Annotated in this window: 49 protein-coding genes, 1 other RNA gene and 1 pseudogene; 21 read left to right on the top strand and 30 right to left on the bottom strand. The window is 47.0% G+C overall.

Annotated features, from left to right (window positions below):
- The first annotated feature begins 148 nt into the window (after nucleotides 1-148).
- Nucleotides 149-805, top strand: coding sequence for an HD domain-containing protein (locus tag AOQ57_RS06295; RefSeq protein WP_093626285.1), 657 nt, complete (start codon nucleotides 149-151; stop codon nucleotides 803-805).
- Nucleotide 806: 1 nt separating this feature from the next.
- Here AOQ57_RS06295 and yaaA read toward each other — a convergent pair whose 3' ends face one another.
- The 3 genes from yaaA to AOQ57_RS06280 are packed head-to-tail and all read right to left on the bottom strand — an operon-like array spanning nucleotide 807 to nucleotide 3,090.
- Nucleotides 807-1,550: a peroxide stress protein YaaA gene (yaaA, locus tag AOQ57_RS06290; RefSeq protein ID WP_093626284.1), complete on the bottom strand. Its 744-nt coding sequence runs from the start codon at nucleotides 1,548-1,550 to the stop codon at nucleotides 807-809.
- Nucleotides 1,551-1,600: 50 nt separating this feature from the next.
- Nucleotides 1,601-2,215: a hypothetical protein gene (locus AOQ57_RS06285; RefSeq protein WP_093626282.1), complete on the bottom strand. Its 615-nt coding sequence runs from the start codon at nucleotides 2,213-2,215 to the stop codon at nucleotides 1,601-1,603.
- Nucleotides 2,212-3,090, bottom strand: a complete 879-nt coding sequence (locus tag AOQ57_RS06280; RefSeq protein WP_093626280.1) for a DegV family protein — start codon at nucleotides 3,088-3,090, stop codon at nucleotides 2,212-2,214. The genes AOQ57_RS06285 and AOQ57_RS06280 overlap by 4 nt, the downstream gene beginning before the upstream one ends.
- Nucleotides 3,091-3,284: 194 nt before the next feature.
- Between AOQ57_RS06280 and AOQ57_RS06275 the strand changes: the two genes are divergently transcribed.
- The gene (locus AOQ57_RS06275) at nucleotides 3,285-4,976 is read left to right on the top strand and encodes an NFACT RNA binding domain-containing protein (protein WP_093626279.1); all 1,692 of its coding nucleotides are present in this window, start codon (nucleotides 3,285-3,287) and stop codon (nucleotides 4,974-4,976) included.
- 145 nt (nucleotides 4,977-5,121) lie between these two features.
- On the opposite strand, the gene AOQ57_RS06270 is transcribed toward AOQ57_RS06275, so the two are convergent.
- From AOQ57_RS06270 to AOQ57_RS06250, 5 genes are read right to left on the bottom strand one after another with little or no spacing between them, the layout of a single operon-like run.
- Nucleotides 5,122-7,608, bottom strand: a complete 2,487-nt coding sequence (locus AOQ57_RS06270) for an ATP-binding protein (RefSeq protein ID WP_093626277.1) — start codon at nucleotides 7,606-7,608, stop codon at nucleotides 5,122-5,124.
- Between the two features lies 1 nt (nucleotide 7,609).
- On the bottom strand, nucleotides 7,610-8,692 hold the full coding sequence (locus tag AOQ57_RS06265) for a carbamoyl phosphate synthase small subunit (RefSeq protein WP_093626275.1): 1,083 nt from the start codon (nucleotides 8,690-8,692) through the stop codon (nucleotides 7,610-7,612).
- A 23-nt stretch (nucleotides 8,693-8,715) separates the two neighbouring features.
- On the bottom strand, nucleotides 8,716-9,600 hold the full coding sequence (locus AOQ57_RS06260) for an RluA family pseudouridine synthase (protein ID WP_439950841.1): 885 nt from the start codon (nucleotides 9,598-9,600) through the stop codon (nucleotides 8,716-8,718).
- 40 nt (nucleotides 9,601-9,640) lie between these two features.
- Entirely contained in the window at nucleotides 9,641-10,078 is a 438-nt protein-coding gene (gene lspA, locus AOQ57_RS06255) for a signal peptidase II (protein ID WP_093626272.1), read from the bottom strand.
- Nucleotides 10,078-10,512: an EbsA family protein gene (locus AOQ57_RS06250; protein ID WP_093626270.1), complete on the bottom strand. Its 435-nt coding sequence runs from the start codon at nucleotides 10,510-10,512 to the stop codon at nucleotides 10,078-10,080. Before AOQ57_RS06250 ends, lspA begins: the two co-directional genes overlap by 1 nt.
- 13 nt (nucleotides 10,513-10,525) lie before the next feature.
- Here AOQ57_RS06250 and AOQ57_RS06245 point away from each other — a divergent pair, with 13 nt between their 5' ends.
- Nucleotides 10,526-10,921 carry a ribonuclease HI family protein gene (locus tag AOQ57_RS06245; protein WP_093626268.1) on the top strand — a complete coding sequence of 132 codons (396 nt, stop codon included), beginning with the start codon at nucleotides 10,526-10,528 and terminating at the stop codon, nucleotides 10,919-10,921.
- A 158-nt stretch (nucleotides 10,922-11,079) separates the two neighbouring features.
- On the opposite strand, the gene AOQ57_RS06240 is transcribed toward AOQ57_RS06245, so the two are convergent.
- From AOQ57_RS06240 to AOQ57_RS06230, 3 genes are all read right to left on the bottom strand, one after another.
- Nucleotides 11,080-11,682 carry a nitroreductase family protein gene (locus tag AOQ57_RS06240; RefSeq protein WP_093626266.1) on the bottom strand — a complete coding sequence of 201 codons (603 nt, stop codon included), beginning with the start codon at nucleotides 11,680-11,682 and terminating at the stop codon, nucleotides 11,080-11,082.
- An 81-nt stretch (nucleotides 11,683-11,763) separates the two neighbouring features.
- Nucleotides 11,764-12,627 carry a transporter substrate-binding domain-containing protein gene (locus AOQ57_RS06235; RefSeq protein WP_093626264.1) on the bottom strand — a complete coding sequence of 288 codons (864 nt, stop codon included), beginning with the start codon at nucleotides 12,625-12,627 and terminating at the stop codon, nucleotides 11,764-11,766.
- Between the two features lie 209 nt (nucleotides 12,628-12,836).
- On the bottom strand, nucleotides 12,837-13,526 hold the full coding sequence (locus AOQ57_RS06230) for an amino acid ABC transporter permease (protein ID WP_093626262.1): 690 nt from the start codon (nucleotides 13,524-13,526) through the stop codon (nucleotides 12,837-12,839).
- 158 nt (nucleotides 13,527-13,684) lie between these two features.
- Here AOQ57_RS06230 and AOQ57_RS06225 point away from each other — a divergent pair, with 158 nt between their 5' ends.
- The 3 genes from AOQ57_RS06225 to AOQ57_RS06215 all read left to right on the top strand — a co-directional run bounded on the left by AOQ57_RS06225 (nucleotide 13,685) and on the right by AOQ57_RS06215 (nucleotide 18,177).
- Nucleotides 13,685-15,163, top strand: coding sequence for an amidase (locus AOQ57_RS06225; protein WP_093626260.1), 1,479 nt, complete (start codon nucleotides 13,685-13,687; stop codon nucleotides 15,161-15,163).
- A 185-nt stretch (nucleotides 15,164-15,348) separates the two neighbouring features.
- The gene (locus tag AOQ57_RS06220; RefSeq protein ID WP_093626289.1) at nucleotides 15,349-16,827 is read left to right on the top strand and encodes a YfcC family protein; all 1,479 of its coding nucleotides are present in this window, start codon (nucleotides 15,349-15,351) and stop codon (nucleotides 16,825-16,827) included.
- Nucleotides 16,828-16,842: 15 nt separating this feature from the next.
- A complete protein-coding gene (locus tag AOQ57_RS06215) occupies nucleotides 16,843-18,177 on the top strand; it encodes a M20 family metallopeptidase (protein ID WP_093626258.1) in 1,335 nt (444 codons plus the stop codon).
- A 57-nt stretch (nucleotides 18,178-18,234) separates the two neighbouring features.
- Here the strand turns inward: AOQ57_RS06215 and AOQ57_RS06210 are convergent, their stop codons facing one another.
- From AOQ57_RS06210 to AOQ57_RS06185, 6 genes are all read right to left on the bottom strand, one after another.
- Nucleotides 18,235-19,368 (bottom strand): THUMP domain-containing class I SAM-dependent RNA methyltransferase, encoded by a 1,134-nt coding sequence (locus AOQ57_RS06210; RefSeq protein WP_093626256.1) that lies wholly within the window; start codon nucleotides 19,366-19,368, stop codon nucleotides 18,235-18,237.
- Nucleotides 19,369-19,412: 44 nt separating this feature from the next.
- Nucleotides 19,413-19,862, bottom strand: coding sequence for an NUDIX hydrolase (locus tag AOQ57_RS06205; protein WP_093626254.1), 450 nt, complete (start codon nucleotides 19,860-19,862; stop codon nucleotides 19,413-19,415).
- Nucleotides 19,859-21,016, bottom strand: coding sequence for an ATP-binding protein (locus tag AOQ57_RS06200; RefSeq protein WP_235789018.1), 1,158 nt, complete (start codon nucleotides 21,014-21,016; stop codon nucleotides 19,859-19,861). Before AOQ57_RS06200 ends, AOQ57_RS06205 begins: the two co-directional genes overlap by 4 nt.
- 291 nt (nucleotides 21,017-21,307) lie before the next feature.
- Nucleotides 21,308-21,683: RNase P RNA component class B (gene rnpB, locus AOQ57_RS06195), an RNA gene on the bottom strand.
- A 22-nt stretch (nucleotides 21,684-21,705) separates the two neighbouring features.
- Complete coding sequence (gene gpsB, locus AOQ57_RS06190; RefSeq protein WP_174498197.1) at nucleotides 21,706-22,065, bottom strand: cell division regulator GpsB; 360 nt, start codon at nucleotides 22,063-22,065, stop codon at nucleotides 21,706-21,708.
- A gap of 108 nt (nucleotides 22,066-22,173) precedes the next feature.
- Nucleotides 22,174-22,770 (bottom strand): SLOG family protein, encoded by a 597-nt coding sequence (locus AOQ57_RS06185; RefSeq protein WP_093626248.1) that lies wholly within the window; start codon nucleotides 22,768-22,770, stop codon nucleotides 22,174-22,176.
- Nucleotides 22,771-22,860: 90 nt separating this feature from the next.
- On the opposite strand from AOQ57_RS06185, the gene recU reads away from it, so the two are divergent.
- From recU to AOQ57_RS06170, 3 genes are all read left to right on the top strand, one after another.
- The gene (gene recU, locus AOQ57_RS06180) at nucleotides 22,861-23,496 is read left to right on the top strand and encodes a Holliday junction resolvase RecU (RefSeq protein ID WP_093626246.1); all 636 of its coding nucleotides are present in this window, start codon (nucleotides 22,861-22,863) and stop codon (nucleotides 23,494-23,496) included.
- Complete coding sequence (locus AOQ57_RS06175) at nucleotides 23,489-25,765, top strand: PBP1A family penicillin-binding protein (protein WP_093626244.1); 2,277 nt, start codon at nucleotides 23,489-23,491, stop codon at nucleotides 25,763-25,765. The genes recU and AOQ57_RS06175 overlap by 8 nt, the downstream gene beginning before the upstream one ends.
- A gap of 190 nt (nucleotides 25,766-25,955) precedes the next feature.
- Complete coding sequence (locus tag AOQ57_RS06170; RefSeq protein WP_093626242.1) at nucleotides 25,956-26,969, top strand: aldo/keto reductase; 1,014 nt, start codon at nucleotides 25,956-25,958, stop codon at nucleotides 26,967-26,969.
- 72 nt (nucleotides 26,970-27,041) lie between these two features.
- Here the strand turns inward: AOQ57_RS06170 and AOQ57_RS06165 are convergent, their stop codons facing one another.
- The 5 genes from AOQ57_RS06165 to AOQ57_RS06145 form a co-directional block, all read right to left on the bottom strand.
- Entirely contained in the window at nucleotides 27,042-28,055 is a 1,014-nt protein-coding gene (locus AOQ57_RS06165) for a DUF1002 domain-containing protein (RefSeq protein ID WP_093626240.1), read from the bottom strand.
- 91 nt (nucleotides 28,056-28,146) lie between these two features.
- Nucleotides 28,147-28,878, bottom strand: a complete 732-nt coding sequence (locus AOQ57_RS06160) for a DnaD domain-containing protein (RefSeq protein ID WP_093626238.1) — start codon at nucleotides 28,876-28,878, stop codon at nucleotides 28,147-28,149.
- A 150-nt stretch (nucleotides 28,879-29,028) separates the two neighbouring features.
- On the bottom strand, nucleotides 29,029-30,324 hold the full coding sequence (gene asnS / locus AOQ57_RS06155; RefSeq protein WP_093626236.1) for an asparagine--tRNA ligase: 1,296 nt from the start codon (nucleotides 30,322-30,324) through the stop codon (nucleotides 29,029-29,031).
- A gap of 28 nt (nucleotides 30,325-30,352) precedes the next feature.
- Nucleotides 30,353-30,871: a cell wall elongation regulator TseB-like domain-containing protein gene (locus tag AOQ57_RS06150; RefSeq protein WP_093626234.1), complete on the bottom strand. Its 519-nt coding sequence runs from the start codon at nucleotides 30,869-30,871 to the stop codon at nucleotides 30,353-30,355.
- 50 nt (nucleotides 30,872-30,921) lie between these two features.
- The gene (locus AOQ57_RS06145; protein ID WP_093626232.1) at nucleotides 30,922-33,762 is read right to left on the bottom strand and encodes a helicase C-terminal domain-containing protein; all 2,841 of its coding nucleotides are present in this window, start codon (nucleotides 33,760-33,762) and stop codon (nucleotides 30,922-30,924) included.
- A gap of 239 nt (nucleotides 33,763-34,001) precedes the next feature.
- Between AOQ57_RS06145 and mvk the strand changes: the two genes are divergently transcribed.
- The 4 genes from mvk (at nucleotide 34,002) to fni (ending at nucleotide 38,174) form a co-directional block, all read left to right on the top strand.
- Nucleotides 34,002-34,940: a mevalonate kinase gene (gene mvk, locus AOQ57_RS06140; RefSeq protein ID WP_093626230.1), complete on the top strand. Its 939-nt coding sequence runs from the start codon at nucleotides 34,002-34,004 to the stop codon at nucleotides 34,938-34,940.
- A gap of 1 nt (nucleotide 34,941) precedes the next feature.
- The gene (gene mvaD, locus AOQ57_RS06135) at nucleotides 34,942-35,931 is read left to right on the top strand and encodes a diphosphomevalonate decarboxylase (RefSeq protein WP_093626228.1); all 990 of its coding nucleotides are present in this window, start codon (nucleotides 34,942-34,944) and stop codon (nucleotides 35,929-35,931) included.
- A 19-nt stretch (nucleotides 35,932-35,950) separates the two neighbouring features.
- A complete protein-coding gene (locus tag AOQ57_RS06130; RefSeq protein ID WP_093626226.1) occupies nucleotides 35,951-37,060 on the top strand; it encodes a phosphomevalonate kinase in 1,110 nt (369 codons plus the stop codon).
- 73 nt (nucleotides 37,061-37,133) lie between these two features.
- Nucleotides 37,134-38,174 (top strand): type 2 isopentenyl-diphosphate Delta-isomerase, encoded by a 1,041-nt coding sequence (fni, locus tag AOQ57_RS06125; RefSeq protein ID WP_174498199.1) that lies wholly within the window; start codon nucleotides 37,134-37,136, stop codon nucleotides 38,172-38,174.
- A gap of 105 nt (nucleotides 38,175-38,279) precedes the next feature.
- On the opposite strand, the gene AOQ57_RS06120 is transcribed toward fni, so the two are convergent.
- Complete coding sequence (locus AOQ57_RS06120) at nucleotides 38,280-39,647, bottom strand: RsmF rRNA methyltransferase first C-terminal domain-containing protein (protein ID WP_093626222.1); 1,368 nt, start codon at nucleotides 39,645-39,647, stop codon at nucleotides 38,280-38,282.
- A 127-nt stretch (nucleotides 39,648-39,774) separates the two neighbouring features.
- Here AOQ57_RS06120 and AOQ57_RS06115 point away from each other — a divergent pair, with 127 nt between their 5' ends.
- Nucleotides 39,775-40,584 (top strand): Cof-type HAD-IIB family hydrolase, encoded by an 810-nt coding sequence (locus AOQ57_RS06115; RefSeq protein WP_093626220.1) that lies wholly within the window; start codon nucleotides 39,775-39,777, stop codon nucleotides 40,582-40,584.
- Nucleotides 40,585-40,653: 69 nt separating this feature from the next.
- Here the strand turns inward: AOQ57_RS06115 and AOQ57_RS06110 are convergent, their stop codons facing one another.
- The 6 genes from AOQ57_RS06110 to AOQ57_RS06085 all read right to left on the bottom strand — a co-directional run bounded on the left by AOQ57_RS06110 (nucleotide 40,654) and on the right by AOQ57_RS06085 (nucleotide 49,171).
- Nucleotides 40,654-41,571, bottom strand: a complete 918-nt coding sequence (locus AOQ57_RS06110; protein WP_093626217.1) for a dihydroorotate dehydrogenase — start codon at nucleotides 41,569-41,571, stop codon at nucleotides 40,654-40,656.
- 11 nt (nucleotides 41,572-41,582) lie between these two features.
- Nucleotides 41,583-44,762, bottom strand: coding sequence for a carbamoyl-phosphate synthase large subunit (gene carB / locus AOQ57_RS06105; RefSeq protein ID WP_093626215.1), 3,180 nt, complete (start codon nucleotides 44,760-44,762; stop codon nucleotides 41,583-41,585).
- Nucleotides 44,762-45,880 (bottom strand): glutamine-hydrolyzing carbamoyl-phosphate synthase small subunit, encoded by a 1,119-nt coding sequence (gene carA / locus AOQ57_RS06100; RefSeq protein ID WP_093626213.1) that lies wholly within the window; start codon nucleotides 45,878-45,880, stop codon nucleotides 44,762-44,764. Before carA ends, carB begins: the two co-directional genes overlap by 1 nt.
- Entirely contained in the window at nucleotides 45,846-47,135 is a 1,290-nt protein-coding gene (gene pyrC, locus AOQ57_RS06095; RefSeq protein ID WP_093626211.1) for a dihydroorotase, read from the bottom strand. Before pyrC ends, carA begins: the two co-directional genes overlap by 35 nt.
- Nucleotides 47,135-48,085 carry an aspartate carbamoyltransferase catalytic subunit gene (locus tag AOQ57_RS06090; RefSeq protein ID WP_174498198.1) on the bottom strand — a complete coding sequence of 317 codons (951 nt, stop codon included), beginning with the start codon at nucleotides 48,083-48,085 and terminating at the stop codon, nucleotides 47,135-47,137. The genes pyrC and AOQ57_RS06090 overlap by 1 nt, the downstream gene beginning before the upstream one ends.
- Before the next feature lie 528 nt (nucleotides 48,086-48,613).
- On the bottom strand, nucleotides 48,614-49,171 hold the full coding sequence (locus AOQ57_RS06085) for a PH domain-containing protein (RefSeq protein ID WP_093626208.1): 558 nt from the start codon (nucleotides 49,169-49,171) through the stop codon (nucleotides 48,614-48,616).
- A gap of 1,971 nt (nucleotides 49,172-51,142) precedes the next feature.
- On the opposite strand from AOQ57_RS06085, the gene AOQ57_RS06080 reads away from it, so the two are divergent.
- The 4 genes and pseudogenes from AOQ57_RS06080 to AOQ57_RS06055 all read left to right on the top strand — a co-directional run bounded on the left by AOQ57_RS06080 (nucleotide 51,143) and on the right by AOQ57_RS06055 (nucleotide 54,655).
- Nucleotides 51,143-51,748, top strand: a complete 606-nt coding sequence (locus AOQ57_RS06080) for a hypothetical protein (RefSeq protein ID WP_093626206.1) — start codon at nucleotides 51,143-51,145, stop codon at nucleotides 51,746-51,748.
- An 873-nt stretch (nucleotides 51,749-52,621) separates the two neighbouring features.
- Nucleotides 52,622-53,017 (top strand): FlgT C-terminal domain-containing protein, encoded by a 396-nt coding sequence (locus AOQ57_RS06070; protein ID WP_093626202.1) that lies wholly within the window; start codon nucleotides 52,622-52,624, stop codon nucleotides 53,015-53,017.
- 399 nt (nucleotides 53,018-53,416) lie between these two features.
- Entirely contained in the window at nucleotides 53,417-53,803 is a 387-nt protein-coding gene (locus tag AOQ57_RS08420) for an ImmA/IrrE family metallo-endopeptidase (RefSeq protein ID WP_157686486.1), read from the top strand.
- A 72-nt stretch (nucleotides 53,804-53,875) separates the two neighbouring features.
- A pseudogene (locus AOQ57_RS06055) lies at nucleotides 53,876-54,655 on the top strand (DUF4393 domain-containing protein).
- Here AOQ57_RS06055 and AOQ57_RS08225 read toward each other — a convergent pair.
- Nucleotides 54,612-54,770: a hypothetical protein gene (locus AOQ57_RS08225; protein WP_162200221.1), complete on the bottom strand. Its 159-nt coding sequence runs from the start codon at nucleotides 54,768-54,770 to the stop codon at nucleotides 54,612-54,614. The pseudogene AOQ57_RS06055 and the gene AOQ57_RS08225 sit on opposite strands and share 44 nt — an antisense overlap.
- A gap of 104 nt (nucleotides 54,771-54,874) precedes the next feature.
- On the opposite strand from AOQ57_RS08225, the gene AOQ57_RS08330 reads away from it, so the two are divergent.
- The 3 genes from AOQ57_RS08330 to AOQ57_RS06040 all read left to right on the top strand — a co-directional run bounded on the left by AOQ57_RS08330 (nucleotide 54,875) and on the right by AOQ57_RS06040 (nucleotide 57,368).
- The gene (locus tag AOQ57_RS08330; RefSeq protein WP_235789017.1) at nucleotides 54,875-55,369 is read left to right on the top strand and encodes a DUF6978 family protein; all 495 of its coding nucleotides are present in this window, start codon (nucleotides 54,875-54,877) and stop codon (nucleotides 55,367-55,369) included.
- A 65-nt stretch (nucleotides 55,370-55,434) separates the two neighbouring features.
- Nucleotides 55,435-56,172 carry a DUF1828 domain-containing protein gene (locus AOQ57_RS08400; protein ID WP_093626194.1) on the top strand — a complete coding sequence of 246 codons (738 nt, stop codon included), beginning with the start codon at nucleotides 55,435-55,437 and terminating at the stop codon, nucleotides 56,170-56,172.
- Between the two features lie 203 nt (nucleotides 56,173-56,375).
- Nucleotides 56,376-57,368 (top strand): tyrosine-type recombinase/integrase, encoded by a 993-nt coding sequence (locus AOQ57_RS06040; protein WP_093626192.1) that lies wholly within the window; start codon nucleotides 56,376-56,378, stop codon nucleotides 57,366-57,368.
- Nucleotides 57,369-57,540: the final 172 nt, after the last annotated feature.

The raw sequence follows: 57,540 nt of genomic DNA, 5'->3' as shown, positions 1-57,540 counted from the left end.
AAAAAAGAAGCACCGTAGGTGCTTGAGTGGGGGCTTTCCTCCCATCACTAAAGTGACGGGTATCCAGCCCATAATATATCAATGAAAACCCCTTGCGTGAATTTCATCAAGGGCTTATGGTGATGGTACTAACTTTTCGGAGGTTTTCATGGACTCACAAACCCAACTCACCCAAATCGCTGCCTTTGCTAAGGATAAGCTCGGTAATGACACCAGCGGCCATGATTTTAATCACTTACAACGGGTGGTTAAAATGGCCCAACGAATTGCCAACCAGATGGGCGTCGCTCCTTTCATTCCGGTCGCAGCCGCTTACCTACACGACACAATCGATGATAAACTGGTTGACGACGTTAACACCGCAAAAGAAGAGGTGCGTTCCTTTCTAACCCTGCTCGACTTACCTAGCCACACGATTGACGAAATCCTAGCCATAATCTCTCAGATGTCGTTTGCAAGTACTTTAGACGGTGGGCGCCCGACTCTCTCCTTGGCCGGTCAAATCGTTCAAGACGCCGATTGGCTGGACGCCATTGGGGCAATTGGTATTACCCGAGCTATTTATTACGGTGGTAAGTACCGCCAAGTTATCTACGACCCAACTATACCACCACGCACCAACCTGACTAAGGATGAATACCGTAATCTTAGCCACGAAACAATCATTAACCACTTCCACGAGAAGCTGCTTAAGTTAGCCGGGATGCTCAATACCCCAGTAGCTAAAGAAATCGCCGTTCACCGCCAACAGGCGATGCTGGATTACCTAGCCGAATTTGATGCAGAGTGGAATGCCGAGCGCTAGGCTAGTCCTTAACAAACACCAACTCTGTCTCCTTGGAAAGTTCCGGATGATATGCATAGCCACCGACTGTAAAGCCCTGAACGTACGCAAGGTCCACCTGATCTTGTAAGGCTAAGTAACGAACCATCGACCCCCGGGCCTGCTTAACCGCGGTCGCTTGTTGAACCAGGCGACCGTTTTTGTTTTGCTTGAATAAGGCTGTTACCCAACGGTCCCCTGGTGTTAGGTAAGGGATAATTGCCTTACCATATTCCTTAGACGTCAAATTCAAAACCAAATCTTGGTCGTGAAAAAGTGCTTGGTAAAGGCAGGCACCCCAAAAGTGGTAGAGGTCCTTTTTCCCCGCAATCTCACCTTTAGCCCCCATTTCCAGACGATAGGGCAAGATCCCGTCAAAGGCACCTAACAAGCCGTAAAGGCCCGATAAGATGTAGAGACGCTCATCTAAGTTGATCAACCCTTGGTCTGTCAACACCTCCGCCCCAATTGATTGGTATTGAATGCCCGTATAAGCCATTACCGCTGGAGTTCCTAATTTTGCCAGGTCAAAACTCTGTACCCGGATAAAGTTTTCATTGGTTAAACGGTCACTACACTTCCATAGTTTCTGTAACTGAGCTGGGGTACGCCCCTTCAAATCCGCCATAATTTCTGCAACCTGACGGGTAAATCGGATTGGGCGTGGCGCCACTGGTACATCTTCTTTGATTGCCATCTGCTTGGCCGGGGAAATCACAATTTTCATTCTAATCCCTCCTAAAAAAAACCGCGGCTCGACCGCGGTTTTTTTATAAATTACTTCTGGTTTGAACGATCTTCTTTTTTGGTGCCTAAATTAATCTCAACGGAACCACTTGGCGTGCCTGACCCGTTTGAATCAATGTGCTCGGTAAAGTGACGTAACCCAAGTCCCACTAAAGGAACGATGGCCGTATACAAGAGAGCCGCTAGTAGGTCTGGAGCCAGGGCAAATTTTCCGAAGCCAAAGGATATTTGCCAGTTGCTGGTTAATAAGTAAGCATACAGAACTGTCAACAGTAACCGGGTAATCAAGAAAACGAGGCCGATAATTAGCCCCAAGGTAATCCCCTGGTTGACGCTCAAGTGGATATCAAGGGGCATTCGCCAGCCAACTATGGCCGAAATGGCTAGGGCTAACACTAACAGAGTCAAAGCTAGACTCCAGTCGGCCGTTCCTATCAACATCATAATCAAAGAACCTGCGACCAACACAATTCCGCCCTTAAACAGACCGACCCCAATCATCGCCGCTAATCCAATTGCCCCGCCAACCTCAATGATGCCCATCGTCCCCATGGGAAGGGCAAAGTGCCATTGAACAAAAGAGACAGCTACCATTAAGACCAGGCAGGTAAGGGAAATCAACCAGTCACGAACTTCGTTTGTCATGCTAACGGCTTCTTTCGTGTGTCTTGCATCCAGGTGATTGCTAACGCTCCTTGTCCCAAGTGAGTTCCAATTACGGGCCCGAAGTAACTCAGTTCAAAGGACACGTCAGGATGAGCTTGGCTGAGTTTAGCCATCCACTCACGCCCCGCCTCTTCGGCGTTAGCGTGAACGACCATCGCCCGCACCGGGTAATCAAGCTTTGCAATATCATTTTCAAAGATCTGCTCACAGCGTAACCTGGCCTTTTTCATCGAACGAACCTTTTCAAAGGCTTCAATTGCATAGTTGGCCGTGTGCATAGTTAAAAGGGGTTTTATCTTTAAGATCGACCCAACAAAAGCAGAGGCATTTGATAAACGGCCGCCCCGCACAAGGTTCTGTAGGTCGTCAACCACAAAGACATTGTTGAAAGTTTCCCGATATTCACTGATCTTTTTCACTACGTCATCCAAATCATCCCCCTGGGCGGCTAGCTTAGCCGCTTCAAGGGCTAAATATCCCATCATTCGGATGGTTAGGTGAGAATCAAAAGGAACAATTTTGATTGTGTCCTTCATTTCCTCAGCTAACTGAGTAACGGTGTTCATTAGGCCAGAAATGGCGCTGGTTAAGTGAATCGAAATAACAGCATCATAACCCTGATCGGCTAAGGACTGGTACAGTTCCATTAACTCACCCAGCGGGGGCTGAGAAGTTGATGGAAAGGATGCCGATTCAGCAAGTTTTTGATAGAACTCATCGTTGGTAATGTCAACTCCCTCGCGGTAGCTCTGACCATCAATGATCAGGGGAATTGGCACCACAAAAATATTATTGGCCTTCACTTCCTCTTCGGAAAGGTAGGCCGTGCTGTCGGTAACAACAGCAATCTTCATGGCAGTAACCTCCATCATAAAAAGTTGAATTTAAATTTGAATAATTGCAGGGGACTTTGTCAATCCCGTAAGTATCAAAATACCATAGATACCCTTTAAATACAATTGTTGCGGCCCTGCAATTCGCATTCAGGGAACAAGAATTGTATAATTAATGAGTTCACTAATTTTTGATTCGGAAGCGAGGAATTTATATGTCATTTGACGGTCTTTTCACCCACGCCATGGTGCATGAACTTAGTCAGTTACTTACTGGGGGACGTGTCGCCCGGATCAACCAGCCCTACCCCGCCGAAATGGTGATGGTGGTACGGGCTAATCGTAAGAACCATCCGCTCTTGATTTCAGCCAATCCCACCTACCCCCGGCTTCAAATTACTGCCGTCCCATACAAGAACCCGGCGGTACCATCCAAATTCGCCATGACACTACGAAAGTACTTAGAAGGGGCGTTGATTGATTCAATCAGTCAGGTTGATAACGACCGAATTATCGAGTTTTCCTTTACGACCCGCGACGAACTTGGCGACACCCAGCACCTCAAGCTGGTTATCGAAATTATGGCCCGCCACAGCAACATCTCCTTGGTTAACCAAGAAACTGGTAAGATCATTGATACAATCAAGCACGTTGGTTCCGACCAAAACCGAGTCCGTTTACTTTTACCAGGCGCCCTCTTCCGGATGCCTCCTAAGCAAGACCGGACCAACCCCTACCTCCCCAACCAACACTACCCGGCCCTATTCAAGCAATTTAAAGACGACCCGGCTAAACTAGCAAGGGCTTTACAGCACCAGTACCAAGGTTTTGGGACGGATAGTGCCCAGGAATTAGCTGCCGAAATGCTGGCTGCTAATAATTTACCGACCGCTTACGAGGGCTTCTTACGCCACTTCGAACACCCCGAACCGGTTCTGATCGAAGACAAGCAGGGTAAGCAACGCTTTGAAGCTTTTATGCCCTTAGATACAACCGGACTTACCATCACCCATTTTGACACCCTTTCTGCATTATTAGACGGTTACTACGCCGCTAAGGCCGAACACGATCGGACTAAGGAGTTAGCCGGCCAAGTCCTCAAAATCGCCAACAATGAACTTAAAAAGGACCGGCGGAAAGTTAAGAAGTTGAACCAGGAGTTGGCCGCCGCTGAAACAGCTGATGATTTCCGCATCCGAGGCGAGCTTTTAACAACCTACCTAGGTCAGCTAAAACCTGGGATGACAGAGATTGAGCTACCTAACTTCTACGACGAAAACCGCCCCCTTAAGATCCAACTAGCCCCCGAGTTATCGCCGTCACGTAACGCCCAACGTTACTTCACCCGCTATAACAAGCTCAAGGCCAGTGTTGCTTACGATCAGGAGCAACTAGCGATTGCCAATAGTGAGATCAACTACTTCGAAAACATCATTAGCCAAATCAACATCGCCTCTCCCGCCGATGTCCAGGAAATCCGACTGGAACTCGAGCAGCAAGGTTACCTAAGGGTACGACGCCAAAAGGGCAAAAAGCAGCGCAAAATTCAACCCGCCAAGCCCGAGCTTTTCCACACAAGCGATGGTTCTGAGATCCTTGTCGGCAAAAACAATCTTCAAAACGATCGCCTAAGCTTTAAAATTGCTAATAAAAACGATCTCTGGTTTCACGTCAAGGACATCCCTGGCTCCCACGTTGTCTTACGCAACGCTAACCCTAACGACGAGGTTATCTTAGAGGCTGCCCAACTGGCTGCTTACTTTTCTAAGGGCCGTGATTCGGACAATGTTCCCGTCGACTACCTCCCTGTCAAGCGTCTCCATAAACCCAATGGCGCTAAGCCTGGTTTTGTAACGTTTAGGGGCCAAAAAACACTGTCTGTTACTCCAAAGCTACTAAAGGATTAGGCGGTCTTACTTTCAAGCTCCCTATTTAGATTCAAAAGGGCGATGACTAAAATGAAGTATCCTAGAATTCTTAGGTATAAATCTAAGAATCTGAGCACTTCAAACTGTCACCGCCCTTTTCCTATGACTAGTCAACCTGATATTGTTAGGCTCGTTCGATTTGTGCTCCAATAACCGTGGCTGGACGGGATTTTTGATTAGTTAAGTGGTAGTCAGCATATGGAAAGTGGGCCCGATAGATGACATCCGGGTAACTAGTGTTTACATGACTAGCCTTGACTAGGAACTGGCCGGAAAAGTTTCCAATCATTAATCGAACCCAGATGGCAGTTAGATTTAATCCTAACGCCTTGGTCATAAAGGCCACGTCCGGAGCGGTCAGAGGCTGAACCTCTTCGTGAATCCCCTCAGCCAGTCGATCAACTTGATAGAGGACTTGATAGAGCCCCGGAGTGGTTTGCTGGCTAATTACTTGATCACTGATCGTTGTCACCTTCGTCGCCAATCCCTTTTCCAGGTGAGCTGGATACCGCTTCGCCAAGGTTTGGTACTTACCAACCCCCTGGTCCTTTAGTTCCCCGGTAACCCCTAACTGGTATACGACCTGGCCGTCAAAAAGGGCGTTAAACTCTAGCGTTGGAATGCTTGAAACAAAATTTTGGGGCGTCTGCATTGCTTCAATTATGACTACCTTAGTTGCTGGGCTAACCGCATTAATGGCTGACTTCAGGTTTTGCTTGCCAACCGGAATAAAGGCATAATCAGGCTGCTCCAGCCGGGCAATGGCAGCTACTGCCTCCGCCGTGTGCGGCTCTAAATAGACCTTGTCGCTTAGGTGCCGGGTCAACAATAGTGAGTTAGGGTTATTGATGTGAGAAACTACCCGGAACTGATGGCGTCTGAGCTCCCTTGCCACCATCCCCAAGACATAGTCATTGGCAGTGCTATTACCAAGCTTACGGGGACCGTCGCCCACAATTAGTGCTCGGGAGCCCCTAATAACGCTACTTTCGTTCTCAACCTCAAAGGTGGCATAAAAGTGATTAGTGTGTACATCAAACTCACCCGCCGATGGATCAACCTCCTTAAATACCCGGTGGAATTGATTTTCCTCCCGCAGTGCAGCCACCTTTTTGACGCTGATTTTCCAAGACTGGGCAATTTGGTCATCAGAAAGCCCCCAGTACTTCGCTTGCTTCAGTAGCTCAAGCGATCCTGGTTTTTCTTGAAGGCGTTTAACCAAAGTGGTCCCCCGCTTTAGCTGGTCAAAATAATAACGGTCAATCTTGGTTAATTCTGTCAGTTCGTCAGAAGAATACCCCCGCAAAAGAGCTTCCAGTAGGGTTAGCAACCGGTGCGGACAGGGATGGATCAACCGTTCGTCGAGTCGCTCATCCGAAAAAGCAGCAATTTCTTTTAAGAGTCGCTCATTAGTTGGGGTGTAGTAGGCCGCCGACCCCTTGATGATTGCCTCTAAAAAGGAGCGTCCAACCCCAATCACCGAGCCAACCGACTGCTTTTCAGTCCGCAGTTCCCAACGCTGCCCCGGTAGGCTCTCAATCGGAAAGGTTGGCAATCGTACGGCGGTCCGGTCCATCACCGGCTCGGTTAAGGCTAAGTGGCGCGGATAATCATGGCCCAGTTTAATATTACTTAACAGCTGTCCTGCATAAAGGTGGCCACACACGGTTGCAACCGGATAACCGGTGGCCGCCTCCACAAAACTGGCTAGTCGGTCAAAATAAGGTGAATTTTTAATTACGTAAAAACGCTGATGCTCTTGATCTAAGGCAAATTGAACGTGGTTGATCCCAACAATACGCAGTCGCCTCGTGATGGCGAAGGCAACGTCACGAATATCTTGAATTTCCCGATCCATCAACGTCTGGGCCGGCGTGACGGCGATGGAGTCACCGGCATGAATGCCAATTGGGTCTAAATTCTCAACCATCGCCAGGTTCATCATCGTCCCGGAAGCATCGCGCATTACCAGGACCTCAATTTCCTTGAGGCCTGCTAGGGATTGTTGGACCATTACCTGGCTAGCGCGGGACTCCTGAATGGCAGCTGAAACAGCCTGTTGCAGCTCCCGAGGATCATGAACTATCCGGCGCGGGGCCTGCTTTTTTGGTAAGGCCGCCCGCACAATCACGGGATAACCAACCTGATCTACTAGCTCAACGGCCCCATGGTAATCGCTAACCGTCTTGATCATCTTTGTTGGAGCTCCCAGTTGCTTAAGAGTCTGCGACATTAGTACCGGATTATTAACCTGGCGGATGGTTGCTTCGGGAACCCCACAAAAATGGATTCCCCGCTCCTGAATAATTCCGGTCTCACTGACCGCTTGCACAAGCTCAAAGGCTTTACGACTTCCCAGGGTTGGAATGATCATGGTCGGAGCATATTTTTCAATTAGTTCCACCACTTGTTCAACCTCTAAGGGGGCCAAAATGGCGTGGTCAATTACCTCTTGTTCATCAAGGGTGAAGGAAAAGGGATTATCATCGATTAAAACTGTTTCAAGATCGTGTTTCTTTAAGGCTACCGCGATCTCAAGGGTTGCCTGGTCTAATTCACCGCCATGCTGAAGGTCATCAGCCCCCGCTCCAATGATTAATACCGCCGTCATCTTAATCCTCCTCTTTGCCCCACGTCATTTCCATGAACTCATCAAAGAGCGGGTCCGTTTCGTCCGGCCCTGGTGCCCCATCCGGAAAGAATTGCACTGAAAATGCTGGATACCGGCGGTGGCGTAAGCCTTGCACGGCCCCTGTTAACATATCAACGTAGGTAATAAATAGGTTCTCACGATTAACCGACTCACGTTTGATTTGGAAACCAGCACCCTGACTAGCGTAGACCACGTGATCGGTAATAATTTCTTTGATTGGGTGATTCATCCCGTGAATTTCAACCGGAACTTGAGCCACCTGAACTCCGTTAGCCATTGCAAATAGCTCATGCCCCAAACCAATTCCAAATAGTGGCACCCGCTCCTGGAGTTCTTGAATCATCTTGATCACCGATTTTTTTAAACTGTGAGGGTCACCAGGACCCGATGATAAAACCACCCCGTCTGGGTCTAGGCGCATAATTTGCTCAACTGTGGCCGTATATGGCAAAACGGTGATATTACACTTGCGCCGTGATAGTTCACGTAGGATCCCATTTTTAAGGCCGAAATCGATCACCACGATCGAACGACCGACCCCCGGGTTGGGGTATGGTTTGGGTGTAGCCACCTGGGCCACCTGCTGACTGATCAAAACCGTGGCATGTAGTTGGTCAAAAGCATGGTCATCAGCAACGGGAACGATTGACCCCCGAACGGTCCCACCAAGTTTACGCAGCTTACGAATCAGAGCCCGCGTGTCAATATTAGTGATGCCAGGGACGTTGATCGAATTGAGGTACTGGTCCAAGGTCATCCGATGACGCCCCTTCTTGGCCGTAATGTTAGCCAGATCACGTACCACAACCCCCTTAATCGGAGGTTCGATTGATTCGTAAACATTGGAACGAACCAGGGAGTTACCTACATTGGGCTGGGTAAAGACCACGATTTGATTGTGGTAAATGGGATTGGTGATAATTTCTTGGTAACCTGCCATAGCTGTGTTAAAAACAATCTCACCAAAGGTAACGGCCGGTGCACCAAAGCCCGTGCCTTCAAACACCGTTCCATCTTCCAATATTAAGTACCGCTTTACCATTCAGGATCCCTCCCTCATCAAACTTATTCTTTTGGTGTGTCCGTACGGTCCAAGTAAGCCAACATCTTTTTAAAGTCAGCTGGTAAGGGGGCCGTAAAGGTCATTTCTTCGCCGGTTACCGGATGCTTAAAGCCCAGTAAGCGGGCGTGTAGATACTGCCCCTTACCCGGTAAAGTTTTACGCGGCCCGTACAAGGGGTCGCCAGCCAGGGGATGATTGATGTATTTCATATGAACTCGAATCTGATGGGTACGCCCAGTTTCAAGCCGGCAGGAAACCAGGGTATAATGCTGGTAGCGCTTGAGCACCTTGAAGTGGGTAACGGCGTTCCGCCCGTTAATCACCACCGCCTGCTTCTTCCGGTCCTTAGGTGAGCGGGCCAGTGGGGCATCTATAAGCCCTTCGTTTTCGTTAATCACCCCATGGACTAGGGCTACATACTCACGCTGGTTACTCTTTTCCTTTAACTGAGCCGTCAATGAGCGGTGGGCACGATCAGTTTTAGCCACCATTAAGAGTCCTGAAGTATCCTTGTCAATCCGGTGGACAATCCCCGGCCGGAACTCCCCATTAATTGACGATAAGGGAGCGTGGTACATTAGGGCATTGACTAGGGTATGATTGGGGTGACCCGGAGCGGGGTGCACCACCATTCCCTGGGGCTTGTTGACCACGATGACATCCCCATCTTCGTAGACAATGTCTAAGGGAATGTCTTCAGGCTCCAGCTCAATTTCAACTGGTGCTTCGGGCTTAACAGTCACCTCATCACCTTCGTGAAGTTGGTACTTTGCCTTAACCGACTGACCGTTAACCGTAACCGTGCCGTCATCAATCCAGCGCTTTAGCTGTGAGCGCGAATACTGGGGAAAGTGGTGTCCCAATTCCTTGTCGATCCGTCCGGTCATCCCCGCCGTAACAGTGAGGGTTTGTACATCTTGATCCAACTTAATCCTCCTTTAGGATAATAATGATTAAAGTGACCACCCCGATGGTAAGACAGACGTCGGCAATATTAAAGACCGGAAAATTGATCGGCAAAAGATCAAACATGTCAACGACGTAGTGCTGGTGGAGGCGATCAATGAAGTTTCCCAGTGCCCCAGCCATAATTAACGAAAGGGTGATCATCTTTAACCGATTATTTCGCCAGCGCCTCATCAAATAGCAGATTGCAACGACAGCCACCACCGTGATCAAATAAAAAAACCACTGCTGGCCCTCTAAAATGCTCCAGGCCGCCCCATCATTGTGTAGGTTAGTCAAGGCTATTAAGCCGGGAATAAATCCGTGAACAGCCCCAACCGCTAAGTGCGCCGTTATCCACCACTTGACGAACTGATCCAACCCGATTAAAACAATGATCAACAAGAGGTAGTAAAGCACTAGGCATCCTCGCTTTCCATTTGCCCCTGCTTAGTTGCATCGGTTAAGATGGCTCTAAGTGAATTGATTGACCGGTTACTAAAAGTAAAGGTCATCACTTCCCCCCGGACCGTAATTGACAGGGTGTGACGAGTAAAGCGGGGCTGGCGGATTTCATTTAAAGGCACCACCATATACTCCTTTTGCAGGATCCGGTTAAAGACGATTTCATCTTTTTTCACCGTCATTGTCCGCCTAAAAATTGCCAGGACGGTAATTGCCAGGAAGGCTGCTAAAAAGGCTGCTGTAATCCACTGGAAGTGGGTAATTTCAAGCCAAACAACCACCCCGATAATTAGGATGATAAAGGTCCAGGACCACGAAATCACCGACGTGGTAGGATCCTGCTGGTAAAAATAACGTTTTTGTTCTTCCAAAGTCTTCTCTTCTTTCATATGAGGTATTGTAATGATTAAGTTATATTCCGATGCTGCCACCAAGGGCAACCCTGGTCCGACCGGACTGGGCTGGCTAATTGTAACAGATGGCAAGCAAAGTCAACAAAATGCTAGCCTGAAGCTGGCCGACAACCATCATGGTGAATTTGCCGCGGCCATCGCCGCTTTTTCCGACCTAAGCGAGCGCTTTGGCACTGATCAGGTAGTCATATACTACACTGACAGCCGGTTAGTAGCCGATGCAATTGGCAAAGGCTATGCTAAACACTACCAAAAGGAATTAGACCAGCTTTTAACGCTGATTGACACCTTTCCAACGGTGGTTACCCAGTGGGTCAGTGAAGGACAAAACCGCGGTGCGCATACGCTTGCAAATCAAGCCCTCAACCACATGCTAGCGAATTAACACTAAACAGTTTTATTATACCAAATCCGACTGGTTAAAGGTTAATTCTGGTCGCCTACGACTAGAATTTCAGAATTATTTTACCCTTTTTTCTCTTAACGACAAAACGGGCACGATCAACTCTCAACAGTTTGATCGTGCCCGTTTTATCATTAATTTTAGTCAGCAACCTTGAAGCGATCGGCATCATCCATGAATTCTTTTTCACCAGCTGGAGCCTCAACGGAACCAAATGGCATTTCGGCCCGTAAACGCCATGAAGCTGGTACGTCAAATGCTAGGTGAATAGCATCATCAATCAGCGGGTTATAGTGTTGTAAGTTGGCACCAAGACCATTTTCTGCCAAGGCTGTCCAAACAGCGAAGTTCGCATTGCCCATTGCCTGTTCGGACCAGTCGTAGAAGTTATCAGCATAAGATGGGAATTGTTTTTCTAAGTTGTGAACAACATCCATGTCAGTAAAATATAATACCGTTGCAAAGGCCACTTTAAAGGTATCGATTTTAGCACTGGTTTGTGCAAAGGCATTATCATCTTTAACAACATCACGCAAGGCTTTGCGAACGATTTCCCATACTTGGTCGTGAGAATCACCAAAGGCAATTATGGCCCGAGTCGTCTGGGAATTAAAGGCCGACGGGGCGGCCTTCATTGCTTCCTTGATCAAAGCAGTAAGTTCGTTTTTATCGAAGTCGACAGTCTTACCTAGGGCATAAATAGAACGGCGTTGCTTAGCTAGGTTTAATAGTTCTTCCTTCACGATTAATCCTCCTTGAAGTTTTTTACATTTTCTAACTATACCTACCATACGCCACTAACAAATAGTAAGCAAGACTCTTTTTTATTCGCCCTTGTACTCACTAGAAATCTTGAAGTACTTAAGGTTCTTGATATTCGGCTTCTTGGTGACGTCATCACCGTAAAACTTCTTAGCCAATTTGGAGAGGGTCCCATTCCTTTTAAGTTGGGCCAGTTCCTTATTAACCCTTTTTTGTAGGGCCTTATCCTTTTTATTAATGATGATTCCTTCGCCATCACCATCTTCGTTAGTGGTGAAGTACATGTCCGGATCGATCTCAAGACCGGAGTTTGGGGATGCAGCCAGGGCTAACTTTTGTAGGTAGTAATCATTCATGATGAAGTCAGTCTTACCGCTTTGAACGCCCTTCAGGTAAACATCATTAGAAACGTTATCGTAATTAACCAGTTGCGCCCCTAACTGTTGGGCCAACCGTTGGTAGTTAGTGCCAGCCTCTCCCGCCGCCTTTTTACCCTTAATATCCGCCCAGGAGTGAATACCTGATTGATCACCCTTACGGACCAGCAGGGAGTTAAAACTGTACTTGATCGGCGTTGACATTAGGAATTGTTTTTGCCGAGACGGTGAAATGGCAAAGTCATTAACCGCCATTTGAGCTTTACCAGTTTTAACAGCAGTCAGCTGGCCATCAACATTATATTCCTTGAAAACGACCTTCTTGTGAAGCCCCTTAGCCACGGCCCGGATCACCTCAACATCATACCCGGTCAGCTTCTTCGTCTTGGAGTCATGATAAGAAGTTGGGTACAAGGTCCCTGACGTTGCGACTGTGATGGTCTTTTGGTCGGCCGCCTTTTGATCCTGACCCTTGCCGCAGGCCGTTAACCCAACTCCAATCATGATGATCAAACTTAATTCGATCATTTTCTTTAATTTAGAAAACATTTTATTACCTCATACTAAAAATAACTAAACAATTGCTAATCACAAGATAACACCAGTAAAGCGGTTTCACAAGGCTGATTTCACAAAATAATCGAAAATAAGAAAGAGCTAGATCACCGATAGCGCCGAAATAGACATTAGATGGGCGTTATTTTTATTAATTTTAACTAAATGACAGTCTGGTCAATTGTGTCTTTGTAATTAAGTTACTAACCAGCCTGTTCGCGGCTCCAGGTGGCTAAGCGTTTTTCCAACCTGCCCTGGACAAAGGACAAAAGGCAGCAGACCAGCCAATAAATAACTGCCACTACAATGTAAATCGACATATAATCCTGAGCGGCCCCGGCAACAACTTTGGCCTTCATGAACATCTCACTAACCGTGATCATAGCCGCTAAAGACGTCCCCTTAAAAAGGTCGAGCATAACGTTACCAAGTGACGGTAAGGCAATCCGAAAGGCCTGGGGTAAGATTACGCTAATAATCATGGTGCGGTAAGGTAGGCCTAAGGAACGGGCAGCCTCGAATTGCCCCTCATCAACCCCCAAGAAGGCTGAGCGGTAGTACTCGGCAATGAAGGCGGCCGGAACAATCGTAAATGAAAAGATTGCCGCCGGAAGCGCCGCCATGTTTAAGCCAAAGTATGTGATAAAGAGGATTACCAGCATCGGAATCCCCCGTAAAAATGAGATGTAAAAGCGAGCTGGCCACGACAGGAGCCGTAACGGTGAGACACGCATTAGCATGATTACGATTCCTAACAGGTTAGCCAAGACAAAACAAACTACTAACAAAAACAGCGACATCGGTAGCCCACTTAAAATGGTGGATAGCGAATCAAAGGCCAGCTTAGCGTCAAAGAAGCCGGGAATTGAGATTGCGTTTAAAAATGTATTCACTTTTGGTCCATCCCCTCTCGTAAAGTACATTCATCATAGAAGGGGCGCTGCCTATTTTCAACCACCAAGCGGAAACGGTTTCTTTTGAGTTAGTCGAGTAATTTTTTTACTTTACCCTCCTTACTAATTGACCCTATACTAAACAAAAACCACAAGGGGTGATCATCTTGTCAACCGACTTATTAGCACTGACGGCTACGGAAATGGTCCAAGCCGTGCGCCAAAAGCGGATTAGTCCGCGTGAATTAGTTGAAGCAAGCCTACAACAGATTAAAAGGAAAAACCCAGACTTAAATGCGGTTATCTCACTGCGTGAAGAAGCAGCTCTAAGGGATGCTGAACGATTAACTGATTGTGGTCAGCCCTTCTTCGGAATCCCCTTACTCTTAAAGGGATTGGGTCAGCACTTCAAGGATTTACCCGCCACTAACGGTAACATCCTCTTCAGGAATCAGGTAGCCAAGGAAAGCGAAAATTTCACCAAGGCCCTAGTTAAGGCTGGTTTCATCGTCTTAGGCCAGACTAACTACCCGGAGTTTGGCTTTAAAAACATCACCGACTCTCAGATGTACGGCGATGCCCACAACCCATGGAACTTAGACTATTACCCTGGCGGCTCCTCAGGCGGGGCCGGTGCAGCGGTGGCCAGCAAAATGGTTCCAATTGCTGCGGCTAGTGATGGTGGGGGCTCGATTCGGATCCCCGCCTCTTGGACTAGCACAATTGGCCTTAAACCAACCCGGGGCCGGATAGTAACCGGGCCAAACGACTGGCGCTCCTGGCAAGGGGCGGCTAGCAACTTTGCGATTACTCGCTCCGTCGAAGACACCGCCCGCCTACTCGACGTCTTACAAGCCCTCCAGCCGGCAGCCGTCTTCCAGGTACCGTTGCAAGAACCGTCCTTTGTCTCCCAACTTGGTAAGCCCCTGCGCCCGTGCCGAGTAGGCTATACCATTAAGTCACCCGTTGGTACCCCGGTTGATACCGAAGCCGTTAACGCCGTCTTAAAGGCAGCCGCCTTCCTGGCTCAGGCGGGCTTTGAAGTTGAGGAGGTTACAATCCCTACCGATGGCCGCCAGCTTATCAACGCCTACTACTTAATGAACGAGGGCGAGACGGCAGCGATGTTTAATCAAATCGAGGCCGCACTAGGTCGGGCGGTAACCGTCGACGATATGGAACCCTTAACCTGGGCCCTGTACCGGACTGGATGTCATATTTCAGCAGCTAGCTACAGTAAGGCCCTCAACGTCTGGGACCATGCTGGCTACCAGATAGCAACCTTGCACGAGACTTATCCACTAATCCTGACGCCCACCACTGCCAAGGTTGCTCCGCGGATCGATTCGCCAATGGTCTCCGATTCTCAAATTGCTCAGATGAAAGATATCGATTCTTTGAGCCCACGTGCTCAGCAACAGTTTATCTTCGACCAGTGGTTGCCAGCGTTAGCCCACTCCCCCTTCACCCAGCAGGCCAACCTGACCGGGGAACCAGCAATCAGCCTACCAACTCATCTCACTAAAGCAAAGCTCCCCCTCGGGATCCAATTAGTGGCTGGTAAAGGGCAAGAAGGCTATTTGCTCCAGGTAGCTAAGCTCTTCGAGGATCACCACCAACTTATTTTAAAAAATTAATTAACCGCATTCACGAGCCTTTAATCATCTCTTAGCATCCTCTCACTATTTTAGTGAGGAAGTTTTTAACGGTCTTACGGCATCCCTTTATGTTCATATATAATTAAGTATGGAAATACATTCATTAAATAAAGGAGGTGTTGATTTTGCAAACTAGAGTAAAAAACGAACGGTACCGCTTCAAGATGCCGTCCGCCTTCACCATTTTGTTTATCATCATCACTATCGTTGCAATTCTAAGTTGGTTCATCCCGGCCGGGAAATACTCGACCGATTCCAGTGGAAATCTGATCGCAAATACCTATCATACGGTTAAGTCCAATCCTCAGGGTCTCTGGGACGTTATGATGTCACCAGTACTTGGGATGATCGGGGATAAGAATACCGATGGGGCGATCTCTGTTTCGCTCTTCATCCTTGTAATCGGGGGATTTTTGGGCGTTGTCAACAAAACTAAGGCCCTTGACGCCGGGATCTCTTCGATTGTCAACCGCTACAAGGGACGCGAAAGGGTTCTGATCCCGATTCTGATGACCCTATTTGCCCTCGGGGGCTCCACTTATGGGATGTCCGAAGAAACGGTTGCCTTTTACCCACTCTTAATTCCAGTAATGATGGCCTGTGGCTTTGACTCCATCGTCGCCGTTGCCCTGGCCCTGGTTGGTACCTCAGTCGGAAACATGGCCTCAACTGTTAACCCATTTGCCACTGGGGTTGCCTCTCAAACGCTGGGGATCTCCCCCGGGGATGGCCTCTTATCACGGGTCATCTTCTTTGTGATCGTTGATGTGATCGCAATTGTCTTTGTAATGCACTATGCCGCTAAAATTCAAAAGAATCCCGCCAAGTCTTATGTTTACGCCCAGCGTGAAGAGGATTGGAAGTCCTTTAACATCGATGAACGCACCAACGACTTGGAACCAATGACTAGCCGGCAAAAAACCGTGATCTGGCTGTTCTTGACCACCTTTGTAATCATGATCATCGGCCTGGTGCCATGGACCAGCTTAAATAGGCACTTTACCTTCTTTAAAAAAATGACCACCTGGCTTGAAAATGTTCCTCTGCTGGGGACCCTATTGGGACACGATATCGCCCCGCTTGGGACATGGTACTTCTCCGAAATTACGATGCTATTCTTAGTTATGTCCGTCGTCGTAATGTGGGTCTGCCACATGAAAGAAAATATCTTTATTGACGCCTTCATGAGTGGGATGAGCGACTTTGTATCGGTTGCCATGATTGTTGCCGTTGCCCGGGGGCTACAAGTAATAATGAACAACGGGTTAATCACTGCCACCATCTTGCACGCGGGTGAAACTGGCCTTGCCCACGTTTCCCAGTCAGTCTTTATTATCTTGACTTTCATCTTCTATGTACCGATGTCCTTTTTAATCCCATCGACTTCTGGCTTAGCGGCCGCCACAATGGGAATCATGGGGCCGTTGGGTAATTTCGCCCACGTCTCTGGCTCACTCGTGATCACCGCCTACCAGGCCGCAGCCGGCTGGGTCGGTTTGGTTACTCCAACTTCCGGAGTTGTAATGGCGGCACTAGCTATTTCACACATTAGCTTGATGACCTGGTGGAAGTGGTCATTCCGTTTGATGGTGTACCTATTCATCGCCACGATCGCCTTTCTGGCAATCCTAGCCGTTATATAAGGAGGGCTAATATCTATGTCTAAATACATTACCAACCAAATCATGGAAGAAGCTATCAAGGCTTTACAAGAATTAGTGGCCCAACCGTCATACAACCAGTCTCCCGCCCCGAAAGCCCCCTTCGGTAAGGGCATCCACTTGGCCCTTAACCAAATGATGGCCCTATGCGACCGGCTAGGAATGCACACCTACGAAGACCCTGAGGGCTACTACGGCTATGCCGAAATTGGTGAAGGCAAAGAGATCTTTGGTGTAATTGGCCACTTGGATACCGTCCCGGCTGGCGATTTAACCTCATGGTCAACCGCTCCCTTTACCCCGCTCATCAAGGATGGCTTTATCTACGGGCGCGGGACCCAAGATGATAAGGGCCCGACAATTGCTGCTCTCTTTGCCTTAAAATCACTCTTAGACGCCGGCCTGGTTCCAACCAAGCGGATTCGTTTCATCTTCGGGACCGACGAAGAAATCCTCTGGCGCGGGATCGCTAAGTACAATGAAAAGGAAGCCCCAATTGACATGGGATTCTCACCGGATGCCGAGTTTCCACTTACCTACGCCGAAAAGGGGCTCCAGCAATCCTACTTAGTTGGACCTGGAACCGACCAGTTCAGCTTACACATGGACAATGCCATGAATGCTGTCCCTGCCAAGGCTGATTATGCTGGTCCAAGACTGACCGAGGTCAAGGCGGCCTTGGACCAGCACGGCTTCAAATACAAAGACCATGGGAACTCGATTACGGTACTAGGTAAGTCCGTTCACGCTATGAACGCACCACAAGGTGTTAATGCTGTTTTGCGTCTGTGCATCGCTTTAGATGATGTCTTTGATTTCTTACCCCTCGATCTAATCGGTAAGTGCTTTTTAGAGGATGCTACTGGTGAAAATCTGCTGGGTCGGGTTGTTGATGAATCTGGTCACCTGACCTTCAACATCTCTAGTTTTGAAGTCAATGAAAAAGAAACCCGCCTACAAATCGACATGCGGGTTCCCGTCACTGTCGACCACGACAAACTAATCAAACGGCTCAGCCAAAAAGTGAAGGCGTTCGATCTGACCTACGAGCACTTTGATTACCTAGCCCCGCTCTTTGTTTCAAAGGAAAGCAAACTGGTCAAGACTCTGATGAAGGTCTACCAGGATGTTACCGGTGATACCAACGCTAAACCACAGATCTCTGGAGGCGCTACCTTTGCCCGAACGATGCACAACTGCGTGGCCTTCGGGGGGATGCTTCCTGGGGTGCCAGACTACATGCACCAGGCCAACGAGCAGTGGTCACTTTCTTCAATGGCTAAGACGATGGGGATTTACGCTGAGGCTCTACGTCTACTTTGCTTTGAATAAGGTTTAGTAAAACGGCCACTCACGCCAAATGGTATGAGTGGCCGTTTTGATATTTTCTTAGCGGATTTTTTTACCCCAGTACTGGAACAGGTCGGTCCGTAAGGCCCCATTGTAAAGCTTACGTTTCTTGGTAGCCGGTGCCCCATAGAACTTTTCAAATTCCAGATCGGCAGTCAAGATATACTTAGACCAGGTGGTCATCGGCCGATAGAGTTCGCCCATCTGCCGGTAAAGCTCGCGAACCGATTCCCGGTCCGATAACCGCTCACCATACGGCGGGTTCGCAACAATCACCCCGTTAATTTGATCGGTGTGCCAATCTTTAACGGCCAGCTGCTTAAAGGTAATTTCCTGGCTTAACCCAGCCGCTCGGGCGTTCTCCCTGGCGATATCAACCATGTTTTGATCAATATCATAGCCGCAGATATCCAATTCAATATCATAGTCGGCAGCATCCTCGGCGGCATCACGAACCGTATCGGATAGGCCTTCCGGTACCAGATTAACCCAGCGTTCACAGGCAAAATTACGGTTAAGCCCCGGAGCAATGTTGTGGGCCAATAGAGCGGCCTCAATCGGGATTGTCCCTGACCCGCAGACTGGGTCCACGAAGGGGTTGTCCGGGAACCAATGGGCCAACATGACCAAAGCAGCAGCCATGTTTTCCTTTAACGGGGCACCCCCCTTAGCTTTACGGTACCCCCGCTTGAATAAGGAACTACCAGTGGTGTCCAGTAAGATCTGCACGTGGTCCTTTGCGATTGCTACTTCCAATGGATAGACACTGCCAGTTTCGGCCAGGCGTGTCCGCCGATGGTAAACTTGGGAGATTTTTTCAACAATCGCCTTCTTAACAATCGCCTGGGCAGATGGCACGTTGTGGAGTTTGGAGTTCTTACTTCGCCCTTCAACCGGGAAGTTGGCATCTAATGGCAAGATGTCTTCCCAGGGGAGCAACTTGGTCTGTTCAAATAATTCATCGAAGGTTTTGGCATCAAATTCACCTACGACGATCTTAATCCGATCAGCACACCGGAGCCAGACGTTGGTCTTTAAGACGTCTTCCGTCGTCCCCTCAAAGCGTACCCGGCCATTTTGTACCTCCACTTGGTAACCCATGTTACGGAGTTCTTTACCCACTAAGGCTTCAATTCCAGCAGCAGCCGTGGCAATTAGCTGATATTTTTGCACGTTTCATACCTCGTTTTTTTCAGTCTGCTTTCTATCTTACCACACTAGTTAGTCAGGGTGGCTACCACCAGATCCCACATTTTAGCATGCTGTCTGTTGAAAAAGTGGGGCGGCTGTTCAGGGTCAAAGAAGCGGGTGGTTAGTGTTTCTTCTTGGTCCGGTTTTTGATGACCGCTGTGCGCCCTTTCAACTAGGTAAAAAGCGTTGACAGGTTGAACTATATCGCCGTTTGGATAGGTGTAAATATCATCATCTTGCATCGCAATCAACTTAACCGGATTAACAGCGATACCAGCATCCTCTAAGAATTCACGGCAAACGGTGTCTTTAAAGGTATCACCATACTCCATATAACCTCCGGGGAATCCCCAGTCACCTGTATCAGCCCGCTCCTGGAGTAAGATTTTACCGTCCTCAATCAGCGCTCCGGAGGCGCTAGTCATAATTAAGGGAGTGTGCCCTACCTGACGGCGAATATCTTGAACATAACTCATAATTGTCCTCCTTCCCACCAGTCCGGCAGGTTAACCCGCCCACTTGTAACCTCTTGTCCATCCTGAATTACTAGCACCTGGCCAGTATCTAGCTGAACATCAAGCGGTGTAAGCCCCAGCGCTGCCCACTCTTCGGGGGTGGTTAGCCGGTGAATCAAGGCCCCGGCAAACTGGGAACGAAGCTTAGCTGGTAAATCCAGCGGTGACTGGGTAGTCAAGACCATCGCCAGATTGACCTTACGTCCCTCGCGTAGAATCTGGAAGATCCCATTAGCGGCCAGATCTTCATCTTTTGAAGGAAGGTAACGGTGCGCCTCGTCAATCACTATGCTAACCGGAAAATGCCCTGGCTTTGCTAAACGATCTTCCAGCAGACGCCTTAATAGAACTGAGATTACCATTTGCTGACCCGCCCCAAAGGACTTGAGAGCTGAAAGATCAAGTACCAGGGTTTTATGGTTGCTTGGCTGAGCCAAAAACATCTTCAAGACAAAGTTAAGCTCCGTTTTAACAACACCGGGTGTCTTTACAGTACCAAATAATTGCCGCATTCCCTTGTTATTTAAACGCTCCCGTAAAGTAACCAGCTGATCCCAGTGACTATTAATTACCGAGCGATCATAAACCTGACCGAGCATCCGGTAGTTAGCTCGCTCATCGGTGTAGGGACGTACCGTTTCTTCCACCAGCTGGTCAGCTAAACATGTGATGTCGTAACCGCTTGTCCAGTCATCCAGCTTAGCCACCTGGGACTCGAATTCTCTTGTCTGGCGGTCCCGTTTTTGGTATACCCCAGTGCTGGCAAGTACGTTCTGCTGAATCCGAAGGGCGGTGATTGCAGTACTGACCTTTTCTTTCAGCCACCCATCACCAGCGAGGCCCAAAACCATTAGTAACTGGTCAGCACTCAAGGATCCGGCATCCAGGTAGGCATTTCCCCCCAGCCGGTAAGTAGTCGCGTTGGGCAGCTTAGCGTATTCACCGGTAGGGTCAAAGATAATCGCTGTTTGGTTGGCCCGTTGAAGCTGCGATAAAAGGGCCAGGGTGGTTGTCGTCTTACCACTGCCAGTTTGCCCAACCACCAACAGGTGGCGATGAGTTAGGTCGGTCGCCACCACCTCCCGGCCACTTATTTGCTTAATTAACTCTGTCATAATGTCCCCCGTCAATTCGATAACTTTATTGTAAGCACCCAGGCCACTGCTTGACAAGGAAGAGTTCGGCATTGATTCTTCACCGAAAAATAATTATTTTCTCATTATTTCACAAGTCGTCTCACGGAATTCTTTACTGAAAACCCAGGTATCGATTCACTCACGAAGGCTAATTCTACCCTTTAGGCCTTGATACACCAAAAGGGGTAATTCATTACGTCATTAAAAAATGTGTTTCCTTACCTATGTACAAAAAAACCCGGGATAAATCCCGGGTGCCTGGATGCAGACTTCTGTAGGCCATGTTTTGTCAAAGTCCGGTCATCAGGCAAGACCGAACCGTGGTAATCATCTATCTCAGCGTATAAATACGCTCCCCTGGAATCGCTTCAGTTCGCTATCCAAAGCTCCCCTACCGTAGTTTGGGTTTACCGCTTGAGGGGTTTACCGCGTTCCACCATTAAGGTTTCCCTTAATGCTTCGTCACTGTGGCACTTTTCAGGAATACTAGGGCATAGTTAAAACCGTAGCCCGTTTTTCCGCCGTCACCGGATATACCGGTGCCCCGCCTTATTTTTTCAGCGAGCACAAACACTACGGGCATCACAGCCCGTGCGAGCATGGACCTTCCTAACACGACAGTTGCCGTGCTCAATTACCCAAAGCCTGCATCGAAATCAATTGGTCAATTACAATAAGTGAGAATCGTTCTCATCGTTACCGAGCTGAGAACCAAAAACTCGCCGCTCCAAATTAGACAAACGCTTTAGAACGTCCATGTTAGTGGCAGATGAGACCGGTTGGCTGGCTGCCGAACGGGAGCTGATTGATGAACCAACCTCCATTTGGCGGTTTAATTCATCAACCTTAGACTTCAAACGATCGTTCTCATCTTTAAGGCGATTAACTTCTTTATTGAAGGTATCGTAATCCTTAATAACATCGTCTAGGAAGGAATCAACGTCATCGACATCGTAACCCTTCCCGATACTCTTCTCCTTAAACTGCTTATGCAGAATATCTTGGGGAGTAAATTTAATGTTATCCAATCTCAACACCTCATCTCACTAAGTTATGACTGGTCAATACCTTTATTATTTTACCAAAAGTTGTCTAAAACTCAAGGGGAAATTTTACCCTTACCGCTTTCTTAAAGATTATTCTTCGTAATTTTGTTCCCCTTGGATACGACTCCACTCCTCTGCAGCCTCCTGTAAAGCATCCATATCAATAAAGTCCACCCGGTAGTCTTTAAAATCCTCCTGGTATTGCTTAGCCGCTCTGTAGAGCCAGTAGGGTTTACTCTTTTGGTTGGGATTATTTTCCTGGTCCGTATCATAAACCAACAGTAGGCGGTCAGTATGTTCAAACATAACGCGCTGATACATTCGCAACTGGTTAGGTGATTGATAGGGTCGTGGTGAAACTTCAGCGCTAAAGTCGACGGCTGCTTTTAAGGTTGCCAACCGAGCCTGGTTAGTTTCGTTCCAGTGCCCAGCAAAATCGGCAAAGGGTAACATCATTGCGACCTTTAAGTGGGGATAATTCTCCTTTAAATCTAGGCCAACCTCTAGTGCCCATTGCTCAACACCCAGTTGTGGCCCACTAATCAACCAACATTCCTCCTCGGTTTGGTTAAGCCACTGGATTAACCAATTTCTTAAGACCCATTGAATAACCTTTTTTTTCGGGTCATTAGGGTCAAAGACGGCCAATTCATAGGCCCGGTATCCGCTTACCCAAATTCGTTGCATAAAAAATCTCTCCATTCTTAAAACGTGAAAGAACGTCAGATTGCTTTCTCTGGTATAATGTAACACGTGTAGTTAAGGAGGTAAACGAAGATGATGATCAGATACCCTAACGGACAGGAGCCACCACAGGCCGGCCGGGTTGGGCAGCCAATCACCGCGCCCCACTCATCCAGCTTTGCCAAGCGGGGAATGTCACTTGAAAAAGAGATCAACGAAGCCAACCGCTACTACTTAGCGACTAAGCAGGCGGTAATCTACAAGAAGCCTACTCCGATTCAGCTGGTCAAAGTTGACTACCCCAAACGGAGTGCTGCCGTGGTTAAGGAGGCCTACTTTAAGCGCCCTTCAACAACCGATTATAACGGCGTCTATCGTGGCTTTTACATCGATTTCGACGCCAAGGAAACCCGAGGTAAGTTATCCTTTCCTCTTAAAAATTTCCACCAGCACCAAGTGGATCACTTTCGACGCTGCCTTGCCCAGGGGGGGATCTGTTTTGCCTTCATTCGCTTTACCACCCTTGACCTAACCTACCTCCTCCCAGCCTCGGACCTAATTGAATTTTGGGACCATCAGGCACAGGGCGGACGCAAGTCAATTCCCTTAACCACGATTAAAAAGCGCGGTTACGCGGTTAAGAATGGGTTGGTTCCCCGGCTGAACTATCTATCAGCCGTTGACCAGCTGATCGCCGCAAACCAAGCTAAAGGAGCAGATCATGAATAATGAAGAAGTTTCTCGGCGAAGCCAACGCCCCAATAAGGGCCGCGGTGGTCGGGGACGAGGAACCATTTTTAAACGAGTACTTTTATGGGCCCTCAGTCTCTTCGTCCTTGCCTTCGTCGCACTGGCAGCCCTGTTTTTCTACTATGCCTCCAGCGCCCCGACAATCACCGAAAACGACCTTAAGAGTCAAACAACCACTACGATTTACGACGCTAATAACAAGGTTATCTCACGACTAGGGGCCCAGAAACGGGAATATGCCTCTAACTCTGAGATTCCAACCCTATTAAAGCAGGGGGTTGTTTCGATTGAAGACCGCCGCTTTTACAAGGAACACGGGGTTGACCCAGTCCGGATTATTGAAGCGGCGATCAACAACGTCTTGCATCGTTCCAATGGGATGCAAGGGGGATCAACGATTACCCAGCAATTAGTTAAACTGTCAGTCTTTTCAACGGCTGCCTCAGACCAAACCTTCAAACGCAAGGCCCAAGAAGCCTGGCTGGCTATCAACGTGGAACGCCATTTCACTAAGGACCAGATTCTCGACTTTTATATCAACAAAGTCTACATGGGTAACGGGGTCTACGGGATGAAGACGGCTGCCCAATATTACTATGGTAAAAACCTTAATCAGTTGAACCTTTCCCAGCTTGCTCTGCTGGCCGGGATCCCACAGTCACCAACTTACTACAACCCGGCCAACACCAACACCAAGCCAGCAACCCAGCGACGCAACGAAGTCTTAAACGCCATGGTTCGGGCTAAATACATTACCCAAGCCCAGGCCAACGCTGCCATGAAGGTTAGCGTCACCGATGGCCTTGACCCCACCCATGGAAACACCAGCTCCAATGACTCCAACGTCAACGAAAAGGTCATTGATTCTTACGTTAAGGAGGTCCTGACCCAGCTAGAGGAAAAGGGATATAACCCGAATACCGATGGTCTGCAGGTCCACACCTCCCTTAATCTCGGAGCTCAACAAGAGCTTTACGACGCTGCTAACGATACGGTATCCTTCCAAAACGATAATATGCAAACCGGGGTCGCCGTTGTCGATCCACACAATGGGCAAGTGGTCGCCATGCTCGGAGGCCGCAAAACCGGTAACGTGGTCTACGGCTTAAATCGTGCCGTTCAAACCAATCGTTCCTCCGGGTCAACAGCCAAACCGATCATGGATTATGGTCCGGCCATTCAATACCTGCAGTGGCCAACTTACTACGCCCTATCCGACACCAAGTTTACTTTCCCGGGTACCAACACCCAACTGCATGACTTTGATAACCAGTACAAGGGAACGATGACAATGCGGACCGCTCTCGTCGAATCACGAAACGTACCTGCCGTCCGGGCTTTGCAAGCGGTTGGAATCTCACGAGCTACTAAGTTCTTAAAGGGCTTGGGTATCTCACAGAAGAAAGCCTACACCCTTAATAACGGGATTGGCCTCTACGTTTCCCCACTACAAATTGCTGCTTCCTACGCGGCCTTTGCCAACGGCGGGACCTACTACAAGCCTTACTACATCACCTCAATCACCACGCAGGATGGTAAGACAACCAACTACGACAAGAGTGGTAAGCGGGCGATGAGCAAAGCTACGGCATATATGATTACCGATATGCTAAAGGGGGTCATCAACTCTTCCAACGGATCTGGAACGGCCGCCAAGCTTTCTGGGGTTAACCAGGCTGGTAAGACTGGGACCACCTCAGCCTATTCAGCAGCTACCGGAACAACATCCAACTCCAATTCCGGGGTAATGGACTCCTGGATGGCTGGATATACCAAGAACTACTCGATCGCCGTCTGGACCGGGTTTGATAATGCTAAGACCTCGATTTCATCTAGTTACGTTAAGGCAGCCCAGTACCTATATCGAGATGTGATGCAGTACTTAGACGCCGAAAATCACGCTAGCAACTGGTCGATGCCAAGCACGGTTGAAGCCGTTCAAGTTGACGGTGTCCGCCAGCTGGTCATTAAGGATTCCAAGTGGGCCCTTTCAGTGACCTCATCATCAATCTCTTCTTCTAGTTCGGACTCTAGCTCCAGTGAGAGCTCCAGCTTGTCTAGTTCCAGCTCGTCCAATGCTAGTGAAAACTCTAGTTCTTCTGAGAGCTCCAGCTCCAACTCGAGCTCATCCAGCATTTCAAGCAGTAGCTCATCAATGCCAGCTAGTTCCAGCTCATCAACATCAGCTAGTTCTAGCTCATCTAACCCAACAGCAGGTGGTGGGACAACCCCAACACCGACTCAGTAACTAAAAAAGCTGATGGTATAAACCTCAATTAATAAATGGAGTTAGATAAAATCTTCGGATTTTATCTAGCTCCATTTTTTTAGCCATGAACCCTGATCTTAACGCGGTTAACCGGATAACGTCATTTCTTTAGTTGGCAAGGCCCCATTTTAAGACTATTATGGAAGAAACCGTTTTCGGAGGAATTATTATGCAACTAAAACCTGAACGCTACCAAAACATGACTTACCGTCGGGTGGGTAAGAGTGGCCTCAAGCTATCGGCAATTGGGCTAGGTTTTTGGCACAACTTTGGCTCAGTAGACCCTTTTGACCAACAAAGGGCAATCGTCAAAACTGCCCTGGACCTTGGGATTACCTATTTTGACCTGGCCAACAATTATGGACCGGTCCCTGGTAGTGCCGAAGAAAACCTCGGCCGGATGCTTCAGACTGATTTAAGGCCCCATCGTGATGAACTAGTGATTGCCACTAAGGCCGGCTACCACATGTGGGACGGCCCCTATGGGGAGTGGAACTCCAAAAAAAGCATTATCGCAAGCGCTGATCAAAGTCTACGGCGGCTGGGTCTTGACTACGTTGACATTTTCTATTCCCATCGTCTGGACCCAGTAACCCCGTTTGAAGAGACTGCTCTGGCTCTCGATCAATTAGTTCACCAGGGTAAGGCCTTGTATATCGGGATTTCTAACTATTCAGGTGAACAAACTGATGCGATCACCAAGATCTTTGATGCCCTAAAGACCCCTTATATCGTCTGCCAGAATCGCTATAATCTCTTTAATCGTCAGGTCGAAGAAGACCTCTTCCCCGTCCTCAAAAAAAGCGGTAAGGGCATGGTCGCCTTTTCACCTTTGTGCCAAGGTCTCTTGACCAATAAATATCTAAACGGTATTCCTGACAACTCACGGGCGGCTAATTCGACCAGCCCCTTCCTGCATCCCAGCCAGGTTGAACAGACACTAACCACAGTTAAAAAGCTTTCCGCCATTGCCGCCGATCGAGGTCAAACGCTGGCCGAAATGGCGCTTTCCTGGGATCTACGAAGTGATCTAGTCGCCTCCGTGATTGCCGGAGCATCACGGCCCGAACAACTAATTACCAATGTCAAGGCTCTTAACGCCCCGGCCTTCACTAAGGAAGAACTAGCAGTTATCGATGGTATCTTAGCCCAACAAGCTAACGTTGACTGGCAAAAAGAATAGCTATCTTCGTGCCATAATATGCGCTAAATAAAAAAGAGAGTGTAACGATTTGTGTTACACCCTCTTTTTTTACTAATTGTTAAACAGATTTTGAATCCAGGCGATCAGCTTTTGGAACCAATTCTGAGCGTCCTTAACGGCTGTTTTAGCGGCCTCGGAGTTAGCCCAATTTTTAGCCTTATTCATCAGATCCCCGGTTGAGTTCTTAACATTATTAATCGTATTAGTCACGTTATTAACGTAGGTCTTGGAGTTAGAGATCGGTGAATCTCTAAAGGTGATTAGGGCGTTAACGATTGTTGTTTGAGAGCTTGAGCTGGTCTTTGACTCAATCCCCTGTTTTTGCAACGCCTTAGTCAAAAGGGCCTGAATGTCAGCAAAGTTATCGGTTTGCCCATTTTGTTTGTCCTTAGCAACCTGCTTAGAGACGTTACCGACGGCCGCCATTAGCTTGCCAGGGTACGAGGAATCCCCAGAGTTTTCGTTAATTGCTCCTTGAGTGGCATCCAGGACTTGGTTAGCAGCACTGGTGTTTTGACTATCCAATTGCTGACCATCGGCGGCCAGAGCCTTATAAACCCCCGTCAACGCCGATTCTCCGGATACGGCCCGGTTGGCGGTTACGACAATCGTGACGTCCGTCACCCCAGCCATTTGGGCTACCATCGCATACTGCTGGGCTGTAACCTCGGTAATATTAGATTCACCGTCGTACTTCTTAATGTTAACACGTACCCCGGACCCAGGATCAGACGGAGCGATCGCCACTGAAGAGATCATAGCGGCGTTAGTAGTCGTCCCGTTACCGATATACTTTTCATAGTCGCTAGCCGTGGCCGTTAACTTGGTAAATGACGAATCCACACCCATCGTTGAATTCAGGTTTGAGTAGACGCTCTCCGGTGCCCCGGACCCGTACACAACGTAAGACTTAGAAATCGTATGGGTGGTCGAAGTTTGTCTCGACGAAGACGATGAAGTTGTTTGGGTCACCGTATCGGCGTGAGCCCGCACAACTGGCACTAAGGTCCCGCCGGAAAGAGCTGCAGCCACCATTAGCGTTGTTATTAGGGTTCTTTTTTTCATCGTGATTCCTCCGGTTATTAGAGTATCATCATTATACAACATTTAGGGATCGTTAATCGGTGTTTAGGTGAACTTAATCCTTATTTAGGGATTAATCATCCTTTGAATCGGGGTGGAGTTTTCTTAAGGAGGCCTTTAAAACCAGGGATTTATCACTGTTTGAACCGGGGCGCCCCTTCCCTTCTTGTTCCCGCGCCAGCTCATACTGGCGCTTATCAGCCATTACCTGTTTCGGCGTCGTCAGATGACTCTGGCGCCAGCGCCGTAAGATTCCCTCAATGTACTTGAAATTATACTTACCAGCTAAAACAGCCTCTCTTAGGGCCAGCTGGATCATCTCCAAGTTATAGTGGTCCTGGTCAATCCACTGGTTAACCGTCTGCATCTCCATCGGTGAAATCGTCCGCCCAAATTCGACTTGGATCTGCTTAAAAAGATCAGCTCGACTTTGTTCGGCTGCCTTTTGCTCGTTGACCACCCGCTCGTGGTTTAGTGCCCGAGCTAAATGATCATAAAGGGGGGTGAAATCATAGTAGGCATCCTCCTTGCCGTCTTCTTGACGGCGTAGGCGTTGCTCGACCAGGTTCTTTTGGATCATCTGGTGGACCATATCAAAAACCTGCTGAGCACTCGTTCCCAGGTGGTTAGCAATCTTCTCCAAGTCCGGATTAGGATTCCCCCGGTCAATGTACGATTTAAGCTCTAAATAGACCATCAATTCCCCCGTGGTCATATCAATATCATGGTAGTGATGTAATAAAAGGTTGGAAACACTGGTGGTTCCCGCCTCTAACAAGGTTGCTAAGAATTGATTTTTCGCCATCCTCTTCTCTCCTCCCTGTTTCTAAATTGTAATATACCAACAGAGCCCAGTGGTTCGAAAATCAAACCACTGGGCTCCTGTTATTTTTAAAGGTGCGAAAACAAAATTAACGTTTCGCCATCCACTTTTTCACATTCAGTGACTAATTGATTACGGGTAAAGACGGTTTAACAGACGAGGGAACGGAATTGTCTCCCGAACGTGGTCTTCTAAGGTAATCCACGTCAAGAAGCGTTCCAGGCCCAGCCCATAGCCAGAGTGTGGCACAGAGCCGTACTTACGTAGGTCAAGGTACCATTGGTAATCCTTTTCATCTAAACCAGCATCAATAATGGCTTTCCGTAAAGTTTCATAATCTGTTTCACGTTCAGAACCACCGATGATTTCACCGTACCCTTCTGGGGCCAAGAGGTCAGCACAAACGTAAACATCATCGCGGGTTGGGTGACTCTTCATGTAAAACGGCTTAATACTCTTCGGGTAGTTAAGTACGAAGACCGGCTTGGAGAATTGGTCTGCTAAATAGGTTTCTTCCGGTGAACCAAAATCTTCCCCCCACTTGATGTCCATTCCAGCCTGTTGCAACATTTCGATGGCTTCATCATAACTGATCCGCGGATACGGTAGCTGAGTAAATGGCTTTAAGGTTTCTGGATCACGACCAAGGACTTCTAATTCCCGGCTGCAGTCATCAATCACCTTTTGAATTAGGTAAGCGACGTACTCTTCTTGCAGTTCCAAGCTCTCTTCTTGGTGCATAAAGGCCATTTCTGGTTCAATCATCCAGAATTCGATTAGGTGACGGCGGGTCTTGGACTTTTCAGCCCGGAAGACCGGTCCAAAGGAATAAACCCGTTTTAGCGCCATCGCCCCAGCCTCTTCGTAAAGCTGACCCGATTGAGATAGGTAAGCGTCTTGCTCGAAGTATTCGGTGTGGAAGAGGTCGGTCGTCCCTTCCGGTGCATTTCCAGTTAGGATTGGCGGGTCAATTTTGGTAAAGCCGCGTTCGCCAAAGAATTCGTAGTTAGCACGAATGACCCGGTCACGAATTCGCATCATTGCCTGAGGCTTACTGGAACGCAACCAGAGGTGACGGTGATCCAACAAGAAATCAATCCCGTGTTCCTTGTTCCCGATTGGATATTCATCGGAGTCGCCGATCAATTCTAATTTTTCGATTTGAATTTCGTAACCGAACTTAGAACGGGCGTCTTCGTGAATTTCCCCGGTAACCCACAGGCTCGCTTCTTGACGCAGGTGGCGTGCCATTTCAAAGGTTTCTTCGTCAACCTTGTTCTTTAACAAGACCCCTTGAAAAAAGGCCGTCCCGTCACGCAGTTGCAGGAAAGCAATTTTCCCACTGGACCGCTTATCGGTTAACCATACCCCAATACGCACGCGTTCGTTAACGTGCTTGGGCGCATCAATGATGTTGATGGTTTGCACAATAATTCCCTCCAAAATAATGGTGTGATTATAAGTTGTTGATTTGTTGGATGCTCTTGCCGCTGGTGAAACTAATCAGGTCGTAACACAGGTTGCCCTTTTGGTTCAAGTAGGTCACTTCCCAGACCGGCTTATTGTTAAAGATGCCCATGGCTACTTTTAACACCTTCTTGGGATGACTGGCCGTTTTGACCTCGTTTTGCGCCTGACTAGCCGTTAATCCAGCTGCTTGTTTAAGGATCCGGATGTCGCCCCCCTTTTGCGGAACGATCACCAAGATTGCTTGTCCCTTAGCGTTCTTCCCCGCCACCGTGTAGTATGTCCGATCGCGGTTGTAGATATAAAAACCACTTGCAGAACGCAATCCTGCATACTTCTTGGCCATTGTTGTTGCCTGCTTTTGGGCTACGGCCCGTGGGTGGTTGGCAATGGCGTACACACTCCAAGTAACCAAGACGACTACTAACACCGCCACGACGATGCTGCGAACCGTCCTTTTTAATGAGCTCCGACTCTGCTGACGCTGAACGTCTCGCCGACTTTGCATAAAGGCCTTCCTTCCTAAAAATCAATATCTTTAATATTATAGCAAATTTCTCAGTTGATCGTGGAAGAATCGAATCCTTTTAGGAATTTTTTGGTTTTTACAATAATTAGATCGGATCTTTCGGCCACTACCGGTAGATCGTCCGGCAGGGCCGCCCGAATTGTCTTACCGTATCGTTTGCTTTCCAGGCGGGGGTCTAAAAGAACCGCCACTCCCCGGTCTGCTGGCGTCCGCAAAAGCCGGCCCAGTCCCTGACGCAAGCGAGTAGTTACCTTAGGCAGCTCAACCTGGTAAAAAGGATTTTTCCCCTCCGCCTTCATGAGAGCACTTTGAGCCCGGTTGATAATCTCGTTGGGGGCGTCAAAGGGAAGCCGGGTGATCACTAGTAGTTCCAATTGTTCCCTTGGCAGGTCAATTCCCTCCCAGAAACTAGCCGCACCCATTAAAATTGAATTAGTCCCGGTAGCAAACTGCTTCAAAAGCTTTTCACGGTTCCCGGAAATTCCCTGAGCAAGGATATCCCGCTGGTTGAAGAGGTCGGTGTTCCGCAGCTTGGCATAAACCTGTTCAATGGTTAAAAGGGAGTTGAATAGGACCATCGTTTGGCACTGGGTCTTAGTTGCCAGCTGGTAAATCATTCTGGCCAGGTACTCAACATACTCATCACCCAACTTGGCTCCCGGGATTGGAGCATCCTTAGCAATGAAAAGACGGGCGTTTTGCCCGTAATCAAAGGGTGATGCGAAGCGTTTAGTCCGAACATATTTACGATCGAGATCTAACTGGTTAAAGATATAGGCTGAGCGGCCGGAGGTAAAGAGTGTCGCACCAACAAAGAGGTGGTTCAAAAAGTGAGGGTAGACCATCCGGCTTAGGTAGTGATTGGCCACCAAAAGCCCCCCAGATAATTTCAAGGAGCTCTGCTCACCTCCCTGACGAATCGTCAACCAAAAGACGGTCGCCTCTGACTGAGTGGCTAACAAGTGACTGGCTTCCTTAATCATCTTAGTGGCATCTTTTAAACTAGTTAAATGACTAGCAAACTGACTCATTATGTAGCGATCAGCAGCCAGCCAGCTCTCACTACGCCCCGAAAAGAGGTGGTGTAAGGCTGTAAAGTGTAAGTTGATAGATGCTAAGGCCTGCTCTAAGCCAATCATGATCGGATTGGTTGGACTTAAAAGGCCTGCTAGTTTGCGGTTATCGATGGCTTGCTCGATCAGCTCATCATCCCGATTACCTTGCACCATCCCGTAAAGGGCCTGTTGCAGATCCAACAGGCACCGTTCAAGTTCCCGGAGATCACTGGCCAGTAACTCAACATTGTAAGCCCCTAGCGGGAGGTCTTCAAAAAGGGTAACCAAGTTTTGTTCATCAGTGTGATTCACTAGACTCTGTAGCTGGTGCAGAATCATCATCACCCGCGCAAAGGTCAGTGTTTGACGCGACTGCTTCAGGACCGCCCGACTAAGGTGCTGGGCCTCATCGACCACTAAAAAGGCCCCAGAATCACCACCACCTAACTCTTCAGCATGGGCGACCAGGTAGGCATGGTTGGTGATGATTAAGTTGGCTGTGTCTACCTGGCGGGCCCGCCGGACCAAAAAATCATCCTGGTAAAAGGGCGACTGCCGGTTCAAGGACCGCACCCCACGGTGGCGAACATCGATAAAAAAGGCCGCCTGCTGGGCGTTTAAGTTCAACTCGTCTAGGTCCCCAGTTGTTGTTTGTAAGAGCCACACCAGCATCCGGGCCTTGAGTTGCTGAACTAACTGCGAGTCTTCATGAACGGCCAGGGAATGGGCAAACCGCTCCAAGTTTAAGTAGTGATCATTGCCTTTAACCACTACCGCCGTAAGCTCAAAGGGTAAACGGGTATTTAAGGTTGCTACAGCCTGTTGGGCCACCTGCTGTTGTAAGAGATTAGTGGCCGTTGATACCACAATCCGGTGGTCCGGGTAGGTCAGGTAGGCTAATGGCAAGAGGTAACCCAGGGTTTTCCCGATCCCAGTTCCGGCCTCAACAACCATTTGGCGCACTGGCTCCTCCTGACTAAACTGGTTATAAATAGCATTCATCATCTTGGCCTGAACGGGACGGTACTCCAAGCCATCGCCAAATAAGTAGCGCTTTTGGCGCTTAGTTCCCGGGTACCTACTGATCGTCTGAGCAGTGGCGACTCCGGCCGGACGCACCTTATGGAGGACCAAACCGTTTGAAACGTAATGTTCCTCAGAAAGCGGTTTGGGATTTATTGCCCGCTCATTCAAGGCCCGGTTAAATAACCAACTCGTTTGCTGTGGTAGTTTTAGATCAAGGTCAACAATACTTTGTAAAGTCTTAGTTGGTAGCCTATCCAACCGTTTAAGTAACTCCATCAGCAGGTGACCAGTTGCTACGGCATCAGAAACGGCGCTGTGGGGATGATCATGATCAATCTCTAAGTAACTCGTCAGGTCGCGCAAGCGAAAACTAGGGGCTGTGGGCATTAAGATCTGACTCAACGTGACCGTGTCGATGGCTGGAATCGTGAGGGGAGCCTCCCCTGCCCGTTCAAACTCGGCATTTAAAAATGGAAAGTCGAAGTTAACATTATGGGCAACAAAAATCGTGCCGTCTAGTAAACTTTTTAATGTTGGCGCCACATCTTCAAACAAAGGGGCTCCCTTGACATCCTTATTCGTGATCCCGGTTAACTGCTCAATTGTTAACGGAACTACCGTGCGGGGATTAATTTTAGTTTCAAATTCATTAATAATTTGACCATCCTGCACTAGGACGCAGCCAATCTGGATAATCCGCGAGCCGGTCTTGACGCTGGTTCCAGTCGTTTCCAGATCAACCACCGCATATACCGGCCCCCGTCGCTTATTTTTTCCCAAATTAACCATCCCTTCGTTCTCTTAAATTCTCGTATCGATTGTACTACATTTTACTCGTACTTTGATACCGCCGGTGCCTAATTCACTCACCAATAAGACCAGTCGATTTTAGCATTATTACGACTGAATGTTATTTACATAATTAGCGAGTTTACCATCTGTGCTTATTTAGTGGTAAAATAAATTCTTACGGGTGTCTTACACCACCACGACGAAAATAGATCTCGAAAGAAAGCAGGTTTGACCTCATGCAAGCAAGTGTTTGTGGCACGAGCCACGCAAAAATCATATTGATGGGCGAACATAGCGTTGTCTACGGGGAGCCAGCGATTGCCTTGCCCCTGCCGAGCGTAACCACTACGGCCACCCTTATCTTTGGTGGCGAAGGCCAGCGCCTGACCTCCCGTTACTACCAGGGCCTCGTTAGTGACCTACCAACACAAATGATGGGCGTTGCTAAATTAATCAACGCCCTGACTGCTCATTTTCAAGGAGAAAACGACGCATGGGAATTAGTAATTGAAAGCGACCTTCCTGCCGAACGTGGGATGGGCTCTTCAGCCGCCACTGCCGTTGCAATCATCCGTGCTTTTTTTGCAGCCTACCATATGGAACTGAGCCACTCACAGTTACTTAAATGGGCCAACATCGAGGAGGAAGTTACCCACCGTAGCCCGAGCGGTTTGGATGCGGCTACCGTTTCGGCTAGTGCTACGTTATTCTACGTTAAAGGCCAGCAAAGCCAACCAATCGAAATGAACCTCTCAGCCACCTTAGTGATTGCGGATACCGGTATCAAGGGGGCTACTAAAAAGGCCATCGCCGAAGTCAAGAAACGGTTTGATACTCACCCTGAAGAAACTAGGCACCGCCTTAATCATATGGGCCAGCTGGTTGAAGAAACTAGGATCGCCCTTTCAAATAATGACCTTCGTCTGCTTGGTCGTGCCATGGACGAATGTCAAGCCGATCTAAAATTCCTTGGCGTTTCCTCCAAGGCCCTCGACCACTTAGTCACCGTTGCCAAGCAAAACGGAGCCCTGGGGGCCAAGCTAACCGGCGGTGGCCGGGGTGGTTGCATGATCGCTCTAACAGCCACCGCCCTGGGGGCCCGCAAATTGGCCGCCGTTTTAAAGGAAAATGGCGCCACCGCTACTTGGATCCAACCCCTGAAAGGAGACCTCTAAGATGACCACCACCGCGCGTGCTCATACCAACATTGCCCTGGTTAAGTATTGGGGCAAACGTAACGCTGCCTTAATGCTTCCCCAAACCGATTCGTTGTCTTTGACTTTAGACGAGTTTTACACCACCACCACAGTTGAGTTTGACCCGACCCTGTCCAAGGACCATTTCTACCTGGACGGTAAGTTAGTTGCCGACCAACAGGCACACAAGGTCGTTAAATTTATGGACCTGGTTCGTCAAATGAGCGGGCGGGCAGATTTTGCAAACATTGCTTCGGTCAACAACGTCCCAATTGCTGCCGGTTTGGCCTCTTCGGCCTCGGCATTTGCGGCCCTGGCGGGTGCAGCCGCCAAGGATGCCGGAATGGACCTGTCCTTAAAGGACCTCAGCCGCTTAGCCCGGCGCGGGTCTGGCTCAGCCACCCGTTCCATCTTTGGTGGCCTGGTTGAATGGCACCGGGGGACCGATGACCTAACCTCCTTTGCTGAGCCAGTTCAAGAGGTGCCCAAGTTTGGCATTGCCATGCTAGCAATCATGGTTGACACCAGCCAAAAGAAGGTTTCCTCGCGCGGCGGGATGCAGCTTGTGGTTGAGACTTCACCCTACTATCCTGCCTGGCGCCAAGTAGTCAAAGACGACATGGTGGCCATTAAAAAGGCGATTGCCACTGGTGACTTGAAGACCATCGGCCATATTGCCCAACAAAACGCCCTACGGATGCACGCCTTAAATCTGGCCGCTGATCCGGGCTTTACCTACTTTAACGGTCAGACGATTCTGGCCATGCAAACCATTGATCGCTTGCGTGAAGAAGGCTTAAACTGTTACTATACGATGGATGCTGGTCCAAACGTCAAAGTTATTTTTGACCCCAAGGACCAAGACGACCTCTTAAAGGCCCTTAGTCCCGTATTTGGAGCTGAGCGACTCGTGGTTGCCAAACCGGGCCCGGGGATTGAATACCTCGCCGACCCCGTGATGAAATTTTGAATTGAGAGGATCTAATAAGTTGATTACTGCAAAAGCTCCTGGCAAGCTCTACATTGCCGGCGAATATGCGGTGGTTGAAAACGGCTACCCCGCAATCTTGGTTGCATTAAACCAATTCGTTACTTGTACAATTACCGAAGCAGAAGATGAGGTTGGTCAGATCATCAGCCACCAGTACCATGATAACTCGCTTCAGTGGCGCCGACTGGGTGACCAAATGGTTGTTGATAAACGCGATAACCCCTTCTCCTACATTCTGTCGGCAATTAACGTTACCGAAGAGTTAGCCCGGAGTCTCAACCAACAACTTGGTATTTACAATCTGCGTATTGACAGTCAGCTTGATTCACAAAGCGGTAAGAAGTATGGTTTGGGTTCCTCAGCAGCGGTAACAGTGGCTACCGTCAAGGCCCTTTGTGAATACTACCACTTACCGGTCAACAAGGAAATGATCTTTAAACTGGCCTCCATCGCCCACTTCGACGTTCAGGGAAACGGCTCCCTAGGTGATGTTGCTGCTTCCGTTTACGGGGGCTGGATTGCCTATCGCTCTTTTGACCGCCAGTGGCTATCTGAACAACGCCACTACCTCGACTTACCAACCCTCCTATCTTTGCCATGGCCAGACCTAAAGATTGAACCTCTTGACGCCCCTGCCAACCTGGCACTTCTGATTGGTTGGACAGGTAAGCCCGCTTCCACCTCACGCCTGGTCGATAAGATCTCACTCTTCAAGGCCAAGCAACAAGACGAGTACCATCGCTTTTTGGACCGTAGCAAGGCTTGCATTCACCGGATGATCGACGGTTTCCATGCCGGTGACTTAAATAAAATCAAGGAAGAAATTCGCTATAACCGAAATCTCTTACAAGAACTGGCCCACCGCTCGGGAGTTCAAATTGAAACGCCCCTCTTAGAAAAATTATGTCAAATTGCTGAGGAATTCGGTGGGGCTGCTAAAACCTCTGGGGCCGGTGGTGGAGACTGTGGGATCGTGGCCATCGACGGTCACGCCGACCTGCCCGGCGTCTTAGAGTCTTGGGCTGCCAGTCAAATTGAACACTTACCGCTGTCAATCTACTTCGTCAACAATGTTCGCCGCTACACTATGCAAGTGAAACAACACTAATTAACAAAACATTGATGACGATCTCATGGAGTGACGGCTCGCTTATCACACCCACCTTTTTAGGAGGATTTTTCTGATGGAATCTGCTCATGCCCAACGCAAAAATGAACACCTTTCCCTGGCCGAAAAGGACTTTGCCTTAAGTCACCAGGACCACCCCTTTGATCAGGTACGCCTGATCCCGACCACCCTGCCTGAAATGTCTACCCAAGAGATCCACGTTGCTCCGGTCAACCTAGGGCTTAAATTTGACTGGCCCTTTTACATCGAGGCCATGACCGGCGGTAGCCAGCGCTCGACAGCCATTAATGCCAGCTTTGCCCGCCTGGCTAAGCGCTTTAACCTGGCAATGGCGACCGGGTCAATGTCCATCATGTTCAAGGATAAAACCGCCAAGGACTCCTTTGCGGTCCTCCGTAAGGAAAACCCAGATGGCTTTTTGATGGCTAATCTGAGTGCCAATACAAACTATAAAAGAGCCCAAGAAGCCGTCAACTTCATCAACGCCAACGCCTTGGAAATCCACGTCAACGCCGCCCAGGAGCTGATTATGCAGGAAGGCGACCGTAAACTTTACTGGCTAGAGACACTGGCTGAACTAACTACCCGACTTAATGTCCCCGTTATCGTCAAGGAAGTTGGTTTCGGGATGAGCAAGGAAACCATCGCCCAGCTTGAACAGGTTGGCATCAAGTGGATCAACGTCTCCGGGACTGGTGGTACTAACTTTGCTCAGATTGAGGACCAACGTAACCACGAACTAAATTTCACTGACTTGCACTCCTGGGGACTTACAACCCCGGAAAGCCTACTTGAAGCACATTTTAAGCGGCCAACAACCCACCTGATCGCCTCTGGAGGAATCACTAGCCCGCTGGACGTTGTTAAGGCTGGGGTGCTCGGTGCCCAAGCTGTTGGCGTTGCCGGCTACTTCCTCCACATTCTGATTAAGGAAGGTGAAAAGGGACTAGAAAAGGAACTCACCCGTTGGCAAACCGAGCTCCCCCGGATCATGACCTTAGTCGAAACTACCGACTGGGCCGACCTTTACTTAGTCGATCACGTCTTTAGTTCTGATCTGCTTGCCTACGCTAACCAGCGACACCTAATCTAAAAAAGACGTGTAACAAAGGTCCTGTCACGTCTCTTCCAAATCCACAATGAGGCCCAGTGGTTTAGCATTTACTGAACCACTGGGCCTCATTGTAGATTGTCAAATTTAAAAGCGGAGTCCCTTAGGGAAGAAATTTTTTAAAGTATCATTGACCAACTTACCCCAGCCGATCGTGTGCCCCTGGCAGACCAATAGATACCAGCCGTTTTGATACGTCCCTTTAATTGGTAGCGTGTCACCGTGTACGTAAGTTCGCCACTGTTCCAAGTCAAGCTCAAGAACTTGGCTTGCCTCACTTGGATCAAGCGCTAGGGCCAAGGCTAGTCCGGGTTCAAAACGGTTCTTCTTAAGAGTCCCCAGGTGCAGTCCCGGGCGAACCAGACTCATTTGATCGATTGCCGGTATCTGATCGGGCAGGTCGTAAAGCTGATCCCCGAAGACTACCAGCCGGCCAGCCTGATAGTTAGGCACGACGGCCCCTTGAAAGTTCTGCCACAACCCTTGCTGGTCCTTAGTGGCGGCTAGCTTACTCCGGGTCCCCTTCTTTTTCTTCTTGGTTCTGGTTGAACGTAGGGGCGCCCCTCCTTCAAGAATAAACTTAGCAATAAAATGGCCTTCCCCCTTCAAGTGATGGGGAAAGAGGCGGACAGCCTTTTTCAGTTCCGGGTTACCGTTCGCCCATTGCGGGCGTCCATCATCCATCCCTGGCGCCTTATCGATTTCTTGGATCGTAAGGCCCGGGTAGTTTTCAAGTAACCAGGCAGCCATTTGCTCGTCTTCTTCCGGAGCAAAGGTACAGGTTGAATATACCAGGGTTCCCCCCGGTTTAAGCATCTTCATCGCCGAGGCTAGAATCTTTTTTTGACGGTTAGCGCATTCAGCGGGGTAATCCTCGCTCCAGTATTCAATACCGGCCGGCTCCTTTCGAAACATTCCCTCTCCCGAACACGGGGCGTCTACTAAAATCCGATCAAAGAACTGTGGGAACTGATCCTCTAACTGATCTGGACTCTCGTTAGCCACCACCACGTGCCGGCCACCCCAGCGTTCCATGTTTTCAGCCAGAACCTGGGCTCGGTTACGAAAAATTTCGTTAGAGACTAAGAGGCCTCGATCACTCATCTTAGCTATCAAGTGGGTTGATTTCCCCCCTGGGGCCGCACACAGGTCCAAGACTCGCTCACCGGGCTTAGGATCGACCACTTCCCCCACGAACATCGCCGATGGTTCCTGACTGTACACCCAGCCAGTGACGTGGTCCAGACTGTGCCCGTCAACGTGACCATAGTAGCCGTTTGAAACGTAGGGAACGGGTCCTTCACTTTGTCTAATCGTGGCAGCTGGTTGACCAGGCTTTAAGGGGTTAACTCGAAAGCCACTGTGGCTATCTTTTTCAAGAGCCGCCAAAAAGGCCGGCGCCTCATCCCCTAATAGGTGTTGGTACTTTTTAATAAAGGCATTTGGTAATTGCACGGTTGTCTTCCCTTCTTCGTTTTACATCCGTTTTATTTTACCCGCCCAGCGGTTGACGCGCAAGATTTGCGGCGTTCCCCCTGAATCGGTATAATCAAGACATTGACTCTACGAAAGAAGGATTGAAATGGACCAACACTTGATCGCCCTAGATATGGATGGAACTACCCTAAATAACCAGTCTAAACTAACTGACCACACCATTAGTACCTTACGCAAGCTAGCCAAGGAAGGCCACTTGGTGGTAATCGTGACCGGCCGACCATGGCTGATTTCTTCGCACCTATACGACCAGATCGGTCTCAACTCCCCGATTATCAACTTTAATGGCGCCTTAGCTCACCTCCCCTACCACAATTGGAAACACGAGTACGCTATTAAGGTAACCCGGGAAATGACCTTAGACATGTTGGCCAGCCACCAAGAACTAGGGGTCCAAACCTTAATCGCCGAAGATAAGCACCACGTCTGGGCTAACCACCCGTCCAATGAACTACCTGAGTTTTTACCGGACCAATTAACCGAAGATCAAATCTTAAATGAGCATAACTTGACTGACGACCCGATCGCCCTAACAATTCAGTTTGATCCCGCCAAAAAGGAAGCGATTCTCGACCGGGTTAACGAACGCTATGGTGACTTTGTCGAACCCCGGATCTGGGGCGGGGGATATTCGATCATGGAGTTGATCCACCGCGGCACCCACAAGGAAACCGCTCTTTCCTACCTGGCCAAGTACTACCAAATCGATCGCCAACACATCGTGGCCTTTGGCGACGAACATAACGACCTAGAGATGATTGACTTTGCCGGTCACGGGGTCGCCATGCAAAACGCCATTCCGGAATTAAAGGCCGTCGCTAAGGACGTAACCCCCTTAGATAACGAACATGACGGCGTTGCCAATTATTTAGAAGCCTACTTCAAACTAAGATAAGACTTCTTTAACGGCATAGCATCCTAATAGAGCCCAGTAGCTTGTAAAATAAGCTACTGGGCTCTTAATTTAGATCCGCTTCAATTCTGCCAGGGTCTCGATCCCCAACTCATCCATTAAGCTTGGAAGTTGGGTGGCGATGTGTGGACAAGCGGCAATATCTTTGAAATGGGCCGCCCCAACGGCGACTGCACTAGCACCGGCCATCATGAATTCAATCACGTCAGCAGCGGTTTCGATCCCCCCCATTCCGATAATCGGTAAGGTGGTAGCGTGGGCAACCTGGTAAACCATTCGGATTGCCAACGGCTTAATAGCCATCCCGGAGTAGCCACCCATCCCGTTGCCCAGAACTGGTTGGCCAGTATGGATATCGATGTGCAGTCCCAGGACAGTGTTGATCAAGGAAAGGCCATCAGCTCCCCCCGCCTCGGCTCCCCGGGCTACCTCGGTGATATCGGTCACGTTCGGGGTCAGCTTGACATACAGGGGGACCGCTCCCACAGCCTCCTTAACCTTGGCAGTGAGTTTTTCTAAAACCTTGGCATTTGTCCCAAAGGCCATCCCCCCGTGAGCAACATTAGGACAAGACACGTTAAGTTCCAGGGCTGAAACCAGGCCTGATTCGGCTAGCTTCTTGGCAACTTCAACGTAGTCTTCCTCGGTATTTCCGCCGATTGAGCCCACTACCGGAAGGGCGGGGTACTTTTCACCCAAGGCCGAAAGCTTCTCAGCGATAACGGTATCGACTCCCGGATTAGTCAGTCCAACTGCATTCATCACTCCATCGGCTAACCTGGCGATTTGGGGCTGTGGATTCCCAGTCCGGGCTTCGGGGGTGGTCGTCTTAATTACCAGGGCCCCGAGATCGTTAAAGTTCACCTTGTCAGCCCCCCAGGCATCACCAAAGCCAAAGGTTCCAGAGGCTGGCATCAAGGGGTTGGTCATCTCAAGGCCGGGTAAGGATACGGCAAGTCGATTAGTCATATTATTCTCCTCTATAGTTCGGTGGTTCTATAAGACTTCATTTCTAGTGCGCATAGCAGGGCAGCAACCGTGTCCAGAGCGGTTAAGAGCGGTACATGGTGCTCAATGGCGGTCTGACGGATGATGAAGCCGTCAGAATTCTTCTCATCATCATGCCCCATTGTATTGATCACCAGGTCAACTCCCTTATCCTTAATCACGTCCAAGATGGCTGGTTGCCCGGCCTCATTAAGTTTGGCAACTGTGGTGGTCGGAAGACCGTGTTTTTTCAAAAAGCTAGCTGTCCCGCAAGTGGCAAACAGCGCAAAACCAATCGCATTAAACCGCTTGGCTAGAGGCAAAATTTGGGCCTTGTCACCATCTTCAATGGTTAACAGGACAGCGCCGTTATTTGGTACGGCCATCCCTGCTCCGGCGAAGGCCTTATCGAGTGCCTTTTCAAAGCTCACGTCCGCACCCATCACTTCCCCAGTCGACTTCATTTCAGGACCTAGGTAGGAATCGACATCACCAAGTTTGGAGAAGGAGAAGACCGGCGCCTTGACATAAACTAGTTGGCTTTCTTGGACGAGCCCGCCCTGATATCCCTGCTCAGCTAAGCTGGTACCCATGATCACCCTGGTAGCCAGTTGGGTCATCTCAATCTGTGTTACCTTGGATAGAAATGGTACTGTCCGACTGGCGCGCGGGTTTACTTCTAAAACATAGGCTTGATTGTCGTGAATGATGAACTGGATATTCATCATCCCAATACACTTAAGGGCGACGGCCAATTTTTTCGTGGCATCTTCAATTTGGGCCTTAACATCATTCGATAGGGACTGAGGTGGGTAGACGGCCATCGAATCCCCAGAGTGAACCCCGGCATGTTCGATGTGCTCCATGATTCCCGGCAAGAGAACACGCTCCCCGTCACAAATTGCATCAACCTCACATTCGGTCCCCTCTAAATAGGAATCAACCAGGATCGGGTGACTCCCCGTGACGGCCTCGTTTTGGTCAAGATAGGCTTCCAGTTCAGCCTGATTATCAACAATCTCCATTGCCTTGCCCCCGAGCACATAGCTTGGCCGAACCAGGACCGGGTAGCCAATTTCTTTGGCTGCGTCCAGCACCCCTTGGCGACTAGTGGTGGTCATCCCAATCGGTTGACGTAACCCCAGGTCCTTGATGACCTGATCAAAGGCTTCCCGGTCCTCAGCGGCATCAAGATCCTTTACGGTCGTACCAAGGATCTTAATCCCATTTTCCTCCAGTCCGGCAGCCAAGTTAATTGCCGTTTGGCCCCCAAACTGAACAATGACGCCGATTGGTTGCTCCAAATCGGCCACATTCAAGACATTTTCTAGAGTTAGGGGTTCGAAGTAAAGTTTGTCTGATACTGAGAAATCAGTTGACACCGTTTCGGGATTGGAGTTAATCACGATTGCTTCGTAGCCCATTTTTTGTAAGGCCCGAACACAGTGAACGGTAGCGTAATCAAACTCAACCCCCTGGCCGATCCGAATTGGTCCCGCACCAATCACTAGAACGGATGGCCGGTCAGTACGCTTGCTCTCGTTTTCCGCTTCATAAGTGGAATAAAAGTAGGGCGTTGCCGAGTCAAACTCCCCTGCACAGGTGTCAACCATCTTATAAACCGGCACGATCCCGTTTTGCTTACGAAAGTTACGCACCGCGATTGGTGACCGGTTAACCAGTTGGGCAATCGTAGCGTCAGAGTAGCCATCCTGCTTGGCCTGGCGAATAGTGGCTGGTTCCAAGCCAGCCCGGGCAATTTGTCCTTCCTCTTTAACCAATCCCGCCACGATATCCAAGAAGTAATGGTTAATCTGAGTAAGCTCGTGAAGATCATCTAAGGAGTACCCCCGCCGAAAGGCCTCAGCAATGTAAAAGAGGCGGTCGTCTTGAGGGTGTACCAACTTGGCCTCTAACTCGCGGTCACTTGCCTCTTGAGCCTCCCTTGATAGCAAGTCCTTTTGGTCAATCTCCAAGGATGCAATCGCCTTTAACAGGGCTTCTTCAGCCGTCCGCCCAATTCCCATCACCTCACCGGTTGCCTTCATTTGGCTCCCCAGTCGGCGATCGGCTTTGGAAAACTTATCAAAGGGCCAGCGCGGAATTTTAACGACCACGTAGTCCAGGGCCGGTTCAAATTGGGCATAAGTTGTCTTGGTGACCGGATTCTTGACCTCGTCTAGGGTTAACCCTACGGCGATCTTGGCTGCTAACTTGGCAATCGGGTAGCCAGTCGCCTTCGACGCTAAGGCTGAGGAGCGAGAAACCCGCGGATTAACTTCAATCACGTTGTAATCATAAGAGTTAGGGTCCAGGGCCAGCTGAACGTTGCATCCCCCCTCAATCTTGAGGGCTGAGATCAACTTCAAAGCACAGTCGCGCAGGCGCTGATACTCACGGTCAGACAAGGTTTGACTGGGGGCAAAAACAATTGAATCACCAGTGTGGATGCCGACCGGGTCGAAGTTTTCCATGCAGCAAACAACCATCGTATTATCAGTGGCATCGCGCATAACCTCAAACTCAATCTCCTTAAAGCCCGCGATCGACTTTTCAATCAAGCACTGAGTGGCTGGCGAGAGCTCAAGGCCATTCTTAGCAATTTCGGTCAGCTCAGTCTCATTGTTAGCCAGCCCCCCACCGGTTCCCCCCATCGTGAAGGCGGGGCGGACGATGACCGGGTAACCCACCATCTTAGCAAAGTCAAGGGCCTGGTCGACCGTTGCTACCGTCAGGGACGCCGGGACTGGTTCGCTAAGTTCTTGCATCAGTTCCTTAAACTTTTCGCGGTCCTCGGCCTGGTCAATTGAAGAAAGCTTAGTACCTAGCACCTCAATGCCCATCTCATCCAAGATACCCGTCTTATTAAGGGCGACGGCTAGATTCAAGCCGATTTGTCCACCCAAAGTCGGTAAGAGCGCATCCGGTGCTTCTTGGCGTAGGATCCGGGTGATGGTTGCAACGGTTAGTGGCTCGATGTAAACATGGTCAGCAACTTCCTTGTCAGTCATGATTGTGGCCGGATTAGAGTTAACTAAAACGGTTTCGTAGCCCTCCTCTTTAAGGGCCAGGCAGGCCTGAGTCCCCGAGTAATCAAACTCGGCAGCTTGACCGATGATAATCGGTCCTGAACCAATTACCATGATTTTATGAATGTCAGTGCGCTTCGGCATTAATTTTGTCCTTTCTTACGTTGGTCAACGAGGCTGATGAAGTCATCAAAGAGCTGATCGGCATCATGAGGACCTGGAGCGGCGTCGGGATGGAACTGAACGGAAAAGGCCGGGTAGTGTTTATGACGAATTCCTTCCACAGTTTGGTCATTTAGTTCCAGGTGGGTGATTAAGAGCTTTGTTGGATCAATTGAGCTAGCATCGACGGCGTAACCATGATTTTGGGAAGTAAAGTTTACCGCACCGGTAGCCACGTTTTTGACCGGATGATTGAAACCACGGTGACCAAACTTCATCTTAACTGTCTTGGCACCATTAGCCAGCGCCAGGATCTGGTGGCCCATGCAGATACCAAAGACTGGCAGGTGTTGTTCAACTTCAGCCACCATCTCGACAGCCCCCTTCATCTCTAGGGGATCACCAGGGCCGTTTGAAAGTAAGACCCCGTCAGCATGCAGACTCAAGATCTGCTTGGCCGTAGCATTGTATGGTAAGACGATCACGTTACAGTCCCGCTTAGCTAGTTCACGCAGAATCGAATGCTTAATGCCAAAGTCAACCACAACGATGTTACGCTTGGTTCCCGGGTTGGGATAGGGATTCTTGGTTGAAACTTGGGGAATAACATTTTTCATCGGGGTCGCCTTCTTTAAATCGGCGATAACTTGGGTAATTCCTTCAGTTTGGTCAACTAGTCGTCCCCGCAAGGTACCGTAACGGCGTAGCTTTTTAACCAACGCCCGGGTATCAATTCCCTCTAAGCCGGGGATACCCCGCTGAGTTAAGAAGTTATCTAAAGTATCTTGCATCCGCCAATTAGTCGCCACATGGGCGAGTTTACGGCACACAACCCCCTTAATCTGAGGAAGCAGTGACTCATTATCATCAAGATTGACGCCATAGTTGCCAATCAAAGGGTTAGTGAAGACCAGAATTTGGTTAGCAAAGGACTGGTCGGTAATCGCCTCTTGGTAGCCCGTCATTCCGGTGGTAAAGACCACTTCACCAGTTGTTTCCTGATTCGCTCCAAAGGCCGTCCCCTGGTAGATGGTCCCATCTTCTAATACTAGGTAGCGTTGCAAATTAGTCCTCCTTTCGCCGGTAAACCACCTGACCATCCACCATTGTCAGTACAGTTTGACCGTAAACAGTCATTCTGGTAAAGGGGGTGTTACGTCCCTTGGACAAGTAATCACGTTGGTCAATGACGTAGGCATGGTCTAGATCAAAGATGGCGATATCAGCGGGTTTCCCAACCTCCAAACGCCCCGCTTCGGTTAAGTTAAAGGCCGCTGCCGGGTTGGTGGCCATCAGATCCAAAAGCCGTTCTAGCTTCAAGAGTCCAGCCTTAACCAGTTTGGTGTACAAGAGAGCAAAGGCGGTTTCGCTCCCGGTGATCCCGTTAGCACCGCAATAAAAGTCAGTTCCCTTGTTTTCTTTGGTGTGGGGGGCGTGATCGGTAGCGATCATGTCAACCGTACCATCGTTTAAGGCCGCCACCAGAGCCCGCCGATCTTCTTCATGACGCAGGGGCGGGTTCATTTTATAGTTGGTATCGTGGCCATCAATACATTCGTCTGATAATAACAGGTGGTGCGGGGTCGCCTCACAGGTCACTCGGACACCATTTTGCTTGGCAAAGCGGATCATTGCTAGACTATCCTTAGTTGAAACGTGGCAGACATGGTAGTGAACTCCGGTGGCCTTGGCCAAGGCAAGGTCCCGCGCTACCTGGGAGGACTCAACAACTTCCGGGCTACCTGGCAAGCCTAGGTATTTAGCCCGCGCCCCTTCCGTCATTACACCACCAAAGAGCAGTGACTCATCTTCCACGTGAGCGGCTAGAGGTAAGCCCACTGCTTTGGCGGCTTGCATTGCCCGGTACATGGTACCAGCAGATTGAACACCATTACCATCATTAGAAACAGCGAAGGCACCGGCCTTCTTCACCCCGGCCATGTTAACCAGTTGATCACTGGTCCGACCGGTCGTAATGGCGCTGTACTGGGCGATGTGGACCAGGCCATCTTTTTGATTTTTGGCAATCATCTGGGCCACTTTTTCCGGAGCATCTGGAACCGGATCGACATTTGGCATTGCACCAACCGTGGTAAAGCCACCATGAGCAGCCGCCGCCGATCCAGTCTTAATTGTTTCCTTTTCAGTTTGACCCGGCTCGCGGTAGTGGACATGCACGTCAACCAATCCCGGACTTACCAGCAGGTTACCAGCGTCAAATTCTACGTAATCATCGGTTAAGTATTCATGAAGATCCTTACCCAGTGCTCGGATAATACCGTCTTCGACCAGGAGGTCTTCGTTGACCAGGTGACCCTCATTAAAGACAGTCCCGTTTTTGATCAGAGTCTTCACTATTCCAGTCCTCCTAACTTACGACCGCGTAAAACGGCTTCCAACATTGCCATCCGCATGAAGACCCCGTTTTCCATCTGGGTTACAAAGGCTGATTTTGGTGCTTCGACCAGTGAGTCAGCTAATTCGACGCCGCGATTGATCGGACCCGGGTGCATGATAATTGCTTCTGGCTTCAGGCGACTATAACGTTGTTCGTTGATTCCATAGTGCTCGTGGTATGCCTGAGCGGAAAAGGTTCCCTCGTGAGCATCTCCTTCATGGCGCTCATGTTGAACCCGCAGGAGCATCATAACGTCAACTTCTTCAACCAACTCATCAATTGGGCAGAACTTACCGTACTTATCAAAGGCGTGGTCGTACCAGTATTCCGGACCGGAGAAGTATACCTCCGCCCCTAACTTGTTTAAAATTTCCATGTTGGAGCGAGCGACCCGCGAGTGGGTGATATCACCAACGATGGCCACCTTAAGACCCTTAAAGTAACCAAAGTGTTCGTGAATGGTCATAATATCGAGCATGCATTGGGATGGGTGTTGACCTGACCCGTCGCCCCCGTTAACGATTCCCAAGTCTAAATAATGCCCCGCTCCTGGGTTGATTAGCGGACGATAGTAGTTATTTTCGGAGGCTCTAATCACTGTTAGGTCGACCCCTAACGCATCTAAGGTTAAGCAGGTATCATAAAGGGTTTCACCCTTTTTCATTGAGGAGTGCGAGGCATCAAAGGGAATTTCAGTTAAGCCTAGCTTCTTTTCGGCCATTGCAAAGGAGGTGTGGGTGCGGGTGGAGTTTTCAAAGAACATGTTAGTGACATAGACTGGTTGGCTAAGGCTTGGTGCAACGGCACCGCTTTTGAACTCTTCAGCCCGACGAATAAGGGCGTTGACCTGGTCAGTCGTTAAATCTTCAACCGAAACAAAGTGAGGTAAGGAAACCAGGTTTTCAATCAATTGGGTAGTCATGAAGCATTCTCCTTTTCTATTTGCCCCAAGAAAAAACCTCTCCGGGGCACGTGCTTGCTCCAGAGAGGTTGATCGCTACCACAACTGTTCACTTCCAGCCTTTGGTAACCATTTTGCCCTCACGGGAGCAATTTGATGGTTTAATTCTCGGCTGTCCCAAAAGAAAACCCTTCACTTCAGCTTCCGCCGCAAGTGAAGGGTTCAACGGGCCCCACGGGGGGCATTACTCCGTTACCTTTCTAGCCTCACGGGACTAGCTTAAAGGACATCTGATTGCTTAATACTGTACCCCCCTCCTCCCACAGTGTCAAGATAAAATTAAAACTGTTATGTAGGCCAGTTTTGGAGATTGTGGTTCAAAATGTCGTGATTCACAGATTACTGAAAATTGTAAATATACCCATATTACTAAAAATAAAACTAATATCCCCAGCTGATCACATTCACTTAGGTAGTAAAGTTACTACAATGAACGCGGTTTGTTTAAATACCGATGACTACTAGTGCATCTTGCTAAATTCCTAGCAATTGCTTCTTTTTTTCCTGAAATTCTTCTTCTGTGATTACGCCCTCATCAACTAATGGCTTGAGTTTGCGAAGTTCGACGATGAGCTGGTCGGTATCTGTGGGCTCGTCATGAGTCGGGAATACCGGTTGTTCGTTATTCTTTAGAAGCGACTTGTATTTCTCCGCTTGCTCTTTTATAGCATTGGCCATAACGGGAGCGTCTTGCTTCTTGACATTTTCTAGCTTGGTAACGGTTGCTCCGTTAGTAACGGAAATTTTGCCTAAAACAAGGCCTTTTTCGTATGACACCCCGTTTACCATATCCAGCGGAATTTCCGTCGACTTAATACCATAAAGCAATCCCTTGTCTAGCATTAGAATGCGTCGATTAGTCAAAATGCATAGAACCGTGTTTCCATCATCAAGGCCAGAGCAACCATAGATAATCGTTTCGTTGTCGGTCAGAATTTTAGGAAGTTCCTTCACTTCTCGCTTTGTCCCGAAAAGATCCTTGATTCCAACCTGTTCCATTTGCTCTTTAATTTCATTTAACGAGTAAGACATGTATTTCCCTCCAATACTTCAAAATAATCTATTTAATATCAAAAATTATGGTCTACTTATTATTTTTTTAGCTTTATTTTAAAATCCTCCCATACAGTTTTTAACCTCGATCAAGCCACCACTCATCTTTTCATGTAAAGGGAAGAGGATATAACTTGAGAGGTGGTTCCTCCAGGCTATACTATAGCAGGCGATTAACTCCGACATTAAATCGTTTTCATGTTCTTTCTGTTATTATAACAAATAACCCATCGTCTTTTAGTTGCATCCATCAACTAATTCCTCTCCACCTCTACTAGATAATTATCTCATATATCCACGTCATATAATGTCGTTCTCATAAGAAATTTGTAAAAAAGAGGCTAGAAAAATCTCAACCTCTTTATAAGACCTTACTTGTCGTGACGTTCAGGAGTATGTGCGTTTTTACCAGTCCGTTCATGGAATTACTGATGATATACCACAATGGTGTTAATGTTGTGTCATTGCCGGTTTTATTTGTACTTATATTATGTATAATTAATAATATATCATTACTTTTTCGAATCTTTGCTACCCAATACCTACTTTACAAACTACTTTTTTCGTAGAGCTTTAATAATAGTCGTAGCTTTCATGCTAGCGGTAGTCACTACCAAAGTGTGACCAAGTTTTCGTTAGGACCCTTCTGGCTATTTTTCTTTGCTTTATCGCAAATTGGTTTTAACGTAACTATTATTCACCCTCCCAAAAAAACTTTAGCAGCTTCTACATGTTAAAACATACGGAAATAAAGGTTCGAGCCTTAACTTTCACCCTATTTTCGCTTAACTCTTAAAGAAAGTATCATAACAGACTGACTAAGAAATCAGTAACTTCAAGTTAAAAAGAAATGTCTGGTTGGACATCTTCCTTCAAGCACTTTTTTGCATACTTTGGGCGATGCTTTTTCAGAACTATCAACTCCTTAGTACCTTACTTAATATATAGCTATAAAAGAGCAGGTAATTTACGAATATCCCGTAAACCTCATTCTATGCTATATAGTTATATTGACCGTTAAGCCGAACCTGCATGTGGAATGTATGCGTATTAACCTCCACACGCGACCAGGTTTGTCATTTGCCTACACGCCTGGATTTAAATAATGGATACCACTATCAACATACAGCCCAGTAGTATTTATATTTGACATTGAGCTACCCGACTGAATAAACGTACCTGCATCGCTAATTGATGTCAGTATAAACAACTTGTCGTACCGGACTCTTAGCTTACTACCATCGTCTTTTAGCCGATTAGCAATCAGATTATTCTCAGAAAAACTGATACCACCGTTGAGTGAGCTCAAGTTGTAAAATTTATATCCTACCGGTTAAACGTAATGCCACTCCCATCGGATTTAAAATTAATTAAACCACCATTAACCGCTATGTAGTTGATTGTGAACTTACACTGACTGATTATGGTGTCATAGCTCGAGCCGCAATTGTAGATCTCATTTTTATCGATAGGAGATCGCTCACTATTAGCCCTTGTTGTTCAAATTTAATCTATTCCTATTGATCACATCACTGATCGCTGTAATCAGTATCGTCAAGGTCAGGTAAGACGACTTGAAAAACGAATTGGAGGCACCTAGTTCCGGTACTTGATTTGCACCTGAAACTTGGCAAGAGTTTTAAGTAACTCGCTAATATTCCCTTCAAGATTGAATAGGTAACTTGTTAGGCGAGGCTGTTCTTAGTAGATGACGTAACGCTAGTTACCTTGCGGTTAGATTAGCTGTTGTTCAGAATACGGTTGGTTTTATTGGTTACTCCTATTCACGTCTTTCTCTTACTAGCTTCCATCATTACTAACAATGACTGAGAAATTTTAGTTTTTCTTACATCTCTAGATTGACTTAATCCAGCAGAAATCCGTACCTCTTTTGAAAGTGTTCCTGACACCTTACCCCTTTTTGATGTGATATGTAGATGTATAATTGAAATGAAAGTGAGGTTAAACTATGTCATTAGATCAATCAATATTAATTTGGGCTTTATTAGGGCTTTCGGCCGCTGGAAATTATTTCCAATACAAACTCTCTTGGAAAATCAAAAATTCGTTCACGAGTTGGAGACAAAGCGATTAGAACAAGAAAAGGAAAGCAATGACAAGAATTGTGAATTTCAAGCCGAGATCACTAAGCTAAATAACGAACTTAAAATAAATCTCGAAAAAGATTCTCAAACTTTTCAGATTAATCAAACAAAGTTGGATAAATCATTAATAATTAAGCAGAATTTAATTCCTGAAGTTAAGTCTGTTTTTATTAGCTACTTAGCGATAACGGTCGGTGAAATTAGTGATTCTAAAACATTTCCCATTCTATTCTCTCAAAATCAACACCAACTTGAAGCACAAGTTGTGTTATATTGCCCAAAAGTTGTCAAACTCATTAATGAGTTTAAAACGAACAATGATAGTTCAGTGGTCAAAACTGATCTGGATTTGAGCCCAGAAAATAAATTAATTGAACTTTTGGAAGAAAAAATTATCCCTGTTCTATCCGAACAGTTATTATTGATCGATTCAACAGCTGACGATAGATAACCGAATTCTTAATTTCCTCATTTAGTCGCTTTTGTAACATTATATCTCTAGTTAAATCATTAGCCATCCAGCGTTGCTAACTCTCTGCTTAATTTAATAAGCGTTTCGTTCTACCATTTTCTATTTCCTTTCCTAGTTATTAAGGTCTTAATCAACCTTAAAAGTATCAGGCTAAGTCACTTAATGTGAGAGGTGGTAGAAAATAAAAACCATCTTTAATTGAACGGACAACTCATTTACTGTATTTAGCCTCGTTCAAAAGCTTATCTACACAATCTTTTTTACAAACTTATTAATATTTCTTTGCTGATAAAAAGAATTAAAATAGCTTTTACAAACATCTATTCTAAACTTTCTTTTTTTGGTAAGCTATAGCATCTTCAAATCCTATGTCGCTTTATGCTTGCAGAGTGGTAATTAACTTCTTGCCAATGGTTTAATTTACTTATAAAGGAGTGAAAAAGATCTTCTGGAAATTATTTAAACACGCTATATGGCCTCCTTACATGACTTACACAATAGCAACAATTACCTCCATTTGGGCATTACTGGAGGGGATGCGGTCGTTTACACCTTGGCTCAACCGAATATCCGTATATATATTTATTGGATACTTGATAGTTCTGCTAGTTGCCTATTTAGTGTGTATTATGGCTTACTCTTACAAACTACAACAAACTATAAAAGAATTGTCAGATAATAACAACGGGCTGATAAATCAACACACGTTGGACTCGAAGGACAAAAAGCATCTTAAAGATCAATTAAAACTCCAACAATTGATTACTTGTATATTAATTAACGAAATTCCAAGTGATAACTTACCTGCTGTTGAATCAAGGCTAAATATTATTAAGGAAGTGCATAATATTGATGAAAGAAATGAAAATAGCAAAGATAATTAGTACAAAGCAAATCGTTATTAATGCAGGATCTAATTATGGTTTAAAAGTCGGAGACAATCTAGAAATTATCGATAAGTTTGGTGATGATCCTATCATTGATCCTGATACCGGTGAAAGCTTAGGGACTCTTGATATAATCAAAGGAACTGTAGTCGTAAGTAAGGTATATGCTCATATGGCAATTGCTGATTCACCCAAATCATCAGTGATCTCTGACCTTATGCAGCATGACTATTTAGCACCAGCCTTATATGGAAATGCTATCCAAAAAGATTTAAATGTTGATCCTTCACAAATAACCGGTGGTTTCCCCGAACCTAGTGATCAGCAAATCCATATTGGCGATATTGTGATTAAGAGATAAGAGTAATCCAGCTTAAAAGCTAGGGTTGGAAGTTAAAACTAGTGGAAACGCTATTTCAAATGAGTCTCCCAGTATTTCAAATAGCGATGATAAGAATCATCATACCGAAGAAAAATAAATGAACAAGGAAAGATATAAAAAAACTAGTTTTGAACTCTTTTACTGCCAAAGCGACTAGCGTATAGCGTAGCAATTACGATAGAAATCAGAGCGCTTGGCTCAAATCTATCTGTAAATGCTTTAAATATGTCTTCCCTCCCCCTTTTCCCTTTAATTTTAAATTAATACGAACTCGTCTTTAAAGACAAAAAATTTAAGATGACGATAAGTACTAAAGCTCCTTCAGAATCAAGGTGACAAAATTAACCGAGATTAGCAACTACCCAGAAAAGGTAGCCCTTGACCATAATATCAACGTTATCTAGACCGATAAGCTGGCTTCCTGAAACCCCACCGGGATGTTCGCTCCACTATCGCAATATAGTTATGAACCTTAACTGGCATCGTCCTGCTGAAGTTTCGTTCCAACTTGCTCACGAGATTTCGCACATCTTAAATGGCGATGAGACTGATATTTGTTTCTATCACGCCACTTTTACCGGTAAACAATCCGTTGAATATAAAGCGAACACAGGCGCCGTTAAACTCTTAGTTCCATTCTATTGCCAAAATGTGCCGAAAGAAAGCATTAACGTGTATGACTTTATGGAGAGTCAGGTACCAAGCTATCTCGACAACGCAGTTAAAGAAGAAGTACACAACTACTATGTTTTAAACAGATACTAAAGTATGTCCAAACGTGATCGACGCTAAAAGCTGAAAAATAAAAGCCCTCTCCGAAGAAAGGACGTGAAGAATATGGACCCAAATCAAATAATTAGTTCTGGAATAGATGTTTATAATTCATTACCTCTATCAACTCAAGAAGCTATGTTAAATCCTGCAGCCAAAACATTAGGTGAGGCACTAGATGGTGCTACTACGGTTATTTGTTCTCCACTTATAATGCTTGGGACTGTATCAAAAGCTTTATTAAAAAAATTCTCTACAGAAATTGACAATAAAATAAATGAGATTCCCTCAGAAAACCGAGACATTTCTAAATTAGGCTTAGTAATTAAGGCAATGGAAGAATCACGATATCAGTTGAATGAAGATGACATTCGTAAGATGTATGTCAATTTAATTGCATCAACGGTAGATAATTGAAAAAATACTGTTATCAATCCAAGATTAGCGACTGTTGTCGCACAGTTTGGTCAAAAAGAAGCCGAGTTTCTCAAAATAATCTATCAACAGCAAGAACACCAAATGCCATTCGGATATCTTGTTATTAAAAACGATAAGAATGCTACCACTAGAAAAATAACAAGTTATTTATGTAGTATTGACGATGAATCATATCTATTTGGAAAAGATGAAACTATTGACATCTTTAATTCATTAGGAATTATAGAGTCCCATCAAGATTTTTGGCTTTCTTCATCTATATATGAATCTCGTTATCAAACCTTAGAAAATCTTCTTAAACAAAAAGTTAATATAAACTTAGGCGAAAATGAAAGCTTCAAACTAAATAAATGTTATTTGAAACTTAATTCGTTTGGCTCTTCCCTTTGTCACTGTATTTTTGAATAAGCAGCTTAATTGCGGCTACCCGCTCATAGTTTAGAATAACCCTATCTATTCCTTGAAAGTCATCATGTAATATAACCTGACCATTAATAATTTCAAACAGATTTTTCTCAGACATTTTTACACCTCGAACATTAGTTTTCTTAATTATAACAAGCATACTTGATTTAAATAAACCCCATCGAAATTGACTACTTTAAAGGGAGACATATTTTAAAAGATATGATTAATAAACTCGATATTGAAAATCTGGATAAAGCTACAATTAAACAATTAATAAGCGCTGAAAAGTATCCTGATAATGAGATGGAATATAATGACATAATTAATCAAATAGAACAATCGTTAATCATTTACAGTAATTCATATCACTGTAAAGCTACCGATACGAATAGAAAAATCGTTTACGACTTTCAAATGCATACAACACCATTAGAGACAAATTTTTCAATTGGACTAATGTTTACTGAGTATGATATTCATCTGGTACGCTTTGATTTCGGTAATAATTTAAGACACAAAAATAATGTGGGTTCTTCACAAGAAACTGTTGTGCTAGGGTCACATGTCCACTTCTATGCTCATGCTAATAAGTACATCCCTAAAAACGTTGTTCCTATAGGTAGTATCAAAGAATTTGTTAACATCTCAAAAATAAAAGATGCGCTGTTAAATTTCATTGACTATACTAATATCAAAACAAGTGAGAGGAGGTAATACCACGTGAATGCTATCAACTCTAGGATTCTTAAAAAAATTATTATTCCTGGCTTAAAGAAGAACTGGTTTTTTCCGAAGTTGGTAATGGTTATATATCCATCAGCACTCCGTTTTTAGATAACGATTTCGACAACATTAATCTATATGCACGAATTGTTTTTCCTGATGAAATTGAAGTTTCTGATTTTGGCTATACTCTATATAATTTAGAATCCTTAGGTATAAAAATCAATAAACGATCTAAAACCGCCTGGAGAATTTATGAACAGACCATTAATAATTTTGGCGTTTCTCAAAAGAATGGAATACTGTTTATCAAAGCACCAGTTAATAAGTTTCCAATTGCAAAGAATAGACTATTGCAAGCTATTCTTCGTATTAACGATATTGCCTACCTTAATAAGAATAACTTCAAAGAAGTATTCAACGATTTACTAAGTAATTTCTTTAAAGAACATAATATCCTTTTTACATCTAATATTGAGATTGCTACTGGTAGTGGGACATCATCATACTTTGACTTTTCTATTCCAAACTCTTCTGGAGTTGAACGGCTTGTCAAAACATCGGCACGGCCTAATGACTCCGCAAGCGCTAAGGTATTTAATTATGATGTCATAGCAACCGCTCCAATTAGAGATAAAGCCGTATTTTACTATGTAGTTAATGATGTGGATCGTAAGAAGCGTGTCTCTAAAGAAACAATTGAAACAGCAACTCGCGGTTTAAGTACGAATTTAGCTGGAGTAATTAGTTACTCAGATGTTTTGAAAGACAATAACATTTTGGTAAATAACTAAAGCCCACTCTAAAATGGGTGAGCTTAATTTTTACGTATTAAACGAACGTACGTTTATTAATAAAGGAAGGATATTATGTATGTTGTCAAGCGCGGAAAAAATACAGATTCACAGAAACCTATCGTGACCCATTAACTAATAAACGTCGACTAGTTTCAGTTTCATTAGCCAAGGATACACAGCAATCTAAGAATCAAGCCCGAATGATACTGCAAGCTAAGATTGCTAAGATCATGAGTCAGGTTAATCATATTGAAACGATTCATGGGATTTCCTTGCAAAAACTAGTTAACGATTATTTGAACAACTATAAGCCTCGCGTCCGTCGCTCAACCTATGCGAATGCTGAGATGATGTGCAGATCGCTGGTCAAGTCTTTAGATAAGGATGCGCTGATTGAGAAAATCACTCCGCTAATCTTAACGCGGACCATTGAGAATATGATTTATGGCCCACAACACATCTCGAATGCTTATGCATCCAAGTTTAAGATCTTTCTGCATCAGCTATTTGCTTTTGCGGTCAAGAAATCCTATCTAAACAGCAACCCTGCTGAGAAGTTAGAAATTGCCTATCGCCCCAGTGAAGGTGGCAGCTTAACTCGCAGCAAATTTTTGGAAACCTATGAGCTTAACCGTCTGCTTAAGTATGCTTATAAGCACAATACCTACGCTGTTCTCTGTGAATGTCAAACCGGGATGCGTTGTGGCGAAGCGTTGGCGCTGAGTGTATCTGACGTTGAAAAAACGGTAGACGGCTGGGTTGCCCACGTTAATGGCATGCTTGAGTATACAGGACTTAAGGTGGACGCCTGGCACAAGATCGATCAAACAAAAACGCCCACCGAAATGCGCGATGTTGCGCTATCCAAGCAGGCTGTCGAAATCTATCATGATAGATATGCTTATGCTGACGGACACGGCTATCTGTTTACTACGAAGAATCATACACCAATTCAGATTTCAGCATTCAATACTTTCTTACGAAATACAGCCAAAAAGTTGGAAATAAACAAACCGGTCGGCTCTCATATCTTCCGTCATACTCACATCTCAAAACTGGCTGAGCTTAGTGTGCCGATGTATGCCATCCAGCAGCGAGTTGGCCACTCTAACAGTCGAGTTACTCAGGAAATCCACACTCATGTTACACATGAAGCGCTTGTGAAAAATCGTGATAAATTGGAAAATTTATAGCAAAGTGTCTGCCAATTGTCTGCCACAAGCTTTTTTTAAATCCACAAACTCAATCTGTATTTTTTAAATTAGAGCAAAAGAAAAACCCTTGCAGAACAAGGGTTTTAGCAGTCGTAAGACTACTTAACGTCGCGGCGACGTTCAGGAATACGTGCACTCTTACCAGTCCGTT

The organism is Limosilactobacillus gorillae (assembly GCF_001293735.1).
Classification (GTDB): domain Bacteria; phylum Bacillota; class Bacilli; order Lactobacillales; family Lactobacillaceae; genus Limosilactobacillus; species Limosilactobacillus gorillae.
This window is presented reverse-complemented; position numbering and strand designations above follow the sequence as displayed.

Coding starts and splice junctions, on each gene's coding strand:
- AOQ57_RS06295 (WP_093626285.1), top strand. CDS start 149: ATGGACTCACAAACCCAACTCACCCAAATCGCTGCCTTTGCTAAGGAT.
- yaaA (WP_093626284.1), bottom strand. CDS start 1,550: ATGAAAATTGTGATTTCCCCGGCCAAGCAGATGGCAATCAAAGAAGAT.
- AOQ57_RS06285 (WP_093626282.1), bottom strand. CDS start 2,215: ATGACAAACGAAGTTCGTGACTGGTTGATTTCCCTTACCTGCCTGGTC.
- AOQ57_RS06280 (WP_093626280.1), bottom strand. CDS start 3,090: ATGAAGATTGCTGTTGTTACCGACAGCACGGCCTACCTTTCCGAAGAG.
- AOQ57_RS06275 (WP_093626279.1), top strand. CDS start 3,285: ATGTCATTTGACGGTCTTTTCACCCACGCCATGGTGCATGAACTTAGT.
- AOQ57_RS06270 (WP_093626277.1), bottom strand. CDS start 7,608: ATGACGGCGGTATTAATCATTGGAGCGGGGGCTGATGACCTTCAGCAT.
- AOQ57_RS06265 (WP_093626275.1), bottom strand. CDS start 8,692: ATGGTAAAGCGGTACTTAATATTGGAAGATGGAACGGTGTTTGAAGGC.
- AOQ57_RS06260 (WP_439950841.1), bottom strand. CDS start 9,600: ATGACCGGACGGATCGACAAGGAATTGGGACACCACTTTCCCCAGTAT.
- AOQ57_RS06250 (WP_093626270.1), bottom strand. CDS start 10,512: ATGAAAGAAGAGAAGACTTTGGAAGAACAAAAACGTTATTTTTACCAG.
- AOQ57_RS06245 (WP_093626268.1), top strand. CDS start 10,526: ATGATTAAGTTATATTCCGATGCTGCCACCAAGGGCAACCCTGGTCCG.
- AOQ57_RS06235 (WP_093626264.1), bottom strand. CDS start 12,627: ATGTTTTCTAAATTAAAGAAAATGATCGAATTAAGTTTGATCATCATG.
- AOQ57_RS06220 (WP_093626289.1), top strand. CDS start 15,349: ATGCCGTCCGCCTTCACCATTTTGTTTATCATCATCACTATCGTTGCA.
- AOQ57_RS06215 (WP_093626258.1), top strand. CDS start 16,843: ATGTCTAAATACATTACCAACCAAATCATGGAAGAAGCTATCAAGGCT.
- AOQ57_RS06205 (WP_093626254.1), bottom strand. CDS start 19,862: ATGAGTTATGTTCAAGATATTCGCCGTCAGGTAGGGCACACTCCCTTA.
- AOQ57_RS06200 (WP_235789018.1), bottom strand. CDS start 21,016: ATGACAGAGTTAATTAAGCAAATAAGTGGCCGGGAGGTGGTGGCGACC.
- AOQ57_RS06185 (WP_093626248.1), bottom strand. CDS start 22,770: ATGCAACGAATTTGGGTAAGCGGATACCGGGCCTATGAATTGGCCGTC.
- recU (WP_093626246.1), top strand. CDS start 22,861: ATGATGATCAGATACCCTAACGGACAGGAGCCACCACAGGCCGGCCGG.
- AOQ57_RS06175 (WP_093626244.1), top strand. CDS start 23,489: ATGAATAATGAAGAAGTTTCTCGGCGAAGCCAACGCCCCAATAAGGGC.
- AOQ57_RS06170 (WP_093626242.1), top strand. CDS start 25,956: ATGCAACTAAAACCTGAACGCTACCAAAACATGACTTACCGTCGGGTG.
- AOQ57_RS06165 (WP_093626240.1), bottom strand. CDS start 28,055: ATGAAAAAAAGAACCCTAATAACAACGCTAATGGTGGCTGCAGCTCTT.
- AOQ57_RS06160 (WP_093626238.1), bottom strand. CDS start 28,878: ATGGCGAAAAATCAATTCTTAGCAACCTTGTTAGAGGCGGGAACCACC.
- AOQ57_RS06150 (WP_093626234.1), bottom strand. CDS start 30,871: ATGCAAAGTCGGCGAGACGTTCAGCGTCAGCAGAGTCGGAGCTCATTA.
- AOQ57_RS06145 (WP_093626232.1), bottom strand. CDS start 33,762: ATGGTTAATTTGGGAAAAAATAAGCGACGGGGGCCGGTATATGCGGTG.
- mvk (WP_093626230.1), top strand. CDS start 34,002: ATGCAAGCAAGTGTTTGTGGCACGAGCCACGCAAAAATCATATTGATG.
- mvaD (WP_093626228.1), top strand. CDS start 34,942: ATGACCACCACCGCGCGTGCTCATACCAACATTGCCCTGGTTAAGTAT.
- AOQ57_RS06115 (WP_093626220.1), top strand. CDS start 39,775: ATGGACCAACACTTGATCGCCCTAGATATGGATGGAACTACCCTAAAT.
- AOQ57_RS06110 (WP_093626217.1), bottom strand. CDS start 41,571: ATGACTAATCGACTTGCCGTATCCTTACCCGGCCTTGAGATGACCAAC.
- carB (WP_093626215.1), bottom strand. CDS start 44,762: ATGCCGAAGCGCACTGACATTCATAAAATCATGGTAATTGGTTCAGGA.
- carA (WP_093626213.1), bottom strand. CDS start 45,880: ATGGTCAGGTGGTTTACCGGCGAAAGGAGGACTAATTTGCAACGCTAC.
- AOQ57_RS06085 (WP_093626208.1), bottom strand. CDS start 49,171: ATGTCTTACTCGTTAAATGAAATTAAAGAGCAAATGGAACAGGTTGGA.
- AOQ57_RS06080 (WP_093626206.1), top strand. CDS start 51,143: ATGAAAGTGAGGTTAAACTATGTCATTAGATCAATCAATATTAATTTG.
- AOQ57_RS06070 (WP_093626202.1), top strand. CDS start 52,622: ATGAAAGAAATGAAAATAGCAAAGATAATTAGTACAAAGCAAATCGTT.
- AOQ57_RS08225 (WP_162200221.1), bottom strand. CDS start 54,770: ATGTCTGAGAAAAATCTGTTTGAAATTATTAATGGTCAGGTTATATTA.
- AOQ57_RS08330 (WP_235789017.1), top strand. CDS start 54,875: ATGATTAATAAACTCGATATTGAAAATCTGGATAAAGCTACAATTAAA.
- AOQ57_RS06040 (WP_093626192.1), top strand. CDS start 56,376: ATGATACTGCAAGCTAAGATTGCTAAGATCATGAGTCAGGTTAATCAT.